The organism is Streptomyces kunmingensis (assembly GCF_039533535.1).
GTDB classification, from domain to species: domain Bacteria; phylum Actinomycetota; class Actinomycetes; order Streptomycetales; family Streptomycetaceae; genus Streptomyces; species Streptomyces kunmingensis.
The window spans coordinates 381,533-437,774 of sequence record NZ_BAAATS010000018.1 but is presented as its reverse complement, the minus strand read 5'-3'; the positions used below and the strand labels follow the sequence as shown (position 1 = coordinate 437,774).

General features: G+C 69.9%; 54 protein-coding genes (1 of these 54 only partly in view). 32 read left to right on the top strand and 22 right to left on the bottom strand.

Annotated elements, in window-relative coordinates; translation table 11 throughout:
* Positions 1-678, bottom strand: the beginning of a protein-coding gene (locus ABD366_RS23605) for an N-acyl-D-amino-acid deacylase family protein (RefSeq protein WP_324771785.1). 930 nt of this gene lie to the left of the window's left edge; only the first 678 of its 1,608 coding nucleotides appear in the window; it begins with the start codon at positions 676-678; the stop codon falls past the left edge of the window.
* A gap of 151 nt (positions 679-829) precedes the next feature.
* On the bottom strand, positions 830-2,092 hold the full coding sequence (locus ABD366_RS23600; RefSeq protein ID WP_324771878.1) for an amino acid deaminase: 1,263 nt from the start codon (positions 2,090-2,092) through the stop codon (positions 830-832).
* Between the two features lie 199 nt (positions 2,093-2,291).
* Here ABD366_RS23600 and ABD366_RS23595 point away from each other — a divergent pair, with 199 nt between their 5' ends.
* The 6 genes from ABD366_RS23595 (at position 2,292) to ABD366_RS23570 (ending at position 8,447) form a co-directional block, all read left to right on the top strand.
* Positions 2,292-3,356, top strand: a complete 1,065-nt coding sequence (locus tag ABD366_RS23595) for a sugar kinase (protein ID WP_324771784.1) — start codon at positions 2,292-2,294, stop codon at positions 3,354-3,356.
* Entirely contained in the window at positions 3,353-4,159 is an 807-nt protein-coding gene (locus tag ABD366_RS23590) for an IclR family transcriptional regulator (protein ID WP_324771783.1), read from the top strand. Before ABD366_RS23595 ends, ABD366_RS23590 begins: the two co-directional genes overlap by 4 nt.
* Positions 4,156-4,566, top strand: a complete 411-nt coding sequence (locus ABD366_RS23585; protein ID WP_324771782.1) for a RidA family protein — start codon at positions 4,156-4,158, stop codon at positions 4,564-4,566. The genes ABD366_RS23590 and ABD366_RS23585 overlap by 4 nt, the downstream gene beginning before the upstream one ends.
* Positions 4,567-4,690: 124 nt before the next feature.
* On the top strand, positions 4,691-6,172 hold the full coding sequence (locus ABD366_RS23580; RefSeq protein ID WP_324771781.1) for a GntP family permease: 1,482 nt from the start codon (positions 4,691-4,693) through the stop codon (positions 6,170-6,172).
* A 335-nt stretch (positions 6,173-6,507) separates the two neighbouring features.
* Positions 6,508-7,026: a hypothetical protein gene (locus ABD366_RS23575; protein ID WP_324771780.1), complete on the top strand. Its 519-nt coding sequence runs from the start codon at positions 6,508-6,510 to the stop codon at positions 7,024-7,026.
* 101 nt (positions 7,027-7,127) lie between these two features.
* Positions 7,128-8,447 (top strand): Nramp family divalent metal transporter, encoded by a 1,320-nt coding sequence (locus ABD366_RS23570; RefSeq protein ID WP_324771779.1) that lies wholly within the window; start codon positions 7,128-7,130, stop codon positions 8,445-8,447.
* 82 nt (positions 8,448-8,529) lie between these two features.
* Here the strand turns inward: ABD366_RS23570 and ABD366_RS23565 are convergent, their stop codons facing one another.
* From ABD366_RS23565 to ABD366_RS23540, 6 genes are all read right to left on the bottom strand, one after another.
* A complete protein-coding gene (locus ABD366_RS23565) occupies positions 8,530-8,874 on the bottom strand; it encodes a hypothetical protein (RefSeq protein WP_324771778.1) in 345 nt (114 codons plus the stop codon).
* A gap of 107 nt (positions 8,875-8,981) precedes the next feature.
* Positions 8,982-13,742 (bottom strand): putative T7SS-secreted protein, encoded by a 4,761-nt coding sequence (locus ABD366_RS23560; protein ID WP_324771777.1) that lies wholly within the window; start codon positions 13,740-13,742, stop codon positions 8,982-8,984.
* The gene (locus ABD366_RS23555) at positions 13,742-14,425 is read right to left on the bottom strand and encodes a hypothetical protein (protein ID WP_324771776.1); all 684 of its coding nucleotides are present in this window, start codon (positions 14,423-14,425) and stop codon (positions 13,742-13,744) included. The genes ABD366_RS23560 and ABD366_RS23555 overlap by 1 nt, the downstream gene beginning before the upstream one ends.
* Positions 14,422-14,952 carry a hypothetical protein gene (locus tag ABD366_RS23550; protein ID WP_324771775.1) on the bottom strand — a complete coding sequence of 177 codons (531 nt, stop codon included), beginning with the start codon at positions 14,950-14,952 and terminating at the stop codon, positions 14,422-14,424. The genes ABD366_RS23555 and ABD366_RS23550 overlap by 4 nt, the downstream gene beginning before the upstream one ends.
* A gap of 79 nt (positions 14,953-15,031) precedes the next feature.
* Positions 15,032-15,223 (bottom strand): hypothetical protein, encoded by a 192-nt coding sequence (locus tag ABD366_RS23545; RefSeq protein WP_324771774.1) that lies wholly within the window; start codon positions 15,221-15,223, stop codon positions 15,032-15,034.
* Positions 15,224-15,233: 10 nt separating this feature from the next.
* Positions 15,234-16,085 (bottom strand): helix-turn-helix domain-containing protein, encoded by an 852-nt coding sequence (locus tag ABD366_RS23540; RefSeq protein ID WP_324771773.1) that lies wholly within the window; start codon positions 16,083-16,085, stop codon positions 15,234-15,236.
* Between the two features lie 260 nt (positions 16,086-16,345).
* On the opposite strand from ABD366_RS23540, the gene ABD366_RS23535 reads away from it, so the two are divergent.
* A complete protein-coding gene (locus tag ABD366_RS23535; RefSeq protein ID WP_324771772.1) occupies positions 16,346-16,840 on the top strand; it encodes an ATP-binding protein in 495 nt (164 codons plus the stop codon).
* On the opposite strand, the gene ABD366_RS23530 is transcribed toward ABD366_RS23535, so the two are convergent.
* Positions 16,837-18,114 (bottom strand): DUF1266 domain-containing protein, encoded by a 1,278-nt coding sequence (locus ABD366_RS23530; RefSeq protein ID WP_324771771.1) that lies wholly within the window; start codon positions 18,112-18,114, stop codon positions 16,837-16,839. The genes ABD366_RS23535 and ABD366_RS23530 overlap by 4 nt on opposite strands.
* An 81-nt stretch (positions 18,115-18,195) precedes the next feature.
* Positions 18,196-19,221 (bottom strand): chitinase, encoded by a 1,026-nt coding sequence (locus ABD366_RS23525; RefSeq protein ID WP_324771770.1) that lies wholly within the window; start codon positions 19,219-19,221, stop codon positions 18,196-18,198.
* Between the two features lie 302 nt (positions 19,222-19,523).
* On the opposite strand from ABD366_RS23525, the gene ABD366_RS23520 reads away from it, so the two are divergent.
* From ABD366_RS23520 to ABD366_RS23470, 11 genes are all read left to right on the top strand, one after another.
* A complete protein-coding gene (locus ABD366_RS23520) occupies positions 19,524-20,477 on the top strand; it encodes a hypothetical protein (protein ID WP_324771769.1) in 954 nt (317 codons plus the stop codon).
* 111 nt (positions 20,478-20,588) lie between these two features.
* Complete coding sequence (gene cpaB / locus ABD366_RS23515; RefSeq protein WP_324771768.1) at positions 20,589-21,311, top strand: Flp pilus assembly protein CpaB; 723 nt, start codon at positions 20,589-20,591, stop codon at positions 21,309-21,311.
* 91 nt (positions 21,312-21,402) lie between these two features.
* Positions 21,403-22,986: a CpaE/TadZ family protein gene (locus ABD366_RS23510; protein WP_324771767.1), complete on the top strand. Its 1,584-nt coding sequence runs from the start codon at positions 21,403-21,405 to the stop codon at positions 22,984-22,986.
* A 65-nt stretch (positions 22,987-23,051) separates the two neighbouring features.
* Positions 23,052-23,435: a TadE/TadG family type IV pilus assembly protein gene (locus ABD366_RS23505; protein WP_324771766.1), complete on the top strand. Its 384-nt coding sequence runs from the start codon at positions 23,052-23,054 to the stop codon at positions 23,433-23,435.
* 2 nt (positions 23,436-23,437) lie between these two features.
* The gene (locus ABD366_RS23500) at positions 23,438-24,811 is read left to right on the top strand and encodes a TadA family conjugal transfer-associated ATPase (protein WP_324771765.1); all 1,374 of its coding nucleotides are present in this window, start codon (positions 23,438-23,440) and stop codon (positions 24,809-24,811) included.
* 72 nt (positions 24,812-24,883) lie between these two features.
* Positions 24,884-25,834 carry a type II secretion system F family protein gene (locus ABD366_RS23495; protein WP_324771764.1) on the top strand — a complete coding sequence of 317 codons (951 nt, stop codon included), beginning with the start codon at positions 24,884-24,886 and terminating at the stop codon, positions 25,832-25,834.
* A gap of 3 nt (positions 25,835-25,837) precedes the next feature.
* Positions 25,838-26,740: a DUF5936 domain-containing protein gene (locus ABD366_RS23490; RefSeq protein ID WP_324771763.1), complete on the top strand. Its 903-nt coding sequence runs from the start codon at positions 25,838-25,840 to the stop codon at positions 26,738-26,740.
* Positions 26,741-27,008: 268 nt separating this feature from the next.
* Positions 27,009-27,227 carry a hypothetical protein gene (locus ABD366_RS23485; RefSeq protein WP_324771885.1) on the top strand — a complete coding sequence of 73 codons (219 nt, stop codon included), beginning with the start codon at positions 27,009-27,011 and terminating at the stop codon, positions 27,225-27,227.
* Between the two features lie 80 nt (positions 27,228-27,307).
* Positions 27,308-27,961, top strand: a complete 654-nt coding sequence (locus ABD366_RS23480; RefSeq protein ID WP_324771877.1) for a pilus assembly protein TadG-related protein — start codon at positions 27,308-27,310, stop codon at positions 27,959-27,961.
* Positions 27,962-27,996: 35 nt separating this feature from the next.
* Positions 27,997-28,599 carry a hypothetical protein gene (locus ABD366_RS23475; protein WP_324771762.1) on the top strand — a complete coding sequence of 201 codons (603 nt, stop codon included), beginning with the start codon at positions 27,997-27,999 and terminating at the stop codon, positions 28,597-28,599.
* A gap of 2 nt (positions 28,600-28,601) precedes the next feature.
* Positions 28,602-29,225, top strand: coding sequence for an OmpA family protein (locus tag ABD366_RS23470; RefSeq protein WP_324771761.1), 624 nt, complete (start codon positions 28,602-28,604; stop codon positions 29,223-29,225).
* 10 nt (positions 29,226-29,235) lie between these two features.
* On the opposite strand, the gene ABD366_RS23465 is transcribed toward ABD366_RS23470, so the two are convergent.
* Positions 29,236-30,126 carry a hypothetical protein gene (locus tag ABD366_RS23465; protein WP_324771876.1) on the bottom strand — a complete coding sequence of 297 codons (891 nt, stop codon included), beginning with the start codon at positions 30,124-30,126 and terminating at the stop codon, positions 29,236-29,238.
* Positions 30,126-30,533 carry an ATP-binding protein gene (locus ABD366_RS23460; RefSeq protein WP_324771760.1) on the bottom strand — a complete coding sequence of 136 codons (408 nt, stop codon included), beginning with the start codon at positions 30,531-30,533 and terminating at the stop codon, positions 30,126-30,128. Before ABD366_RS23460 ends, ABD366_RS23465 begins: the two co-directional genes overlap by 1 nt.
* A gap of 212 nt (positions 30,534-30,745) precedes the next feature.
* On the opposite strand from ABD366_RS23460, the gene ABD366_RS23455 reads away from it, so the two are divergent.
* Genes ABD366_RS23455 through ABD366_RS23445 form a run of 3 tightly spaced genes read left to right on the top strand, consistent with a single transcriptional unit; the run spans position 30,746 to position 32,031 of the window.
* Positions 30,746-31,597 (top strand): helix-turn-helix domain-containing protein, encoded by an 852-nt coding sequence (locus ABD366_RS23455; protein ID WP_324771759.1) that lies wholly within the window; start codon positions 30,746-30,748, stop codon positions 31,595-31,597.
* A gap of 9 nt (positions 31,598-31,606) precedes the next feature.
* Positions 31,607-31,795 carry a DUF397 domain-containing protein gene (locus ABD366_RS23450; protein ID WP_324771758.1) on the top strand — a complete coding sequence of 63 codons (189 nt, stop codon included), beginning with the start codon at positions 31,607-31,609 and terminating at the stop codon, positions 31,793-31,795.
* A complete protein-coding gene (locus ABD366_RS23445; RefSeq protein ID WP_324771757.1) occupies positions 31,792-32,031 on the top strand; it encodes a DUF397 domain-containing protein in 240 nt (79 codons plus the stop codon). Before ABD366_RS23450 ends, ABD366_RS23445 begins: the two co-directional genes overlap by 4 nt.
* Positions 32,032-32,047: 16 nt before the next feature.
* Here the strand turns inward: ABD366_RS23445 and ABD366_RS23440 are convergent, their stop codons facing one another.
* Positions 32,048-33,721, bottom strand: coding sequence for a serine/threonine-protein kinase (locus ABD366_RS23440; protein WP_324771756.1), 1,674 nt, complete (start codon positions 33,719-33,721; stop codon positions 32,048-32,050).
* Positions 33,722-33,949: 228 nt separating this feature from the next.
* On the opposite strand from ABD366_RS23440, the gene ABD366_RS23435 reads away from it, so the two are divergent.
* The 4 genes from ABD366_RS23435 to ABD366_RS23420 all read left to right on the top strand — a co-directional run bounded on the left by ABD366_RS23435 (position 33,950) and on the right by ABD366_RS23420 (position 37,156).
* Positions 33,950-34,444 carry a WXG100 family type VII secretion target gene (locus ABD366_RS23435; protein ID WP_324771754.1) on the top strand — a complete coding sequence of 165 codons (495 nt, stop codon included), beginning with the start codon at positions 33,950-33,952 and terminating at the stop codon, positions 34,442-34,444.
* Between the two features lie 61 nt (positions 34,445-34,505).
* On the top strand, positions 34,506-36,104 hold the full coding sequence (locus tag ABD366_RS23430; RefSeq protein WP_324771753.1) for a peptidoglycan-binding protein: 1,599 nt from the start codon (positions 34,506-34,508) through the stop codon (positions 36,102-36,104).
* Positions 36,105-36,110: 6 nt separating this feature from the next.
* Positions 36,111-36,716, top strand: a complete 606-nt coding sequence (locus tag ABD366_RS23425) for a protease inhibitor I42 family protein (RefSeq protein ID WP_324771752.1) — start codon at positions 36,111-36,113, stop codon at positions 36,714-36,716.
* A 17-nt stretch (positions 36,717-36,733) separates the two neighbouring features.
* The gene (locus tag ABD366_RS23420) at positions 36,734-37,156 is read left to right on the top strand and encodes a hypothetical protein (protein ID WP_324771751.1); all 423 of its coding nucleotides are present in this window, start codon (positions 36,734-36,736) and stop codon (positions 37,154-37,156) included.
* Here ABD366_RS23420 and ABD366_RS23415 read toward each other — a convergent pair.
* Entirely contained in the window at positions 37,132-38,454 is a 1,323-nt protein-coding gene (locus tag ABD366_RS23415; RefSeq protein WP_324771750.1) for a cytochrome P450, read from the bottom strand. The genes ABD366_RS23420 and ABD366_RS23415 overlap by 25 nt on opposite strands.
* Positions 38,455-38,687: 233 nt before the next feature.
* On the opposite strand from ABD366_RS23415, the gene ABD366_RS23410 reads away from it, so the two are divergent.
* A complete protein-coding gene (locus tag ABD366_RS23410; RefSeq protein ID WP_324771749.1) occupies positions 38,688-39,479 on the top strand; it encodes a class I SAM-dependent methyltransferase in 792 nt (263 codons plus the stop codon).
* A 478-nt stretch (positions 39,480-39,957) separates the two neighbouring features.
* On the opposite strand, the gene mgrA is transcribed toward ABD366_RS23410, so the two are convergent.
* Positions 39,958-40,995 carry an L-glyceraldehyde 3-phosphate reductase gene (mgrA, locus tag ABD366_RS23405; protein ID WP_324771748.1) on the bottom strand — a complete coding sequence of 346 codons (1,038 nt, stop codon included), beginning with the start codon at positions 40,993-40,995 and terminating at the stop codon, positions 39,958-39,960.
* Between the two features lie 155 nt (positions 40,996-41,150).
* On the opposite strand from mgrA, the gene ABD366_RS23400 reads away from it, so the two are divergent.
* From ABD366_RS23400 to ABD366_RS23385, 4 genes are all read left to right on the top strand, one after another.
* On the top strand, positions 41,151-41,924 hold the full coding sequence (locus ABD366_RS23400; protein ID WP_324771747.1) for an isoprenyl transferase: 774 nt from the start codon (positions 41,151-41,153) through the stop codon (positions 41,922-41,924).
* Between the two features lie 347 nt (positions 41,925-42,271).
* Positions 42,272-43,594, top strand: a complete 1,323-nt coding sequence (gene phoH2, locus ABD366_RS23395; RefSeq protein WP_324771746.1) for an RNA 5'-3' helicase PhoH2 — start codon at positions 42,272-42,274, stop codon at positions 43,592-43,594.
* Between the two features lie 407 nt (positions 43,595-44,001).
* Positions 44,002-44,715: an aggregation-promoting factor C-terminal-like domain-containing protein gene (locus ABD366_RS23390; protein WP_458860721.1), complete on the top strand. Its 714-nt coding sequence runs from the start codon at positions 44,002-44,004 to the stop codon at positions 44,713-44,715.
* 132 nt (positions 44,716-44,847) lie between these two features.
* Complete coding sequence (locus ABD366_RS23385; protein ID WP_324771745.1) at positions 44,848-46,239, top strand: AI-2E family transporter; 1,392 nt, start codon at positions 44,848-44,850, stop codon at positions 46,237-46,239.
* 86 nt (positions 46,240-46,325) lie between these two features.
* Here the strand turns inward: ABD366_RS23385 and ABD366_RS23380 are convergent, their stop codons facing one another.
* A complete protein-coding gene (locus ABD366_RS23380; protein WP_324771744.1) occupies positions 46,326-46,856 on the bottom strand; it encodes an alkyl hydroperoxide reductase in 531 nt (176 codons plus the stop codon).
* 28 nt (positions 46,857-46,884) lie between these two features.
* Positions 46,885-47,439 carry a peroxiredoxin gene (locus ABD366_RS23375; protein WP_324771743.1) on the bottom strand — a complete coding sequence of 185 codons (555 nt, stop codon included), beginning with the start codon at positions 47,437-47,439 and terminating at the stop codon, positions 46,885-46,887.
* 132 nt (positions 47,440-47,571) lie between these two features.
* Between ABD366_RS23375 and ABD366_RS23370 the strand changes: the two genes are divergently transcribed.
* A complete protein-coding gene (locus tag ABD366_RS23370) occupies positions 47,572-48,558 on the top strand; it encodes a LysR substrate-binding domain-containing protein (RefSeq protein ID WP_324771742.1) in 987 nt (328 codons plus the stop codon).
* 68 nt (positions 48,559-48,626) lie between these two features.
* Here ABD366_RS23370 and ABD366_RS23365 read toward each other — a convergent pair whose 3' ends face one another.
* The 5 genes from ABD366_RS23365 to ABD366_RS23345 form a co-directional block, all read right to left on the bottom strand.
* On the bottom strand, positions 48,627-51,008 hold the full coding sequence (locus ABD366_RS23365; RefSeq protein ID WP_324771741.1) for an ABC transporter permease: 2,382 nt from the start codon (positions 51,006-51,008) through the stop codon (positions 48,627-48,629).
* Entirely contained in the window at positions 51,005-51,691 is a 687-nt protein-coding gene (locus ABD366_RS23360; protein ID WP_324771740.1) for an ABC transporter ATP-binding protein, read from the bottom strand. The genes ABD366_RS23365 and ABD366_RS23360 overlap by 4 nt, the downstream gene beginning before the upstream one ends.
* Positions 51,688-52,215 carry a PadR family transcriptional regulator gene (locus tag ABD366_RS23355; protein ID WP_324771739.1) on the bottom strand — a complete coding sequence of 176 codons (528 nt, stop codon included), beginning with the start codon at positions 52,213-52,215 and terminating at the stop codon, positions 51,688-51,690. Before ABD366_RS23355 ends, ABD366_RS23360 begins: the two co-directional genes overlap by 4 nt.
* Before the next feature lie 286 nt (positions 52,216-52,501).
* The gene (locus tag ABD366_RS23350) at positions 52,502-52,723 is read right to left on the bottom strand and encodes a type II toxin-antitoxin system antitoxin (protein ID WP_324771738.1); all 222 of its coding nucleotides are present in this window, start codon (positions 52,721-52,723) and stop codon (positions 52,502-52,504) included.
* Positions 52,720-53,655 (bottom strand): SPFH domain-containing protein, encoded by a 936-nt coding sequence (locus tag ABD366_RS23345; RefSeq protein WP_324771737.1) that lies wholly within the window; start codon positions 53,653-53,655, stop codon positions 52,720-52,722. The genes ABD366_RS23350 and ABD366_RS23345 overlap by 4 nt, the downstream gene beginning before the upstream one ends.
* A gap of 277 nt (positions 53,656-53,932) precedes the next feature.
* On the opposite strand from ABD366_RS23345, the gene ABD366_RS23340 reads away from it, so the two are divergent.
* Entirely contained in the window at positions 53,933-56,215 is a 2,283-nt protein-coding gene (locus ABD366_RS23340; protein ID WP_324771736.1) for a transglycosylase domain-containing protein, read from the top strand.
* Positions 56,216-56,242 lie beyond the last annotated feature (27 nt).

Here is a 56,242-nt window from a genome sequence, read left to right as displayed (position 1 = left end):
GTGGTGCGGGCAGTAGTAGCCGTCGTACCCGGCCACTACCCGGCACAGCTCGGTGAGTTCGGCGTCCTTGGCGTACATGCCCGGGGTGTACGTGAGCCCCGACGACATGCCGACGGCGCCCTGCTCCATGCCCTCGGCGACCAGCCGCCGCATGTGGTCCAGCTCGGCGTCGGTGGCGTCGCGGTCGTCCCAGCCGACGGCGTACATGCGGACCGTGCCCTGGGGGATGAGGTAGGCGGCGTTGACCGCGATGCCCCGGTCGAGGCGGTCCAGGTACTCGCCGACCGTGCGCCAGTCGAAGTCGACGGAGGTGTCGTCGGGGCCGCCGCCGTTCCAGCCGGTGATGACCTTGCGGACCTCGGCGAGGGTGCGGTCGTCGACCGGCGCGTACGACAGGCCGTCCTGGCCGAGGACCTCGAGCGTGACGCCCTGGGCGGCCTTCGCGCTGTGGTCCGGGTCGCGGAGCAGTGCGAGGTCGCTGTGCGCGTGCATGTCGATGAACCCGGGGGACAGGGCGAGGCCCGAGCCGTCCAGGGTGCGGGTCCCTGTCGGGCGGGGGCCCGCGTCCCCCTCCCGGTGAATCGTCGTGACGCGGCCGTCCGTGACCGCCACGTCGGCGCGGTAGGACGCGCCGCCGGTGCCGTCGATGACGCGGGTGTCCTTGATGACCAGGTCCATGGGGGTGGGGCCTCTCGTCTGCCGGGTTGCTGATTCGTTGTCGGGTGCGGCTTCGTCGTGGCCGGTCGCGCAGTTCCCCGCGCCCCTGAAGCGAGCTCCGCTCGCCCAGGGAAGGCTGCGCGCAGCGCATGCCTTCCCTGGGCGCGGGCGCCTAGAAGAACGTCCGCACGTAGTCCACGACCGTGCCGTCCGCCTCCACCACCGGAATCAGCTGCCACTTGTCGAACGACGTGCAGGGGTGCGAGAGCCCCATGCCGAGCCAGTCGCCCACCTCGACCTCCGCGCCGGGCTCCGTACGGACCCACCCGTGCTGGTCGGAGAGCCCCGTCACCGCGACCCCGGTCGCCTCGCGCACCGCGCCCGTCCGCGCGTCGCGTACGACCTGGGCCTCGGGCAGGTCGATGTCATAGGCGGCATCCCGCTTGCCCGCGTTGGTGAACGCCTGCTCGGGCGTCGGCCGCGACACGATCTGCGCCCACAGCCGGAAGGCGGGGTGCAGTGCGCCCTCCTCGGGGACCCGGTTGAACGGGGTCAGATGCCGGTAGTGGCCGTCGTCGTGCGAGACGTACGCGCCGGAGCGCAGCAACTTCAGTACCGGGACGGTCAGTTCGGGGATCTCCGCGAACACGTCCGCCACCGCGTCGAACCAGGCGGAGCCGCCCGCGCTCACCACGATCTCGTCGAGCCCCGCGAACCGCCCGCCCTTGTCGAGGTCGGCGGCGAGCGCGACGAGGCGGCGCAGCCAGGCGCGGACCCGCTCGCCGTCGGCCTGCGGGACCTCGCCCTCGTACCCGGCGACACCCACGAGCCGCAGCGTCGGGGCGGCGGCCACGGCGTCGGCGATCGCCGCGCACTCCGCCTCCGTGCGAGCACCCGTACGCGCGCCCTCGCCCGCGCCCAGCTCCACGACCACGTCGACAGGGCGGGAGGCGCCGGCCTCGCGCAGGGCGGCGTCCATCAGCTCGACGCCGCGTACGGAGTCGACGTAGCAGACGAAGCGGAAGGAGGGGTCGGAGTCCAGCTCGCCCGCGAGCCACTTCAGCGCGGCCGCGTCGACGAGCTCGTTCGCCAGGAAGATCCGGTCGATGCCGAACTCCCTTGCCACGCGCACCTGGTGGGGCACGGCGAGGGTGATGCCCCACGCGCCGTGCTCGATCTGCCGCTGGAAGAGCTGCGGGGCCATCGACGTCTTGCCGTGCGGCGCGAACGCGAGGCCGTGCCGGGTGGCGTACGTCTCCATCAGCGCGAGGTTGTGCTCCAGGCGCTCCGCGGACAGGGCGAGGACCGGGGTGGTGAAACCGTCCGTGAAGAGGTTCAGGCGCCGCTCGGACAGCTCGGCGACGGTCAGGCCCTCGGCCTGGGGCGGCAGGCCCTTGAACCGGAAGTCCACGCGCTCGCGCGCCAGGTCTCCCAGCCGCGCCTTGCCGCCCTTTCCGCGGGCGGCTGCGTCGTCGGCGCTGACAACGTTCTTGGCGGTCACGGTGCCTCCTCCAGGCAAGCTGTTGCAAAATATGCAACGGCCATTGCGTATGTCGCTTACTGCTGTCTAACATCCGAGCCAACGCCGGGTCAACGGAGCTGTTGGCCCCCACGCCGTGAGGAGACCGACCCCCGTGACCGTCACCGGACCCGCAGCCCCGCACAGCGCAGCCGACGTCGTCGTCCCCGACGTCGTCGCGCTCGGCGAGTCCATGGTCACGTTCGTCCCCTCCGTGCCGGGGCGCCTCGCCGACGTGCCGTCCTTCGAGCGCGGCATCGGCGGCGCCGAGTCCAACCTGGCCTGCGTCCTCGCCGCCGGCGGCCACCGCGCCCGCTGGGTCAGCCGCGTCGGCGCCGACGGCTTCGGCGACCACCTCGTGGAGGCCATCGGCGCGTACGGCGTCGACGTCTCAGGAGTGCGCCGCGACCCCGCCCGCCCCACCGGCATCTACTTCCGGACCGCGGGCGACCGGGCCACCGACTCCCACGAGGTCGCCTACTACCGCGCCGGGTCCGCCGCCTCCGCCATGTCCCCCGCGACCATGGACCCGGACGCACTCCGCGCCGGCCGCATCCTGCACCTGTCCGGCATCACCGCCGCACTCTCGGACGACTGCCTCGCGCTTCTGCGCACGCTCATGCCCGGCGCCCCGGGCGGGCCGCTCGTCTCCTTCGACGTCAACCACCGCCCCGGCCTCTGGAGCACTGCGGAGGACGCCCGCGTCCTGCTCGACCTCGCCCGCCAGGCCGATCTGGTCTTCGTCGGCGAGGACGAGGCCGAGGACGCGTTCGGGATCACCGGCGGCCCGGACGCCGTCCGCGCCGCGCTGCCCGAACCGGACCTGCTCGTCGTCAAGCGCGGCGCCGACGGCGCGATCGCCTACGACCGCGACGGCGGCCGGCACTTCGAACCCGCCCCGCGCGTCGACGTCGTCGCCGCCGTCGGCGCGGGCGACGCCTTCGCCGCCGGGTTCCTCTCCGCCACCCTGCGCGGCCTGCCCGCCGCCGCCCGCCTGCGCCACGGCCATCTGTGGGCCGCCGCCGCCCTCACGGTCCCCGGCGACCTCGCCGTGCCCCCCGGCCGCGCCCACGCCGACCGGCTGGTCGCCCTCGACGCCGCCGCGTGGGGGAGACTTCACCTCGGCCCCGGGTGGACCTCCGCCACGCACGAGGCCGCCGAGGAGGTACGTACGCCATGAGCCAGACCGTCGACCGCGCGCTCAGCATCCTGCCGCTGCTCGCCGAGGGACCCGCCGACCTGGGGCAGGTCGCCGACCGGCTCGGCGTGCACAAGAGCACCGCTCTGCGTCTCCTGCGCACCCTGCACGAGCACGGGCTCGTCCACCGCCAGTCCGACCAGCGCTACCGGCTCGGCGCCCGGCTGTTCGCGCTCGCCCAGGAAGCCGTCGAGAACCTCGACGTCCGCGAGATCGCCCACCCCCACCTCGTCGCCCTGAACGAGAAGTGCGGCCACACCGTCCACCTCGCCGTCTACGAGGAGCACGAGGTCCTCTACATCGACAAGGTCGAGAGCCGCTACCCCGTGCGCATGTACTCGCGCATCGGGAAGCCGGTCGCCATCACGGTCGCGGCCGTGGCGAAACTGCTGCTCGCCGACCTGTCCGAGGCCGAGCGCCGCGCCGTCGCGGAGAAGCTCGACTACCCCATGTACACGTCCCGTTCGACCCCCAACGCCCCCGCTTTCCTGCGGGAGCTGGAGAAGGTGGGCGAACAGGGCTGGGCCACCGACCTCGGTGGCCACGAGGAATCCATCAACTGCGTCGGGGCCCCCGTCCGCGGCGCCGACGGCCGCGTCGTCGCCGCCATGTCGGTCTCCGCGCCGAACGTCGTCGTCACCGCCGAGGAACTCCTCACCCTGCTCCCGCTGGTGCGCCGCACGGCGGAAGCCATCAGCCGGGACTACTCGGGTACGGGCCCCGGCAACACCGGCAACACCGGCAACACAGGTAACACCCCTCAGAAGGAAGCCAGTTCATCATGACCGAGAAGATCGCCCTCACCCCCAGCACGCACACCACCCCGCCCGCGAAGTTCTCGCACGGCGTCAAGAAGGGCAACCTCCTCCAGGTCGCCGGCCAGGTCGGCTTCCTCCCCGCCGAGGAGGGCAAGGCCCCCACCCCCGCGGGCCCGACCCTGCGCGAGCAGACCCTCCAGACGTTCGCCAACGTCAAGGCGATCCTCGAAGAGGGCGGCGCCACCTGGGACGACGTCATGATGATGCGCGTCTACCTCACGGACGTCGACCACTTCGCCGAGATGAACAAGATCTACAACGAGTACTTCGAGGAGCAGGGCCTCAAGGCCCCCGCCTCGGCCCGCACCACGGTCTACGTCGGTCTCCCGGCCGGCCTGCTCATCGAGATCGACGCGCTCGCCGTCCTCGGCTGAGCACCTCCCCCTCGTAGTACCCCCCGCACGTCATCACGGTGCGGTGCGGCGCAGCACGACAAGGCGCCGCACCGCACCGCGATACCCCCTGCCCTGAAAGCCCCATGCCCTTACGAGGTCAAAGATGTCCCCGTTCGCTCCGCTCGCGGCCGCCGCCCCTGAGACACCGGCCCACACCGGCGGCATCCTCACGATCATCGACGGCACCGCCGGTCTGCTGACCGTCGCCTTCCTCGGGATCGTGCTGCTGCTCTTCCTGATCATCAAGGCGCGCATCCAGCCCTTCGTGGCCCTGCTCGCGGTCTCCATAGCCGTCGGCCTCGGTGCCGGCCTCTCCGTCACCGAACTCTTCGGCACCGTCCAGAAATCCGACGCGGTCTCCACGATCGAGTCCGGCATGGGCGGCACCCTCGGCCACGTAGCGATCATCATCGGGCTCGGGACCATGCTCGGCGCGGTCCTCGAGGTCTCCGGCGGCGCCGAGGTCCTGGCGACCCGCCTCCTGAACCTCTTCGGTGAGAAGCGCGCACCCCTCGCGATGGGCCTCACCGGCCTGATCTTCGGCATCCCCGTCTTCTTCGACGTCGGCATCTTCGTCCTCGCGCCGATCGTCTACGCGGCCGCCAAGCGCGGCGGCAAGTCGATCATCCTCTACTGCATGCCGCTGCTGGCCGGCCTGTCGATGACGCACGCGTTCCTGCCCCCGCACCCGGGCCCCGTCGCCGCCGCCGGTCTGCTCCACGTCGACCTCGGCTGGGTCATCCTCATGGGCATCGTCTGCGGCATCCCCGCCGTGCTCGCCGCCTGGGGCTGGGCCGCCTGGATCGGCAAGCGGATCTTCGTCCCCGTACCGCAGGACATGGTCGAGGCCGCCGACGAGGCCAAGGCCACCCTGGAAGCCGAGCAGCGCGCCTCCGGTGTCACCCCGACCGAGAAGCCGGTCGCGCTCGGCATCGTCTTCGCCATCATCGGCACGCCGCTCGTCCTGATCCTCCTCGCGACCTTCTCCTCGATCGCCTTCGACCCGTCCACGGGCCGCTCGGTCATCGAGTTCTTCGGCCACCCCTTCGTGGCGCTGACGATCGCGCTGCTCCTCGCCTACTACCTGCTCGGCATCCGGCGCGGCTGGTCCCGCAAGTCCCTGGAGACGGTCTCGACCGCGTCGCTGAAGCCGGTCGGCAACATCCTGCTGGTGGTCGGCGCGGGCGGGGTCTTCGGCGCCGTCCTCAAGGCGAGCGGCATCGCGCAGGCCCTGTCCGACACGTTCAACGACGTCGGCCTGCCCGTCATCGTCCTCGCGTACCTGATCTCGCTGGTGCTCCGCGTCGCCCAGGGCTCGGCGACGGTGGCCATCGTCACCACGGCCGGCATCGTGGCCCCGCTGCTCTCCGAGGGCAACTACTCGCAGGCGTTCACCGCGCTCGTCATCATGGCGATCTCGGCGGGCTCCATCTTCGCCTCGCACGTCAACGACGGCGGCTTCTGGATGGTCGCCAAGTACTTCGGCATCTCCGAGCGCGACACCCTGCGCACCTGGACGATCCTGGAGTCGGTCCTCTCGATCGCCGGGTTCGCGGTGGCGGCCGTGGTCAGCCTGTTCGTGTAGCCGGCTTTCGTCCAGCCGGCTCTCGTGCGGCCGGCTCACCTCGAACGCGGGGCGCCGACCGGGCGCCCCGCGTACGCCTGTCTCACGCCGGGCCGGTGCGCTTCATCATGGACATCGGTATCGGTCGGGTTCGGGTCGGACCATACGGATCTCCTGCGACGGATCTTCTGCGACAGATCTTCTGCGACCGATGTTCCAGGGCGGACGTTCCGCGTACGGTAAAGGGCGCGTCAAGTCGTGAGTTGAGTCACCGCCCGTGGCGGACAGGGAACAGAGGGCCCCGGGGGAGGCGCCACACAGCCTCGTCCGCCATACTTCCGCCCGTGGAGCAGCGTATGGAGAGTCAGAAGGTCACGCCCGTCACCGGTGCCGGTTTCGACCCGGCGTACGTCCCCGGCCTGACGTCTCCCGGACCGGAGGCGGTCGCCGAGAACGTCGAGGACACGGTCACGGATTCCGACGAGTCGGGGCGGGAGGTGACACAGGAGGAGCCCGAGGCGGTCGCCGCCGCGGAGAACGAAGCGGTTGAGGACGCCGAGCCCGTTGCCGAGGAGAAGCCCGCCCCGGTGAAGGGCGGTGGGGACGGTCCGGTCCTGGAGGCGAAGGACCGCCGCGGGTCCATCACCGTCGACGCGACCGGGGTCCGGTTCACGCTCGACGACCAGGAGGCGGACTTCACCTGGGACGAGATCAGCGCGGTCGAGTACGGCACCTCCCGCAAGCGCCTCACGGTGACGGTCCACACGCCCAACAGCCGCTGGTTCCCGAACGATGTCGAGGCCCCGGACAAGTCCCGCCTCAACGAGTGGACCGAGCAGCTGGACAAGGCGCTGGACGCGTACTTCGAGGACTGAGAGCCCGTCTTTCAACCCCCGCCCGCGCAGCGGGGCCGGCCGGGCAACGGTTCCGGTCGGCCCTCTTGCGGTCCGGGCCCCTTTACGCTCCCTTGGTACGCATGGCGGACACCACGGGCACCTCAGGTCGCACCCTCGACTCCGACCACCCCCGCAAGTCCAGTTGGAAGTACATCGGCCCCGGCATCGTGGTCGCCGCGACCGGTGTCGGCGCCGGTGACCTCGTCGCGACGCTCGTCGCGGGCAGCAACTTCGGCTACACCCTTCTCTGGGCCGCGGTCCTCGGCTGCCTCGTCAAGATCAGCCTGGCCGAGGCGGCGGGCCGCTGGCACCTGGCCACCGGCCGTACGCTCTTCGACGGCTGGGCGAGCCTGGGCCGCTGGACGACGTACTTCTTCGTCATCTACGTAGTGATCTGGGGCTTCGTCTACGGCGCGGCGGCGATGTCATCGAGCGCGCTCCCCTTGCAAGCCCTCTTCCCGGACGTCTTCCCGGCGGACTGGTCGATCAAGCCGTGGGCGATCCTCTGCGGTCTGGTAGGCCTGGCGTTCGTCTGGTTCAACAAATACGACGTCTTCGAAAAGGTCATGACGGTCCTGGTCGGCGTCATGTTCGTCGTCACGGTCTACCTGGCCGTCCGCGTCACCCCGAACCTCGGCGACGCCTTCGCGGGCCTGCTCCCGGTCCTGCCCGACGAGAAGGACTCGGTCCTCAACACGCTGGGGCTGATCGGCGGCGTCGGCGGCACCATCACGCTTGCCGCGTACGGCTATTGGATCAACGCCAAGGGCTGGACGAACACGTCCTGGATGAAGGTGATGCGGCTCGACAACCGGGTCGCGTACATCACGACGGGCGTCTTCGTCGTCGCCATGCTCTTCGTGGGCGCGGAACTCCTGCACGCGTCCCACACGGCGATCGCGAGCGGCGACAAGGGCCTCCTGGACCTGACGAAGATCCTCGAATCCGAGTACGGGACGGCCACGGCCAAACTCTTCCTGATCGGCTTCTTCGCCACGTCCTTCACGTCACTCATCGGCGTCTGGCACGGGGTGAGCCTGATGTTCGCGGACTTCGTCGAGCGGTATCGCGGCGCTCGCTCCACGGGGGAGGAGGTGGCGCGGGGCGACCGCGAACGCGGCTGGCCGTTCCGCATCTACCTGCTCTGGCTCACGTTCCCTCCCATCATCCTCCTCTTCCAGGGCCAGCCTTTCCGCCTGGTGATCCTGTACGGGGTGCTGGGCGCGGCCTTCATGCCGTTCCTGGCCCTGACCCTGATCTGGCTCCTCAACTCCGGCCGCACGCCCACCGCTTGGCGCAACGGGTGGTTGAGCAACGGGATGCTGGTGGTGGCGGGGTTGTTGTTCGTGGTCCTGTGCGTGAAGCAGGTCTGGGACCAGCCTTGGTCGGAGTTCTTCTGACCGCCTTGAAACACGTCGCTGTCCTCACGGGATCAGCCAACGAGGATTTGAACGGGCGAGGTCGAGTCCCGGACCCCAGATATTACGAAAGGTCGCGCGAGACAATCCAGTATTCGTCTTCTTCGATCGTGACAGCGCCAAAATATGTGTTGCCGAGAGAAATGCAGTAGAACTCGGGCCTCCCGATGGCGGCTTGAACTCGGGAGGGCAGTCCAGTATGGGCAAACTCCAAGTCCCGAACTCGAAACCAGCCTTTGCTCGCGGACCCCGGCCCCCACAGGATGATCAGGAACTCATCGCCCTGGGGCGCGATATGTCTGAACAGATCCCGCCAGTGTTCGTCCAAGGAACTGAGGCCGGCTTTGCTCTTCTCCGTGGTGATCGTTGGGCGGACATTTCCGCCAGTAGCGTGGAGGAGCGCGGTCATCGGAGCCGTGGTTCCCTCGGGTACTGGCTTCTCCGACAATGCAAGGCCACATTTGCGCAGGGTCGACTCCCAATCGATCTCACCCTGAGCAGTTTTTTCATGCGCACTTACCATGAGCCCCATCCATTCGAGAAAAAGAAATGGTGATCACCCCCAGGCTTATTTATAGCGTCGTACCGCTCCCAGGTGTCAACGTATCGATAGAATTCGCCGCGAGAGTTGTCCCAACCGAAGTTTACTTCACTTCTAGTTGGGTCTGCTTTTGGCTGCCCGGCGTGGAAGTGTGGCCCTGCCCGATCGAAGGTGTGTTCCACGATGACCCTTGACCCTTGCTCTGTCTCGAACTGCCGAAACCGGCCGAGATGGGAATCGGTGGAAGAGTAGAAGTAGCCAGGCATGTGTGCCATCTGTTTGACATCAGTGACGATCCACTCGGCGTCCGGCGTGGTTCCGTAGGGGACGCCAGCCGCCTCGAACGCAGCTCGTTCTGCGTCTTCCCGTTGGTCAAAAGGATTGCCCTTTTCTCCCTTGGGATAGTCAGGCGCCAGACCCGCCGCGTCCGTAAATCTGTGCGGATTTGCGACGTAAGTGACGGGATTGGGTGCGGGGGCCAGCCCGAGAGGGTCGGGCGTCAGGTACCGCGCCGTTTCCGGGTCGTAATGGCGGAAGTAGTTGTAGTGAAGGCCCGTTTCGGGGTCGTAGTACTGGCCGGGGAAGCGGAGAGGGGTGTAGGCCGTGGCGTTTGTGCTCCAAGCCGTTGTACCCCAGAGGGTGGTGCGGGTGCGGTAGGCGCGTTCGCCGGTCTCGGCTATGAGTTCGTTCGGGGTGCCGACGAGGTCGGTGATGATCGCGAAGAAGCGGGAGTCGATCTCGGCCTGGGAGGAGTCCGGCGTCAGGATGCGTTCGGTCTGGGCTATGGGGCGCAGGCCCTGGTGGTCCCAGGTGAGGGCGATCGGGTGGGGCAACTCCGGTGCCATCGTGGTCTGTTCGCAGAGTTGCGTGCCGTCCCAGGTGAACGTCGTGCGCTCGACGATCGTCTCCCCGTCCGCGGCGTAGCGGAGCTTTGCCGTCCGGCGGCCGAGCGGGTCGTACGTGTAGCGCCACAGCGTGCCGTCAGGCGTGGTGACCTGGGTGAGGCGGTCCTCCGCGTCCCAGATGTACCGCCAGGTGTCCGGCTTGCGGGAGAGCCGGGTCTTGCTGCGCAGGATGATGCGGCCGAGGGCGTCGTGTTCGTAGCGGACGCGGCCGGCCCGGTCGAGGCGCGTGCCGGTGTAGGCGCGGTCGCCGGTGGCCTCCTGGCCGGGGTGGTCGCTGGGCCAGGACGCCGAGATCTGGTTGCCCGCGGCGTCGTAGGTGTAGGTCTCCGTCCAGTTCGCCGCGCGGACCGCGGTGACGCGGCCGACCGGGTCCAGGTCGAAGCGGCGGGAGCCATTGAGGTGATCGTCGATGGCGGTGAGGTTGCCGTCGGCGCGGTAGGTGTAGGCGCGGTGCTGGAGGGTGTCGTCCGAGGGGCCTGTGACCGTCTGGGTGGTCAGGCGGCCGAGCGGGTCGAAGGTGTTGGCGAGTGTGATGGCGTCGCCGATGTGGCGGCTCAGTTCGCGGCCCGCCGCGTCGTACGTGATGTCGATCGAGCGACCGGACGCGATCAAATCGGTGCGGCGGCCTGCCGCGTCATAACCCCACGTCGTTACGGCCCCGGCGGGGGTTCTCCGGCCCGTCCGGCGGCCCAGCTCGTCGTAGGTGTACGCCAGCTCCCGGCCGTCGACCGTCTCCGATCGGACCCGGCCGTACTGGTCGCGCAGAATCGACAGCTCCGTGCCGTCCGGACCGATGGCCTGGGCGAGTTGATCCGTGAGGTCGTACGCGAACGTCGTGACACGACCGTCGGCGACCTTGCGGGTGATCTGTCCGAGTGCGTTGCGCTCGAAGACGGTGCTCTGGCCGAGCATGTCCGTGCGCGCTACGAGTCGGTCGGCCGCGTCGTGCGTGTAGGTGAGCGTGCGGTCGTCGAAGTCCGTTTCCGACGACAGGTGCCCGGCCGCGTCGTAGGCGTAATCCCACGTCAGGCTCTGTGGGTTGGTGACACGGGTAAGGCGCAGCTCACTGTCGTGGGCGAACTCGTAGCGCACTCCGTCGGGGGTGACCCGGGCGGTGAGCAGGTCGAAGTGGGTGTACTCGAAGCTGGTGACGCCGCCGAGCGGGTCGGTGTGGCTGGTGCAGTTGCCCTCGCCGTCGTAGGTCCAGGACTCCGTCGAACCGTCCGGCGCGATGCGGTGGACCAGTCGGCCCTCGACCGTCCAACGCAGGCGGGTCGTCGCGCCGGTGGGGTCGGTGAGGGCCACCGGGCGGCCGAAGGCGTCGCGTTCATAGCGCGTGACGGCGCCCAGCGGGTCGGTGATCTCGACCGGCAGGCCCGCCCGGTCGCAGCGGACCGATGTCACGTGGCCGAGCGGGTCCGTCACAGATACAAGACGGCCCGCCTCGTCGTACGCGAAGGTCGTGACCTGGCCGGCGGGGCCCGTCACCGAGGTGCGGTTGCCGTGCTCGTCGTAGGTGTATCGGGCGGTGTTGCCGTCGGTTCCCCGCACCCGAGTCGGCAGATCGAACTCCGAGTACTCCGCGACGGCCTCGCGGCCATCTGGCCGTACGGCCGATATCAGGCAGCCCGAGTCGTCATAGCGGTACGTGGTGGTGTGGCCGAGGGCGTCCGTGCGGGACAGCAGGCGGTTGTGACGGTCCCGTCGGAAGTGGGTGGCAGCGCCCAGGGGATCGACTTCGGTGACGACTTGCCCGGCGTCGTTGATGAGGTAACGCCGGGTGTGGCCTTCCCCGGTGGTCGTGGTGGTGACTTGGTGGCCGGTGGCCTCGTCGATCTCGTCGTAGGAGACGCGAAGGGCCATGTGTCCGGCCGTGCCGCCTTCGGCGATGCAGCGGTCCTGGTCGTCGTACTCGTACGTGTATGAACGGTCGTTGGTGTCGGTCCAGGAGGTGACGCGGCCGTGCTCGTCGTACGTGAACTGGAGAGGAAGGCCAGAGGAGTTGATGACCTGGGTCAGGTTGCCGTCGGGGGAGTAGCTGTAGCGCTTGATCTCCTGGTCGGTGCGGTCCGGGGCCGCCCCGGCCAGGTGCAGGGCGGTGATCCGGCCGTCCTGGGTGGCGACCTTCAGGTGGTAGCCGCCGGATGATGCGATGCCGAGCGGGGCGCCCTCCGCGTCGTACTCGAACGTGGTCCAGTTGCCGTTGCGGTCGTCGATCTGCTCCAGGACCGCACGGTCGTCGCCCTGGTCGGCGAAGTGCCAGGTGTGCCCGGCGCGCGGGTCCGTGATCGTGTAACCGCCCTCCACCCGGTCCAGCGGCCAGCGGCGGCTGCCGTGGACGGGGAGGGTGGGGACGCCCGGGGCCGGGTGGGGGTAGCTGAGGAGCAGTCCGTCCTCAGTGACGAAGACGACGCCCTCGGTGTCGATCTCCAGTCGCTGGTCGAGCGTGGACGTCCAGGGGGGACCGAACCAGCGGCCGAGACGCGAGCCGGACTCGACGCGGCGGGTGAAGACCATGGGGAGATTGCCGGGCAGGGCGATGTCGGTCTGCGGCAGATACATCTTGCCGGTGACCAGGTCGACCGGGTCGGTGTCGTCCTTCTCGACCTTGTGCTTCGGGTCCTCCACCGTCTCCTGCGGCTTCTCGCGTACCGCCTTGCGGGCTGCCGTCTCGCCTTCGCGTACCGCCGCCTTCTCGCCGGTACGCAGTCCCAACCGCACCCCGGACTTGGCGAACCCCGCCCCCTTCGTTCCCAGCGCCTCCGGGATGAGGCGGCCGACGAACTCCGACGGGTCGTTCTTGAAGCCGTCGATGGCCGAGGTGACGATGCGCTCGGGGTGGGCAGCGGTGGAGGCGAGGCCGGCGAGCGTCAAGGTGACGTTCTGGTAGTACGCGGCCGGGTGCGTGAGGTTGTAGGGGTCGGTGGGGTTGAGGCCGCGGGCGAAGTTGACCAGGCCCGCGCCACCTTTGACGACTCCGCCGACCACGTGCGTGAGCTCGGTGTCGACCGCGTCGCTGAGATCGCCGAGGTCGTTGCTCAGCTGGGTCAGCGGCGGGGGCTCGGCGGGGGCGTGGGCCACGGCCTTGGCCAGGGCGGTGTCCGCCTTGGTGGCGGCCTCGTTCCGGGCGCGGCGGGCATCCTCGAGGATGTGCTCGGCCTTGGTGCGGTCGGCCTCGCCGGGATCCTTCCAGGGGTCCGGTCTGGGGCCAGGGTCCTCGCCCGCGTCGGCCTTGGCGTTGTAGGCGTCGACCTTGGAGTTGTACGCCTTCGCGGAGGTTTCGCTGGTGTGCTGACCCCGTTTATAGGCGTCGATGGCGTCCTGCGCCTTGCCCTGCGCCCACTTGACCGTGTCGGCGTAGGAGTCCAACGCCTCGGCGGCCGTACCGCACGCTTCGGCGGCCTGCGCCCACTTGGTGGGGTGGATGGCGATCTTGCGGTGGAAGGCGTCCTTGGCCTCGCCCCTCCAGCCCGAGGCGTCGACCTTCCGCAGGCCGTCGCCGACCCTGTCGAAGGCCTTGTGGAAGTCCTTGAGGTGCTTGGCGGACTCGCGGATCTTGCCGGGGTTTCCGTGGACGAGCTGGGTGGGGTCGTCGGTGTGGCCGAGGCCCTGTTCGGTGGGGGTGGCGCCGAGACCCGCGGCCACGTGGTCGCCGACGTTGTGGACGACGTCTCCGGCCTTGTCCAGGCCTACGTAGTCGAGGCCGTCGCCCAGTTTGTCGCTGCCGTAGTCGACGACCTCGCCGAGCTTCTTCTTGCCCGAGTCGATGAGGTCTCCGCCGGCCTTCAGACCGGCGTTGATGCCGTCGCCGAGGTCTCCGAGGATGCCCACTACTGGTCACCCCCGGCCTGGCCGCCCTGCTGCTCGGCGGTCTCGGCACGCTCCTCGGGGGAGGGCCCGAAGGTGTTGTCCAGCCACTGGTCGTACTCGCCGTCCGAGATGCCGGCCGCGCCGTGCAGATTGTTCGGGCTGATACCCAGCGAGGTCAGGCCCTTCGAGGTCATGAGGTCGCGGCCGGTGTCCTTGAGGCCCTGCGTCACGTTCGCGTTGGCCTCGGACCAGGACTCCCCGCTGTAGTCCCGGTTCTGCCACATCGAGATCGGATTCTCGGAGAAGACCTGTCCCCAGTCCTTCTGGGTGACCTCCTCCTCGGTGGCGTAGGGATTGCCCATCAGTGAGTTCACGCCGACCTTGAACGATCCCTGCACGTACTGATCGGTCTCGTAATAGGTGCCCGCCGACAGGCCCACGCCTTTGGCGAATTCGTTGCCCTCGTGGATCAGCGAGCGCACGCCCCATTCCCACCGCTCGCAGAACGACTTGAACCGCTCGGTCACGCCCTCGTGACCCAGTTCGAGGCCGGACAGGCCTATGTCGCTGAACCCGCGGCCCGCGCCTGCCGCACCCACCATGCCGAGTTCCTTCAGCTCGCCCAGCGCGTCGGTCAGTCCGCGCGCGACCAGGTCCAGCCCTTCGGCCTGCAAGTCCTTCCCGCTTTCGCCCCCGCCGGTCATGCCGCGTCCCCCTCGCGCTCGTCACGGTCGACCGCCGCCGCGTCCGGCACGATGCCCATCACCGGCGGGAACACCATCCCGTCGGGGCCGTCCGCACAGTCCAGCGCCACCCCGCACGGCACCCCCGCCGCCGGAACCGCCACGTCCAGCAGCTTGGCGCCCAGAATCGTCCGGTACGTCCACTCGCGGCTGAACTCGCCGCGTATCTGGGCATAACGGGCCAGGGCCTGTTCGTCGGAGAAGGCCAGAATGAAGCGGATGCCGTTCAGGTCCGCCGTCAGCAGGCCCCGCCCGTCATCCGCGCCGGAGGTCTCCTCCAGCGGCACCAGCACGGCTGTCCGCCGGAAATCGCCCAGGAGCGTCGCGAATGCGCGCCGACGTTCGGCGACTCCGGCGTCGTCGGTCTCCCGAGACGGCTCGGCTGCGTCCCCGGCCGTCGGCTGCTCCTCGTTCATCTCCGCGTACTCCGCCAGCCGTGACCTGGGTATCTCCGGCCGGTCCGCGGTTCCGCCCCCGTTTTCAGACATGCGTTCCATCATCACAATCGCCCATTGCTCATCGCAACGCCCGTTGTGTCACATGCCTGTCATGAACGAGGGAACTGGCTCAAAGCAGATGGTCCGCCTTGCCTGCCTTTATGTCCCGGATCAGCGTGCGGAGCGCTTCGCGGGAGTCGGTGATGTAGGTGTCCTCGGCGCCGGACACGGTGATGTAGGCGTTGCCGCTCGCGTCGGTGCCGAGGCGGAAGCAGCTTGCTCCTTCGCCGCAGAAGGGAGTTTCCCAGGTGATCTCGGGCATCGTGGTCTCCTTACAGGTGGGTGGCAATGTCGTGGATGAAGTCGCGCGATGCTCCGGGCGGCAGAGCAATGCGCTCCATCCAGTCGAGGTGGGTCCGGTACTTGTTCAGCTGGGCCTCTTCTCCCAGGAAGTCGGGGCCGTGCGAACTGTCGACCTGGACCGTGTCCAGTTGAGGCACTGGCCCTTCCAGGTAGTTCACCGTCTGGCCGGCGCCGGGGAACGCGCCTGCCGCGAACGGGACGACCCGCACGATGACGTGCTCGCGCTCGGAGGCCGCGACGAGGTGCTTGAGCTGTTGGCGCGCCACGCGTGGTCCACCGAACTGCATCCGGAGAGCGGCTTCATGGACCAGGCAGACGTACTCGGTGGGGCTGTCGCCCTCCAGAACCTGCTGGCGCTCCACTCGGTAGGCCAGCCGCAGCGCGACCTCGTGCTGCGGCAGCGCTGGCAGGACGACCCGGAACAGTTCCAGAGCGTGGTCGCTGGTCTGTAGCAGGCCGGGGATGTGTGCCGTGTGGGCGGTGCGCATGCGGGTCGTGTGCCACTCCAGTTCGGCGATGTCCAGCAGGCCGGAGGAGAGCGAGCCGCGATAACGCTCCCACCAGCCGCGCCCGTTGGGGCGGACCATGTCGATGAGGGACTCCACGTACGCCTTGTCCGAGCAGTCGCAATTGCAGGCGAGCGTGCGCAGACGTTCGGCGCTGATGTTCCGGATGCCGGTCTCTATGTTGGAGATCTTTGCCCGGTCCAGGCCGAGCAGCCCGGCGGCCTGCTCCGCAGTCATCCCGGCGGCGGTCCGCATCTTGCGCAGTTCGCTACCCAGACGTCGTTGACGTTCGGTGGACGTGGTCCTCGGTGGCATGCCCTTCCCTTCACGCGTACGGCAGCAGTCTGCCGTGCAGTGGTGACCCTCACCCACGTAAGGGTTGGTTTCGCCGATGGCGTGGCACCTGAACCACTCCATGCACTACTTTCAGTAACGCACACGCTACACACGGCAGTTGGCAGTGCATCGCGCGAGCCTGCCCGGAAGCTCTCTCCCTGAGAGGGACGGGCTCGTGTTCAGGGAGACGAGCCACCCGCTGCCGCCGACCATCCGCCCCGCACCGCGAGGAGCCCGGCATGTCTCTCGGCGTTGTCCCAGCCTGTCCCGTGAACACCGACCGCTCGGCCCCGACCCCCGACAGACTCGCCTACAGCCTCACGCTGCCGGCCGCGCTGACCACACCCGCACTCGCCCGAGCGGCGACCCGCGCCTTCCTGTACGCCCATGATCTGGACGAGATGCTCGACCCCGCGCTTCAAGGGGTGTCTGAACTCGTGGCGACCGCGTGCCAGTTCACCTACGACGCCGACGTCTACGTATCCCTGCGCTACCGGGACGACGCCCTGCGCGTCACCACGTACGACCATCACCCCACCCACATCAACAGGCACCTCGTCGCGGCCTGTGACAGTCGGCGGCGTGCTGCCCTGCGGCTGCTTGCGTGCGTCGCTCGTGCGTGTGGCGGTGACTGGGGGTACGGGCCCTCCCGTGAAGCCGGTGGCGGGACGCGGATGTGGCTCGTGTTGCCGCGACATAGTGGGGCCGCGTACGGGCGGAAGCGGAGCGCCTAGGGCGATGGTTCCTTGAACGGGATGTTCCGCCAGGGGCTGCCCGGGTCCTGGGTCAGGATGTGGTGGGCCGCGACCATTTCCTCGTACCACTTGCCGAACTCCTCGTCGTCGAAGTGCAGGCAGCGGCCGAGGGCGTAGGCGGCGGAGAAGTCCTGCCAGGAGCGGTAGGAGCGGGCGGCCAGGGCGCTTGCCGCGCGGACCGCGGATTCGGCCTCGTCGAGGCTGCCGAAGCGGGCGGCGAGGCCCCAGCGGGCCATGTTCGGGGCGCGGCCCAGGTCCCAGGCGTCGACCGAGGTGACGTAGCGGCCCTCGCCGAGGAGGCCGTCGGCGCGCATGCGGGCCTCGTAGCGGGTGATGCGGCCGATGAGCCGGTGGACGCCCTCGATCTGCGAGGCGACCTCGTCGGCGGGGCGCGGTTCGACGGTCGTCACGCCGTCCTCGGTGAGGACGGTGTGGGGTTCGGCGCGGGCCCGGAGGACTTTCGCGACCGCTTGTTTCCAGTAGCCCGTGTCGACGTGGCCGCCGAAGTCGCGGGCGATGGTGTGCCGCAGGTCGAGCGCGAACTCCCATACGCTGCTGCGCTGTTCGGTGGCGAGGAGTTGGTGGACCCGCTCCAGCCAGTCCTGGCGGCTGGTCACGCCCCACCATTCGTCCAGCCGTTGGCGCTCGGACTGGTAGCCCTCACCGTGGTGGGCCATGGTGTTCCAGTACTCGCCGTTGGTGACCGAGAGCAGCGCGCCGAGAGCCAGTCCGTGCGCGACGGGGCCGTGCAGTGCGCCGCCGACGTGGAGAGCGCGCAGGCACATCTTGAAGCGGGGCGTGCCGGCGCGGGCGGCGGCCTGCGTCCACGCCGCGTTGTGCGGGGGCAGGGGCGGGAGGACCGCCTCGCATGGTGTGCCCGGGTTGATGACCAGGGTCGGCGGGTTCCGGCGCGTGGCCCAGGACGCGGTGGCGAACCAGTTGAGGCCCGCCCACTCGAAGCGGTGGTCCGGGGCCGGCGGGGGAAGCATCCCGGTCGTGTACAGGTGGAGCCACTCGCCGCCCGTGCGCGGGTCGCGATGGAACAGCGGGTACACCGACTCGAAGACATCGGCCTTGTCGGGGCGCAGCTCCATGTACAGCTCGACCGAGGCCAGCGTCTCGTAGTACGCGGCCCAGTCACCCCGCGTCTTCGCCTCGTACAGCGCACGCTCAACCGGCGAGGGCGCTGTCCAGGCGGGCGGCTGCGGCGAGGCGGGGCCGTCGAAGCCGGCGGGCGGTGGGCCGAAAGTCATGATCCGAAGAGTAAGCAGGCGGCGTGCGGGCAGCGCCGCCGGGGGAGCGGCGGCGCTGCCGGTAGGGGAAGCCGGGCGGGGTCAGAGGCCGTGGACGTGGGCGCCGACCGAGGAGGACCAGGCGTTGTCCGACGTCGCGTCCCAGTTCGTGGACCAGGCCATCGCGCCGCGCAGACCGGGGTAGGTCTTCGAGGGCTTGAAGGAGCCGCAGTTCGTGCCCTTGGTGAGGCAGTCGAGCGCGTCGTTCACCACGGACGGGGCCACGTAGCCGCTGCCCGCCGCGGAGGACGACGCGGGGACGCCGATGCCGACCTGCGACGGGTCGAGGCCGCCCTCCAGCTGGATGCAGGCGAGCGCCGTGAGGAAGTCGACGGAGCCCTGGCTGTAGACCTTGCCGTCACAGCCGAGCATCGAACCGCTGTTGTAGTACTGCATGTTGACGACCGTGAGGATGTCCTTCACCGCGAGGGCCGTCTTGAAGTACTCCGCCGACGTCGACTGCATGTCGATCGTCTGCGGGGCCATCGTCAGGACGAAATCGCCGCCCGCCTTTGCCGCGAGCGACTTCAACGCCTGCGACATGTACGTGGAGTTGAGCCCGTTCTCCAGGTCGATGTCGACGCCGTCGAAGCCGTACTCCTGCATGAGGGCGTAGACGGAGTCCGCGAAGGCCGTCGCGGAGGCGGAGTCGCTGACCGCCACCGTGCCGTTCTGGCCGCCGATCGAGATGATCACCGACTTGCCCGCGGCCTGCTTCGCCTTGATGTCCGCCTTGAACGCGTCCTCCGTATAACCGCCGAGCCCCGCCGAGTCGAGGTGGAAGTCCACCGCGCCCGGCGTCGTGGTCGCGTCGGCGAAGGCGACCGCGATGATGTCGTAGTCGGCCGGGACGTCGGCGAGCTTCTGGACGGCGGCGCCGTTGTCGAAGTTCTGCCAGTAGCCGGTCACCGCGTGGGCCGGTACCGCGGCTGCCTGGGCCGGTGCCGCCGGTGCCGCCGGTGCCGCCGGGGCCGAGGCCGAAGCCGTGCCCGTCGTCGTCGCGAGCAGCCCGGTCGCGGCGAGCGTCGCCGCCGTGAACGCGCCTATGAGCACGCCGAGTCGCTTCATTTCAGCCTCCATGTGGGGGGAGGGCTCCCCGCACCGAAGTGGGGGAGGAGAGGTGAGGGGGGAAGCAGCTGCTGGGCGTAAAACTGGTCCAGACCAATAGCGATGTCAAGGGTTTGCACCGATGCTTCCCCGCCAACTCGCGCCGACGGAACCAGCGACGGATCGTGAACAGTGCGAAGTGGGGTGTTGCCGGGCGCTCGCGTGGATATGGTGCTCAGGCAGGAACACTGCGGCGCCTGAGCAGCAGTGTCCGGCAGTGCCGATGAGTGCCGAGGAGCGCAGCGCCAACGGGGGGTTCACGCGTGCCGACCGCCATAGCCGTCACCGACCCCGACCTGGTGCTCGCGTCGCCGGACCGCCATACGCCGACCGCGGTCGTGCTGCCCGTGGGCCGGGCGCCGGACGTGTATCCGCTGGACCGCGCGATCACCGACGTACACGCACTGATCGAACAGCATGGATATGTGATCGTGCTCTGTCCGCAGTCCGTACCGGACGCGGTCGTTCACCGACTTCATTCGATCCGGTCCGTGCTCGAGAGCGACCGAATAGCCATTCTGCGTCCCGATCTTCCGCCGCTCGGGCTCGCCGTGCTCGCGCTGCAACTGCGCCAGCTGTCGATCTGCGACTTCAGCCCGGGCGTCCTCGCCTCCGCCGCCCGGCTGCTCGCCCACTACGTCCACGCCGGCGCCGTCGTCGGTTCCGTCGCCAAGCTCGACCGCGTCCCGGTCTCACTGAAGGCGCACGCGAAATCGTGGTCGCCGAGCGCCCAGTTCGCGGTCGTGGCGTCACCGCAGCCGCAGCTCCTGCGCATCACCGCGGCCGAATCCGAGACGCCGAGCGGCCCCTCCTTCGGTACGCGGATGTTCTACGCCGCCGGCCAGCAGTCCACCGACTGGGTCACCGGCGTACTGGCCCCGGCCTGGCGGGTGACGAGCGTGACCGAGGCGCAGCTGCCCGCCGAGTCACCGCGCTGGTGGGCGACGGGCAAGGGCGGGGGCGCGAACCCCGGCCGGATCGTCGAGTTCGCCGCCGCCATCCCCGACATCTCCGTCCTCTACCAGCTCGTGTCGTCCGTACGGCGCGAGGCGTGCCACTGGTGCGGGCTCGAACTCATCGGCGACCGCTGCGGGTTCTGCTCCGCGCCCCTGGCCGCCGAAGCACCGCCCGAACGCGCGGGCGGCGCCGCCCGTTCCTCACTCGCCCCCGCCGCCGGGTCGGGCCGGGCCGCACTGCCCCGCGCCCCTCACCATTGACGACCACCGACCATCACCCCCGAGCCCCCCGAGCCCCCCGAGCCCCCGAGTCCGAGGCCCAGAAGCCCGCCCCGAGCCCGCCCGCCGCCTACCAACGAGGTTGTCCGGTCCATGAATTCACGTCAGCGCCGCGGCGTCATTCTCCTGGTCGTCTCGGCCCTGTGTGCCCTCGGCGCCTTCGCCGGCGTGCTCTCCGTGATCCGCGACGTGAACTCCAAAGTGGGCCCGGAGGTCGCCGCATACCGGCTCAAGCAGGACGTCGCTCCCTATAAGGAGCTGACGGACGACCAGTTCGAGAAGGTGGAGATGCCCGAGCGGTGGCTGTCGGACACCGCCGTCACCAGCCTCCGCCAGGTCCGCGGCAAGATCGCCGTCACCCAGCTCAAGAAGGGCTCCCTGCTCCAGACCGACATGATCGTCGCCCGGCCGCAGCTCAAGGCGGGGCAGCAGGAGATCGCCATCATGATCGACGCGGAGACCGGAGTCGCCGGAAAGATCGACCCGGGCGCGAAGGTGCACATCTACGCCACTTTCAAGGCCGAGAACGACACGGAGCACGACCGCTCCCAGGTCATCGTCGAGAACGCCGAGGTCATCGACGTGGGCAAACTGACCCCGATCGACCAGCAGGGTGCGAACAACAGCTCCGGCAGCAGCGCCCGGCGCCAGGGCGAAGCCGTGCCGATCACGTTCGCACTGGGCGCGGCCGACGCCCAACGGGTCGCCTACGCGGAGTCGTTCGCGACGCACGTACGGCTCGCGCTGGTCGCGCCGGGGGACGACGGGACGATCGCGCCGGGGGACCGGTCCTACACGTTGGACGAGGACAAGTGATGGCAATTCAAGCCTCTCCGGCGTTTGAGGAGCGGGGTCCGGGGCGGAGCCCCGAGGCCCGGACGCCAGCGCCCTCGAAGGGAGTACACCGATGACCACAAGGATCCTCCCCGCAGCCGGCGAGCCGGAGGCGGCCCGCGCTCTGGTCACCCTCCTCTCCCAGCTCCCCGACACCGAACCCGCCCCACCCGTCGCCGACAGCACCGCCCTGCTCGACACCCTGGCCCGCCTCGCCGCCGAGTCGCTCGACGAGCTGCCCGAGGTCGTCCTCGTACACGAACGGATCGGTCCCGTACCGGCGTTGGACCTGATCCGCGACCTCGTGCTGCGCTTCCCGGCCGTCGGCGTCGTCCTCGCCACCGCCGACACCAGCCCCGCGCTGCTCACGGCCGCGATGGACAGCGGAGCGCGCGGCATCGTCGCGTTCCCGCTCGGCTACGACGCCCTCGCCGAGCGCGTCCACGCCGCCGCCTCCTGGTCCGCGGGCATGCGCCGGCACCTCGCGGGGGGCACCGGCGCTGAGCTGATGCCCGCCGGGGGCGGCGGCCGGGTCGTCGCCGTGACGGGCGCCAAGGGCGGCGTCGGCACCACGCTCGCCGCCGTCCACCTCGCGCTGGCGGCAGCCGCGTCGGGCCGTTCCGTCGCCCTCCTCGACCTCGACCTCCAGTCCGGCGACGTGGCCTCGTACCTCGACGTGCAGTTCCGCCGCTCCGTCGCCGACCTCGCCGCGATCCGCGACATCACCCCGCGCGTCCTCCAGGACGCCGTCTTCACCCACGAGAGCGGCATCGACCTCCTCCTCGCCCCCGCCGACGGCGAACGCGGCGAGGAGATCACCGACCGCGTCGCCCGCCAGGTCGTGCACGCCCTGCGCGCCCGCTACGAGGTCGTGGTCGTCGACTGCGGTACGCAGATGGGTGCCGCAAATGCCGCCGCCATCGAACTCGCCGACCAGGCGGCCCTGCTCGTCACCCCGGACGTCGTCGCGGTCCGGGCGGCCAAACGCATGGTCCGGCTCTGGGACCGGCTCCAGATCCGCAAGGCCGAGGAGACCCTCACCGTCGTCAACCGGCAGGCGCGCTCCGCCGAGATCCAGCCCGCCCTCGTCGAGCGCGTCACCGGCACGAAGACGGCACGTACGTCCGTCCCCGCCGCGTACAAGGAACTCCAGGCCGCCGTCGACGCGGGCCGTATGCAGGACCTCGACAACCGCTCCACCGTCAAGCAGGCCCTGTGGTCCCTGGCCGGCGAACTCGGCCTCGTCGCCGCGCCCGCCCCGGACTCCGGTGGCCGCCGGTCCCGGCGACGCGGGGACAAGGGGGCGGTCACGCTCGAATTCGCCGCGATGTTTCCGCTGGTGCTGGTCGTGATGGCGTTGATGTGGCAGTGCGTGCTGTACGGGTACACGTACTCCCTGGCCGGGAATGCGGCGGATGAGGCGGCTAGGGCGGCCACGTCTGCTGCCGCGGGGGGTGGGGATGCGGGTGGGGCCTGCGACTCGGCGGGGAAGTCGCATCTGCCGTCCGCTTGGCAGGGGGCGGCGATCTCCTGTGCGGATGACGGGGTGGTGATGCGGGCCACCGTGCAGGTGGATGTGCCGTTGTTCTTTCCCGGGGTCAATCCGGGGTGGTCGGTCACGGGTGAGGCGGGCGCCGCTTCTGAGGTGGACCAGTGACAGCGGCACCGCCACGGGGCTCCGCCCCGGACCCCGCTGCCTCTCGTACGACAGCGGGGCTGTCTTTGGCGGACCCGCCGGATGATGCGCCACGGCGCAGGTTCGATGACCGTGGCGTCTCCATCCTGGAGTTCGCCGGGTTTCTGCCCTTCCTCCTCGTCATCGGGATGGCCGCGATCCAGCTCGGGCTCGTCGGATACGGGGCCAACCAGGCGGGGAGCGCCGCCCGCGCCGCCGCCCGCGCGGAGTCCCTGAACCCGGGCACGGGCCAGAGCGCGGCAGCGGCGGCGGCGAGCGGCTGGCTGAACCCGTCCGCGACGATCGGCAGCGGCTCCACCGTGACCGCCACCGTCACCGTCCACGTGAACGCGATCATCCCGCTCTTCGACGGCTGGGATCTGACCCGGCAGGCGACCATGCCCAACGACGAACGAAACGACGGGAGTTGACGATGAGCCTACGATCCCGGGTCGTCGCCACCCGCGGCACCCCGGAGGGCACCGGCACGCCCCCGGACCGCGACGAAGGCCTCATCGCCGTCTACCGCGCCAAACTCCTCGAAGAGATCGACCTCGCCGAGATGTCCTCGCTCCAGGCCGCGGACCGCCGCGTCCGCCTGGAGCGCGTCCTCGGCCACATCATCAGCCGCGAGGGCCCGGTCCTCTCCTCGACCGAGCGGACCCAGCTGATCCGCCGCGTCGTCGACGAGGCGCTCGGCCTCGGCATCCTCGAACCGCTCCTCGCGGACGCCTCCATCACCGAGATCATGGTCAACGGGCCGGACGCGATCTTCGTGGAGCGAGCGGGACGCGTGGAACAGCTCCCCATGCGCTTCGCGTCCCCCGAGCAGCTGATGCAGACCATCGAGCGCATCGTCTCCACGGTGAACCGGCGCGTCGACGAGTCCAACCCCATGGTCGACGCCCGCCTGCCCACCGGCGAACGCGTCAACGTGATCCTCCCGCCCCTCGCCCTCACCGGCGCCACGCTCACCATCCGGCGCTTCCCGCGCGCGTACAGCCTCACCGAACTCCTCGAACTGGGCTCGCTCGACGAGCACATGCTGATGCTCCTCGCCGCCTTCGTACGGTCTCGTTTCAACGTCATCGTCAGCGGCGGTACGGGCTCCGGCAAGACGACCCTCCTCAACGCGCTCTCCGCGCTCATCCCCTCCCACGAGCGCATCATCACCATCGAGGACTCGGCGGAACTCCAGCTCCAGCAGGACCACGTGATCCGCCTGGAGTCACGGCCCGCCAACGTCGAGGGCAAGGGCCAGGTCACCATCCGCGACCTCGTCCGCAACAGCCTGCGCATGCGCCCCGACCGCATCATCGTCGGCGAGGTCCGCGGCGGCGAGACGCTCGACATGCTGCAAGCCATGTCGACCGGTCACGACGGCTCCCTCGCCACCGTCCACGCCAACACCGCCGAGGACGCCCTCACCCGCCTCCAGACCCTCGGCTCCATGTCCGAGGTCGACGTCCCCTTCGAGGCGCTGCGCGACCAGATCAACTCGGCCGTCGACGTCCTCGTCCAGCTCACCCGGCACGCCGACGGCTCCCGCCGGATCAGCGAGATCGCGCTGCTCGTCTCGCACGGCCGCGAACAGTTCACCATCGCGACGGTGACCCGTTTCGTCGCCCAGCCGTACGTGTCGGGCGCCACCGACCAGGAGCGGCGCAGGGTCCACGGCTACTACGAACACCTGCCGCTGCCACGCCGCCTCGCGGACCGGCTGTACGTGGCCGGGGAGGCGGTCCCGCCGGCGTTCGGGGTCGTCGAGTCCATCGACGTACGCCAGACGAGAGAGGCCACGGGATGACCCGGACGCACACTTCCGGAAAGGGCCCGGGAAGATGACGAACCCCGCCGCTCGCGGAACGGGGGCCGGAACATGACGAACCCCGCCCTCATCGCCCTCGGCGCCACCCTCCTGACCTGCGTAGTCGCCATCGCGGGCGTGCACGTCTACGCCTCCGGGCGCGCCCAGCGCCAAGCCCTCGTCGATCGTCTGGACGGCTACCGGGGTGGCGGCCAGGGCGATTCGGCGGGCGGCCGGGCCCGCCGTTTCGCCGCGATCGACCGCCGGCTGCGCCGCACGCGCCTGGGCCGCGCCGTCCACCTCCGGCTCTCCGCCACGGGCCTGGACCTGACGGCGGGCGAGTTCTCCGTCTACGTCGCCGCGGTCGTCGCCGCTCTGTGGGTGCTGGCGGCGGCGACCCTGGCCCCGTTCTTCGGGCCGATCGCGGGAGCGGTGGCCGTCTGGGCGGCGGTCATCTTCCTGAACTGGCAGCGCCAGAAGCGCATCGAGGCCTTCATCAACCAGCTCCCCGACGTCGCCCGGCTCCTGGCCAACGCCACCGCCGCCGGCCTGGCCCTGCGCACCTCGCTGGCGATGGCGGCGGAGGAGCTGGAGGCCCCGGCGGGCGAGGAACTGAGCCGCGTCTCCGACCAGTTGGCGCTCGGCCGCTCGGTCGACGACGCCCTGGACGAGCTGGCGGCCCGCCTGCCCTCCCGCGAGCTGATCGTCCTCGTCACCACCCTGGTCCTGGCGAACAAGGCGGGCGGCACGGTCGTCTCCTCCCTGCGGAACCTCACACAGACCCTGGAGGACAGGAAGGAGACCCGGCGCGAGATCCGCACGATGCTCTCCGAGGTGAACGCGACGGCGTTCACGGTCCCGCTCCTCGGCCTCGGCTCGCTGCTGCTGATCAACTCCTCGAACGAGGGCGCACTGGCGAAAGTGACCGGCTCCCCCCTCGGCCAGACCCTCATCCTGATCTCCCTCGGCCTGTACGGGATCGGGTTCTTCGTGATCCGCCGCCTCGGAAAGATCGAGGTCTGACCCATGTCACCCACCCTCGTCGGCCTGCTCCTCGCGCTCCTCACCGGCGCGGCCGTCCTCGGCGTCTTCACCGGCATCCGCCTGTACCGCGCCGAGGCCAAGGTCCCCAGCGACCTCGCCCTCGCCCTCGAAGTGGGCGCCACCCGCGTCTCCACGGCGGGCTCGGCGGTGGACCGGCTCGGCATGCGCTTCGCACCGCTGGTCCTGCGCCTGATGGGCCCGCGCCGCGTCGACGCGAAGCGCCGCAAGATCGACATGGCGGGGAACCCGGGCGGCCTGACCATCGACCGTTACGCCGCGCGCCGGGCGGTCTACGGTCTCTTCGGCATCGTCATGGCCCTGGTCTTCCTCTCCAACGGCCGGCCGTTCCTCGCCCTGCTCACCCTCGCCTTCGGCGCGCTCGCGGCCGACGCCCTGATCTGGCAGGCCGTACGCGAACGCAAGGAAGTCATCGACCGGACCCTCCCCGACTTCCTCGACGTCCTCGCGGTCGTCGTCTCGGCGGGCCTCGGCTTCCGCCAGGCGCTCGACCGCGTGGCGGAGAAGTACGAAGGCCCGTGGGCCGACGAACTCCGCATCACCCTGCGCCAGATGGACATGGGCGTCCCGCGCCGCCAGGCCTTCGACGAACTGCGCCGGCGCAACGCGTCCGAACAGGTCGCCCAGTTCGTCTCGGCGCTGCAACAGGGCGAGGAGCTGGGTTCGCCCATCGCGGAGACCCTGATCCAGCTCGCCACGGACATGCGCCGCACCGACGCGCAGAACTCCCGCCGCCGGGCGGCGAAAACAATTCCGAAGGCAACGGTCGTGACGCTGGTCTTCATGCTCCCCGCGACCATGATCCTGATCGCGACAGGCATGTTTCTCGGCTCCGGCTCCAACTTCGGTTCGATATTGGGCCGTTGAGACACTCCTATGTCGCCGCGGATTTGGCTACAGTGGCAGCGAGCAAAGGTTGGCTCATGCAAATGCCTGACCCGAGGGGGTTCGGCGAACCCGTACGAGAGGATCCGCGAGGGGAGCTGACACGCGATGACGCCCCGGGCAACGCCCAGACAACTTCCGGTCAAGCCCGGCCTCTTATCTGACGAAACCAGGTGCGCACGGTCGCAGTTCGCGTACGTTGCGTGTGTTGTTCTGGTTGCCTTGGAGGAAGTGGCGGAAGGGGGTTCCCGTGATCAAGGACCGAGTGCTCGGGGCGTGGGAGACGTGGACGAGTTCACTGGCCGAGCGGTTTCGGGGGACGCGGCGGGACGCGGGTGCCGGGTTCGTGGAGTATGCGGGGCTGATGATCCTGATCGCCGGGATCTTCGTCGCCATAGACAGCCTCGGGCTGGACGGGCTCATCTCCGGCGCGGTGCTGGACGCGATCAGCAACGTCATCGGCGGCTGACCGAGCGGCGCACGGCCACGCGGCGTACGGCTGAGCGGCGTACGGCGACGCGACCGGCTACGCGGCGCACGGCGGCGCGGCTGACGCGGCGGCTGCGTGCGGCGCTGGCGGAGAGGCGGACAGCGCTTCGCCTCCGCGGCGACCGGGGATCGACGCTGCCCATCTACATCTGGATGACGGCGATCCTCTTCTTCGCCGCGCTCGCGTTCTTCGCGTTCGCCCAGGCGGCCTCGGCGCGCAACGGAGCACAGTCCGCGGCCGACGCGGCGGCGCTCGCGGCGGCGCAGTCCGCCCGGGACGAGCTGCTGCTCGACCTCGGCGAGGCCGTGGGGAACGACGACGACTGGACGGACGTGCTCGACCTGGACGGCCTCGCCGGACTCGGGGACGGTGCCGGGGCCGCCGCGAGCGACCTCGCGGCGCAGAACGACGCCACGGTGGTCGCCGGCCCGAACGGCACGACGGTCAACGGCTACCCGGGCTACGAGGTCGAGGTCGAAACCCAGTCCACGGTCGGCGACACGGTCATCCCCGGCACGGAGTCCATGCACGCGACGGCCCACGCCACGGCCGTGCTCGTACCCCGCTGCGACTTCGACACGGAAGCCGACCCCGAGAAGCCCCTCGCGCTCGACTGCGACGGGGTGGGCGAGGTCGTCATCGACCCCGAGGACTTCGACCCCCTGGATCTGCCGGACGCGTCCGACCTGTTCTCCGTCCACCTGGCCGACTGACGAAGCGAACGACGAGAAAGAGGGAAGCCCCAGCCATGAAACTTCGGCGTACGACGACGACCCGTCGGTCACTGACCGTGGCGGCGATCACCGCGGGGCTGGTGCTCACGGTCGCCGGCTGCGGAACCGGCGGGGACGGTGACGGCGACAACGCGAAGGACTCCTCGACGCCGTCGACGGCGGCCACGGACAAGAGCGGCGACGCGGAGCCCTCGGCGTCCCCGGCCGCGACCGACAAGGTCCTCGCCGAGGTGAAGGGCGAGGGCGGCATCACGCTGACCGTGTCGTCGGCGGCCCGGGACGGAGGCGGCTTCGTCACGGTGCAGGGCACGGTGCTGAACGGCACCGGCAAGGCCTGGGTGCCGGTCAACTGGCGAGGCGACGAGCGCGAGTTGATGGCGAACGGCGGCTCCATCGCCGGTGCCGCGCTCGTGGACGAGGCGGGCAAGAAGAAGTACCTCATCCTGCGCGACACCGAGGGGCGCTGCCTGTGCACCCGCTTCACCGGCGGCGTGCGCAACGGTGAGACCGCTACCTGGTACGCCCAGTTCCCGGCCCCGCCCGAAGGCACCGACAAACTCTCGTTCCAGGTCGGCGCGATGCCGCCCGCCCCGGTCGAGATCACCGAGGGCAGCTGACGATGGACCGACGAAGCCTGACCGCGGCGGCGGTGTGCACGGCGGCGACAGCCGTCATCCTCTCGACAGCCCCGGCCCACGCCGACGACCCCGCACCGTCCGCGCCTCCCGGCTCCGCCAGCAGCTCCCCGCCGCCACGGGTGGACGCCAACAGCCCGGGCCTCAAACTCGCCGACGGGGCGACGCTCGCGCCCGCCCGGGTGCTGGACATCAAGTCGGTCGTGGAGGACCTCTCCGGCGACGAACGCCGCTCCGACACGAACGAGAACGTCACCTTCGCGCTCCAGGCCGAGGTCCTGTTCCCCAAGGACAGCGCCAGGCTCAACCCGAACGCACGCTCCCGCATCCAGGCCATCGCCGACGAGATCAACACCCAGAAGGCGGGCGCGGTACGGGTGTTCGGCTTCACGGACAACCTGGGCTCGTACGCGCACGGCCTCACGCTCTCCAAGAAGCGAGCGGAAGCCGTCCACGACGAACTGACCACAGCACTCGGCGCGCAGGGCGCGGACCTCACGTTCCAGGTCCGCGGCTACAGCGAGGACTACCCCATCGCGGACAACACCACGGAACAGGGCCGCAAGAAGAACCGCCGGGTGGAGGTGTCGTTCCCGAAGGGGGGCTGAGGCGTGTCCCTCAGGCGGGGGCGTCCAGGAAGATCCGGTCGGCCTCCGTCACATGGACGGCGCGCTCGGCCCAGGCGGTGAGCTGAGCAGCATCGGAACAACCGAGAACCCGCTCCCGCACCCCCTCGGGCACGACGATCCCGCGCCACTCAAGAATCCGGAGAGTCATCTCGGCCCGATCCTCTACGCGCCCTTCCTCGCGCCCTTCCTCCCGCACCTTCTCGGCGACGGGATGCCGGAAGAAGTAGTGCATCTGCGACATCAGTTCCCTCCACACCTTCCTGGCCTCGCTGTCCACAAGGCCGGCCTCCACGAGCATCGCCAGTACCGCCGCGCTTTCGGGTTCGACGCGTTCCAGCGCCGCCGCAAGTGTCCTCAGTATCGCAGCGGCATGCGCGCCTTTACCATGCGTGATCGCCGAGAGCGCCGCCAGTGACGGGTCCTGGACGGCTTCGTCCTCGTCAACGATCACCGGGACGTTGTCCGGCCCGAGCACGAGCGGCCGTACGGTCATCGACGCCCATCCCGGCAGGCCAAAACGGATGGGCTGTGCGGCCCAGCGGGCGGTGGACCTGCTCTGTGAGAGAACAATGAGTACGGGTTGGCATTGATACTTCTCCCGCAGGTAGCCCAGGTAGTACGCCCAGCTCCCCCACTTTCTCTCGTCTTTCTTGCCCTGGGATTCGAGGACGAGCAGGAAATCACCCTCGTCCGTGTCCACCCGTACGAGACTGTCCACGCGGCGCTCCACGGGCTCGATCTCGGTGAGGTCGGTGTTGAGCACGGCGATGTCGCGTGGCTCGGGGAAGGGCACCCGGAAGAGGCGCTCGAAGTTGCGGATCAAAGCGACCGTGTCCTTCTGGAAGAACCGGTGCATCGCTTCGTGCGATGAGCTCACCATCACGCGGCCCCGAGCTCGCACCACACGTACTTTCCGCTGTCCCCGCACGTCGAGTGCGGATGCCACCCCCACTCGTCGGCACAGGCCCCTACGAGAGCGAGCCCTCGGCCCTGTTCGGCCTCGAGGAGGTGCGGGGTCGGAGGCCGCGGCGGAGTCGGATCGGCGTCCCAGGCCCCCAGCCGCAGCAGCCCGCCACCCCAGCTGAGCCGCAGCGCGGCAGGTCCCTCCGTGTGGCGTACGGCATTGGAGACCAGCTCCGTCGCCAGCAGCTCCGCCAGGTCGGTGAGGGCGACAAGCCCGTGCGCATGGAGAACGAGCCGCAGCGTGCGCCGCGCAACGGTGACGGCCCGCGGGTCGTGCGGGATGTGGAGGATGTACTCCCAGGGAGCGGATGGGGTTCGAGGCATGGCTGTACTCCGTTGCTGAGTGGGGAGTTGGCGGGCGGTGGCTTTGTCGCCGCGTCATGGCAGTACGGGCGGTGCGCTTCCACCTGGCCGGTTGCGTAGGGTGTCTGGTGCATCACTGAAAGTATTTCCTAAGCTTAGGAACGCGCAAGTCTTTCCCGTACTGTCAACTCGAACGAGTCACAGCTGACGGGTAGTTGATCCAGGAGGAGTCCATGCCGCCGAAGAGGCACCTCACAGCGCGTCGCGTACGCCTTGGCGCCGAACTCCGCAAACTGCGTGAGGCCACGGGCATGAAGGCGCGGGAGGCCGCTGCGCTTCTGGGAGCGGATGCGGTGCAGATCAGTCAGATCGAGTCGGGGGTGGCCGGCGTGAGCGCCGCCCGGGTGCGCCGACTCGCGTCGCACTACGACTGCACCGACGATGGGATGGTCCAGGCGCTGGTCGTCATGGCGACCGACCGTACGCGTGGCTGGTGGGAGGAGTATCGAGGCGTACTCCCCGCGGTGTTCATGGATGTCGCAGAGTTGGAGCACCACGCCACGTCTCTCCGGGAGGTGGTCATCACGCACGTCCCGGGACTCCTGCAGACCCCCGACTACGCGCGGGCGGTGTACTCGTACATGTCGCCCGGCCTGCCGACCAGTGAGCTGGAACCGAGGGTCGAGCACCGCATGAGGCGGCGTACCGCGATCGAGGGCGATACGCGGACGCCGTACGAGACGACCATCCATGAGTTCGCACTACGGGCCCGGGTGGCCGATCGCAAGGTCGCCCACACCCAACTCCACGAGATCCTGGGCCAGATCGAGTGCGGGCATGCCACGGTGCGGGTCATCCCCGTCGACCAGGACGGTTTCGCCGGCGCGGGAGCGTCGATGATGTATGTGGGCGGGCCGCTGGCCCAGTTGGACACCGGGTTGCGTGATGCGCCCACCGGTACGGCGTTCATCGATGCGGAGCCGCAGTTGAAGCGCCTGCGCACGTTGCTCCGTAAGGTGGAGAGGGCGACGCTGGACCCGTCGGCGTCCCGAGACTTCATCCACCGCCTGGCCAAGGAACTGTGAGGCACCAGCATGCGTGAGGCCCTGCACTGGCAGAAGTCCACCTTCTCCGACGGCGGCGACGGCAACACCTGCGTCGAGGTGGCCACGGCCGCCGGCTCCATCCGCCTCCGCGAGAGCGATGACCCGACCACGGAGATAGCCACGGCACCCACCGCTCTCTCCCACCTCCTCCAAGCCCTCAAGGGCCCCCGCCGGTGACCGGGATCCCCATCGACCTCACCTGGACCCGAGCGGCCCCCGAGGGAGCGGAGGGCCCAGGCCCTTGGATCGAAATCGCCTTCGGCCCGGGCGACTTGGTGTATCTGCGCGAAACATCGGCCCGGGCTACGGTCGTCACCACCACCCGCAAGAAGTGGGACGCCTTCGTACTCGGCGTCCAGGCAGGCGAGTTCGACCACTTCGTGGCCGGCCTCCAGAGCGACGCCCCACCATAGAGATAGCCCGGGCGGCTCAGGACGTGGCCGTCCGCCACACCGTCAACGCCCCGGTCAGGAAGCTGCTGCCGCTCTTCGGGAGCGCCGTCGACTTCGCCTGGACCACGAACAGGCCGATGTAGCCGTCGGGGTGCTCGAAGCAGATCTGGCTGCCGGTCGTGATGACGGCGAGCGGCAGACGTGTGTCGGCGCCCTTGCCGGCGAGGTAGGCGCGGCAGGTGTCGAGGGTGGCGCCCGGGCCGTCGTACACCGGGGCGATCACGCTGGTGGTGGTCTCCAGCGCGCAGCTGGTCTCCTTGGCGCAGGTGAAGCGGATATCCCCTTTGCGGTCCTTGCGGTTGGCGCCGTCCTTGATGCTCAGCGAGTTCTTCTCGTCCAGCCATAGCAGTGGGTACGGGGTGGCCACCGGCGAGGAGGAGGAAGAGGAGACGGCGTCGTCGGAACCGGATGTGGAATCGGAGTCGGCGTCGGCGCCGGACCCCGTGCCTGCCCCCAGTTCGGACGCCGACACCGATGGACTCGCCCCGGCCCCCTTCGCCGAGCCGCCGTCACCCCGCCCACTGTCGAACGTCCCCGTCGCGTCCATCACCGTCCACGCCAGCACCGACAGCACCAGCACCCCGGCCGTCACCGCCGCCCCGGCGAGCACCTTCGCGCGCCGGCTGCGGGGCGGCCTCGGGGTGGACCATGTCGGCGCCTGCCAGGGCGAGTTCGGGCCGACGGACTCCGGCCGGGCGTGCACCAGCGTGGGGTTCGCGGGCACCGGTCCCGGTCCGTCCGGGGCGTCCGGGAGCGGTGACGGCACGGTGATCTCCGGGCCCGTCACCTCCCGCCACACCGCCCCCGCCCCCGCATCCGCGTCCCGCCCGAGCCGCTCCTGGCACCACTCCACGACCTCCGCCGGCGTGGCCCGGTCCGCGGGATCGGCGGCCAGGCAGCGCTCAAGCAGCGGCCGGAGCTCCGGGGGCAGCGCGGACAGGTCGGGCTCGTCGTGCACGATGCGGTAGAGGACGCTGACCGCAGGCCCGTTCCCGTACAGCGGCTCGCCCAGCGCCGCGAACGCCACCGTCTGCGCGAGCGAGAAGACATCGGTCGCCGCCGAGACCGGGGCGGCGGAGGCCTGTTCGGGCGCCATGAACTGCGGGGTGCCGATGGTGGCACCGGTCGCGGTGTACGAGGTGCCGTCGAAGGCCGTGGAGATACCGAAGTCGATGACGCGCGGGCCGTCGGCGGCCAGCAGCACGTTCGACGGCTTCAGGTCCCGGTGCACGATCCCCGCCGCGTGGATCGCCTGGAGCGCCTCGGCCACCCCGGCCGTCAGCCACAGCAGCGCGGGCAGCGGCAGCGGTCCGCGCCGGGCCACGGCCTCCGCGAGCGAGGGCCCCGGCACGTACAGCGTCGCCAGCCAGGGCGGCGCCCCGTCCGCGTCGCCGTCGATCAACTCCGCGGTGTAGGCGCCGCGCACCCGCCGCGCCGCCTCCATCTCCCGCCGGAAGCGCCGCCGGAAGTCGGCGTCGTCGGCCAGCTCGGGACGTACGACCTTGATCGCCACCGGGCGGCCGCCCCGCGTGTGCGCGAGATAGACCCGGCCCATGCCCCCCGCACCGAGCCGAGCGACGAGCCGGTAACCGGCCACCGTGCGCGGATCGTCCGCCGCCAGCGGCTCGAACACCTCTGTGGCTCCGTTCATCTCCCTCTCCCCCCTGCCCCCGCGTCCACCGAAAGTCGACCGGTGGACCGGACACAAGAGCAGCAGCCTAAGCGGGCCCGAAACGACCGCCAAGACGGAGGGGGCGTCCGCCTGTGCCAAGGGTGTGACAGAAGTTGTCGGCGGGGTGCCTTTAGGCGATCATTACCTGCGCGTCGCAAACGCAACCTGCCCGCATGGCGGGTAGTTGACGAGTCTCGGGGGAGCGCCATGGGTTCGAACGACGGGTACGAGGTCAAGCACGCGGGCATGAAGAGCCAGGCCAAGGCGCTGGACGACGCGGGCGACGACGCCGGGGCGATACGGGAGTTGATCGGCGCCACGCCCTGCTACCCGCAGGAGGTGCTCGGCGGCTCGGACGCCGGCCCCGCCTTCAACGCGTACAGCACGGCCTGGACCGCGGAGGCCCGCACGCTGGAGGACGCGCTCCACGAACTCGCCGACAAGGTACGCGCCTCCAAGGGCGCCTACCAGGGCTCCGACGGGCTCGTGCGCACCAGCGCGGAGCGCGTCTCCGTCAGGGAAGCCGTCAGCACCAACCCGGCGTACGGCACCAACCCGGCGTACGGCACCAACCCCGCGTACGGCACCGCCCCCGTCGGCACGAATCCGGTCCACGCGAACCGGCCCGCCGCCCTCGGCACCGCACCCATCGGCACCAACCCCGTCCAGGGCGAACGCCCCTCGGCCCTGACCGATTACTGACCGGCGTCCGAGCCGTACCCGAGACGTCACTTCGCCGACCACCCCGAGGGGCCGATCCACCGTGACCGAATCCACCACCGACCGTCGCAAGCGCCTCTCCGAGCTGCGCGGCTCCATATCCTCCGCCGACAGCAAGAACGACCTGATCGACGCGATCGACGACGCCCTCGGTGTCGCCGCGCCGGAGGGTGACCCGGCCACGATCGAGTCGCTCGGCAAGCGCTACCGCGGCCAGGCCGACGACGCCATGAAGGTCCACGACCGCTCCGACGCCGTGTCCCGCAAGGGGCTGCCCGACATCTGGGTCGGGGACACCTCGGTGCTCGCCTCCGCCGCCGTCGACGCCGCCACCCGCGCCGCCGAGCAGATGGCCGACGCCCTGCGCGGAGGCGGCAACGTCCTGCTGACGCTCTCCGACGCCATCGAGGCCGCGCAGACCCAGGACGGTGCGGGCCGCACCAAACTGCGCGACGCCCGCGGCCAGCTCGGCGGCAAGGACGGCTTCTTCGACACCTGGCACGAGGACGACGGGGAGGAGGCGGCGCGCAAGAAGGCCCGTTCGCTCGCCTCCACGGGCGTCGACGAACTGCACGCCGCCGCTGTCACCGCCGACGACGCGGCCCGCGCCGCGGCCCGTGACCTGAACAAGTACGCGGCCGAGGCCCGCGCGGGGAAGCTGTCCACCGACGACCTCTCCGCCGTGGACCGGCTCGCGCTCGCCGACGCCGCCAACGTCAGCGGCGACCCGGAGTGGAACGAGATCCTCAGCGCCAACGACCTGGAGCGCTCCGGGCGGGCCATGGAGAACCTCTCCCCGGCCGAACAGGCGCGTATGGAGAAGCTCCTGGCGGGGGCCTCCACCCCGCAGGAGAAGGCGTACCTGATGAAGGCCCTCGCCTCCGGGTACTCCGTGGACGAGGTCGAGACGTTCGGCGGGAAGATCCACGGCAAGGACGCGACCTGGTTGCAGGAGCATCTCTCGCCCATCACCACCGGGGGCGACAGCATGGACGACGAGGGCGTCAACGCCAACGGGTCCAACACGAACACCGACCCCCAGGCCTTCGACGGGCAGGGCTGGACGCAGGGCGGCGACGGCCAGGAGGGCTCGTGCGTCGCGTCGTCCACCGTCACCGCCCGCGCCATGGTCGACCCGGTCTACGCCCTCGGACTCACCGGCGGCCCCAGCGGGCAGGAGGACGACGCGGACGCCTTCCGTGACCGGCTCGTCGACGAGCAGCACCGGGTGCACGAGGAGGGCGACGGCGGCCACACCCACTTCTGGACGGACGTCCCGGACGGCATGGACAACGACGGCAAGACCGAGGTCGTGAACAAGGAGATCAGCCCGCACACCGGCAGCGGCTACGAGTTCAAGGAGGTCAAGAGCGCCGACGACCGGCGCGACGTCCTGCCGGACATCGAGAAGTCGGTGGCCGACGGCAAGCCGGTCCCCATCGGTATCGAGGGCTACGACGACGGCGACCGCTCCGGGCACGCGGTGATGATCGTCGGCCAGGAGGGCGACATGCTCCAGGTCTACAACCCGTGGGGCACGACCACCTGGATCAGCGAGGACGACTTCGTCAACGGAGGCATGGCCAAGGCCAGCAGCAACAGCCTGCCCGACGCCTACGGCGTCCACGTACCCCAGGACTGACCTGACATGAAGATCACCCAGCGCACGACCAGCCACCGCACGACCACCCAACGCACGATCACTCAGCGCTCGCTCACCAGGCCCACCGCGCGCGCGACGGCTCTCGCCGCGCTGCTCGGCCTCTCCCTCACCGCCCTCACGGCCTGCGGCGACTCCGGCGGCGGTACCGCGTTCGGGCCCGAGGACCGGAGCGTCAGCGTGACGAAGGGGGAGGCGTTCACCCTCACCGTCCCCGCCAACCCGTCCTTCAACCAGGCCTGGTACCTCACCGACCCCGCCCCGGACACGAACGTACTGAAGTACCGCGGCGAGCGGCGCGACACCGACGGCAGCCCCCTCGACGGCGGCGCCGACGGCACCCAGTCCTTCGACTTCACGGCCCGCGAGAAGGGCCGGACGACGGTACGGCTGCTGTACTGCCCGATGAACACCTGCAACGGGCCCAGCGAGGGCACCCCGTACCCCACGCCCACCCCGACGACGACCGCCACGAGCGACGCGTCCGGCAGCCCGTCCCCGTCGCCCTCCGCGTCCCTGTCCCCGTACCCCACGGCCACCGGCACCCCGGACACCAAGGCCGCCTTCTACGTCTTCACCGTCACGGTCAGCTGACCGGAACCGAGGTCCCCATGTCTGCCGCAGCCAGCCCCGCCCCCCGCACCGACGACCAGCTCCTGGAAGCGACCGACGTCGAGTCGCTGCTGAGGTACGGCCTGAACCCGGAGACCCGCGAAGCCTTCCGTCCGGCCCTGTCCGGCGACGGTGCCATCGCCGCGGCCATCACCCTGGACCGGCTCGGCGTGCTGCCGCGCTCGGTCGCGTACATCGCGAAGATCGTGCGCGCGGGCGGTGTCCGCTACGCCGCCGAACTCGCCGAGCCGCTGCCCGACCCGGCCGCGGCCGAGGTGCTGCGCGGCTGGCTGGAGACCGCGGCGCAGCACACCGGGGCGGACGCGGACGGTGAGACGCTCACCGCCCGCTGGCTGGACGCCGTCGCCGAGATCATGGGCCTGCGCGGCGAGACGCGTCAGGCGTCCCGGTCCTCCAGGTAGACCGGCAGGGCGTCCACCCCGTACACGATCGACAGCTTGCGGAACTCCAGCTCCGCCGAGGGCACCGCCAGCTTCAACCCCGGGAACGTACGCACCAGTTGGGGGAAGGCCGCCCGTAGCTCCATCTTGCCGAGCTCCGCGCCGATGCAGCGGTGGATCCCGTAGCCGAACGCCAGGTGCGAGGAGGCCGGCGGGCGCGCGGGCAGGAAGGCGTCCATGTCGTCGTCGGGCCCGCCGAGGCGCGGGTCCCGGTCCGCCGCGCTCAGCGAGACGATGACGATGTCGCCGCCGGATATGGGGACCCCGCCGATCTCGGTGGACTCGCGGGCGAACCGCGGGAACGCCGTCTGCACGACCGTGAGATGGCGCAGGAGTTCGTCGACGAAGGGCGCCGCCACCGTCGCCGGGTCCTCGGCGTCCCGCAGCGCGTCGAAGTGCTCCCGGTCCTGGAGCATGATCAGCGTGCCGAGGGCGATCATGCTCGCGGTGGTCTCCAGGCCGCCGGTCAGGACGCCGTCGGCGAGGCCCGTCAGCTCCTCGTCGGTGATGGAGTCGCCGTGCTCGCGCACCAGCATGCCGAGCAGGCCCTCGCCCGGGTTGCGCCGCTGCTCGGCGACGACGCCGCGCAGGTAGTCCAGGGACTGCGAGACCGCGCCGAACGAGGCACCCGCCCCGCCCAGCACGTCGAACCGGGCGACCGAGAACTGCTGGAATGCGTCGCGTTCCTCGTACGGGACGCCGAGCAACTCGCAGATCACCAGGGCCGGTACCGGCATCGCGAAGTGCTCGACGAAGTCGACCGTGCCGTCGCCCGACTCCCGCGCCGCCTTCTCCAGGTGGAGCAGCTGCTCCTCGACGATGGCGTGGATGCGGGGCGTCAGACGTGAGAGCCGGCGCATCGTGAACTCGGGGGTGAGCAGCCGCCGCAGCCGCGTGTGGTCCGGCGGATCGCAGAAGCCGAGACCGCCCGGGTTCTGGTCGGCCCCCGCGCCGCCCACCCCGACCAGGTGGCGGAAGTCGTTGCTGAACGCCTTGGCGTCGCCGAGGACTTCCTTCGCCTCGTCGTAACCGGACACGAGCCAGACCGTCATGCCGGGGATCGGCAGTTTGCTGACCGGTTCCCGGTCACGCAGGACCCCGATCTCGGGTACCGGGTCGAGGCCCTGGCGGCGCAGCGGAAGCAGCGCCGCGTCAGGCAGTTTCGCCAGCACGGACAGATCGAGGCTGCCGCCCTTCCTCCGCAGCCGGGAGAAGTAGAGGCGGGTCAGCCAGGTCGCTATCGCGGAACGTACGGACATGTGCTCGCATCTCTGCGGTGGGACGGACGGGCCTACGGGTACATGGACGGGTACGTGGGGGGCCGTGGTTCTGACGGTGCGCGGGGGTCCGCCAAGGGTACGTGCGTTCACCGGGTCCCACGGAAGAGGGGCCGTCCCCCGGATCTGCCCTGGGGCCAGCCCTACCGCGGCCGCGAACGGGGCCGCCGACAAATGGAGAGGAACGGGGCCCCGGTTCCCGGGATCATGGGGCCATGGCCAACGACGCACACGCCCCGCACCGCCACCGCTCCTTCGACGAACTCGTCGCGGAGGCCGTCGCCGAGCCCACCGAGGGCTGGGACTTCTCCTGGTTCGAGGGGCGGGCCACGGAAGAGCGGCCGTCGTGGGGGTACGCCCGCGCCATGGGGGAGCGCCTGGGCCGCGCCGAGGCCGCCCTCGACCTGCAGACCGGCGGCGGCGAGGTCCTCGACCGGGCGCCCGCGCTGCCGGCCCTGACCGCCGCCACCGAGGGCTGGCCGCCGAACGTGCAGAAGGCGACCCGGCGCCTCGGCCCCCGCGGCGTGGTCGTCGTCGCCTCGCCCGAGGACGCCCCGCTGCCCTTCGCCGACGCCGCCTTCGACCTGGTCACCAGCCGCCACCCGGTCAGGGCCCCGTTCGCCGAGATCGCCCGCGTGCTGCGCCCCGGGGGCACGTACTTCGCCCAGCACGTCGGCCCCAGCAGCGTGTTCGAGGTCGTCGAGTACTTCCTGGGCCCGCAGCCCGAGGAGAGCCGCCGGGCCAGGGACCCGTACGCGGAGAAGGCGCAGGCCGAGGCCGCGGGCCTGGACGTCGTCGATCTGCGCGCGGAGCGGCTGCGCATCGAGTTCTTCGACATCGGGGCCGTCGTGTACTTCCTGCGCAAGGTCATCTGGATGGTCCCGGGCTTCACGGCCGAGGCCTACCGCCCCCAACTCCTCGCCCTGCACGAGCGGATCGGGAAGGAAGCCCCGTTCGTCGCCCACAGCACCCGGCACCTGATCGAGGCCCGCAGGCCGGCGGCGTAGCCCTACAGCAAAGCGAAGCAACCGATTCCGCATCGTTACCGATACGCACTCGATCCACACGTAAACCTCACGTAAGTTCAGACCAACGGCAGTTCGCGTGAGCAAAGCTGCGCGCCGGTACCGCGCGGCGGAGGGGGCCGCGCGGTGCCGTTCGCCCTCTCGCCCGTCGCCGTTCGCGCGTCAACCACGCGCATGACACGGAAGAGGGATGCCGAATCCCGGGTGGCGCCCTGTGAAGACAGTGCCAGGGACGCCTGTGGGCCTGCTGTGCGGCGGCCGGAAACGATTCTCGGGGCGCAGCCGGTCGATTCCGGAGAGTAATGGTGGCGCGCCGGTGCACACGTTGGCACTTACGAAGGGTTATGGTGGAAACCCCCCCTCGGGCCGGTCCGTATCCCCCCCCCACGGACCGGCCCGTTTTTTGTCCGCGCGCAGGACGGCACAAGCCCCGCTCGGGGCCCGTGCCCGCCCCGCCGGATCAGCTCCGGCCCGCCCAGATGTTGGTGCCGGGGGTGGAGACGGCGAACGAGTCGATTTCGGTCAGCTCCTCGTCCGTCAGCTTCGGCCCCGCGAGCGCCGCGACGTTCTCCTCCAGCTGCTTCACGCTGGACGCGCCGATCAGCGCCGACGTCATCCGCTCGTCCCGCAGCACCCAGCTCAGCGCGAGCTGCGCGAGGGACTGGCCACGCCGCTGCGCGATGTCGTTCAGACCGTTCAGCCGGCGCACGACCTCGTCGCTCAGCAGATCCGGGTCGAGCGACTTGCCCTGCGTGGCGCGCGAGCCCTCCGGAATGCCCTTGAGGTACTTGCCGGTGAGCAGACCCTGCGCGAGCGGCACGAAGGAGATGCAGCCCATGCCGGCCGCCTCCAGGGTGTCGAGCAGCCGGTTGTCCTCGGTCCAGCGGTTGATCATCGAGTAGGACGGCTGGTGGATGAGGGCCGGCACGCCCATCTCCTTCAGCAGCCGCGCGGCCTCGGCCGTCTGCTCACTGGTGTACGAGGAGACGCCGACGTACAGCGCCTTGCCCTGCTGCACCGCCGATGCGAGCGCTCCCATCGTCTCCTCGAGCGGAGTGTCCGGGTCGAAGCGGTGCGAGTAGAAGATGTCGACGTAGTCGAGGCCCATCCGCTTCAGCGACGCGTCGAGCGACGACATGAGGTACTTGCGGCTGCCCCACTCGCCGTACGGGCCGGGGTGCATGAGGTACCCCGCCTTGGTGGAGATGACCAACTCGTCCCGGTACGGGGCGAAGTCCTGCGCGAACATCTTGCCGAAGTTCAGCTCGGCGGAACCGGCCGGCGGCCCGTAGTTGTTCGCCAGGTCGAAGTGCGTGACGCCCAGATCGAAGGCGCGGCGCAGGATCGCGCGCTGCGAGCCGAGCGTGCGGTCGTCGCCGAAGTTGTGCCACAGGCCCAGCGAGATCGCGGGCAGCTTCAGGCCGCTGCGGCCCGTGCGCCGGTACTCCATGGACTCGTACCGGTCGCCGGAAGCGACGTAAGGAGAGGTGTCGTTCATGAACACGAAACTACGTCAGTCCGCTGAACTCCCCTAGCGGGTACCCGACAGACCGGGCTCACAGGCGCCCCGGGGGCACGGCGGGAAGGGTGCTTTCACAGGGGTAGGCTTTCGCCCTCGGGGACCGCCGTCTGCACGGAGAGGCTGAAAACACCGTGAACCTGCGCGACAGGCTGCGCGGCCTGCTGGTCGGGCTGTACGCACGCCGGGTGGAAGGCCACCTGGACCACGCCCAGGTGCCCAAGCACATCGGGGTCATCATGGATGGCAACCGGCGCTGGGCGAAGGCCGCCGGATCCACCGCAGCTCAGGGCCACCAGGCGGGCGCCGCCAAGATCGAGGAGTTCCTCGGCTGGTGCAGCGAGACGGACGTCGAGGTCGTCACCCTGTGGCTGCTCTCGACGGACAACTTCGACCGGCCCCAGGAGGAGCTGGTCCCGCTGCTCGCCATCATCGAGGGCGTCGTCCGCTCGCTCGCCACCGACGGCCGCTGGCGCGTGCACCACGTCGGCGCCGCCGACATCCTGCCCTCCGGTATGCGCACGGCCCTCAAGGAGGCCGAGGAGGCCACCGCGGACCGCGACGGAATAGTGGTCAACGTGGCGATCGGTTACGGCGGCCGCCAGGAGATCGCCGACGCCGTCCGCTCGATGCTCCTCGACGCCGCCGACAGGGGCAGCTCCCTGGAGCAGGTCGCCGACGACGTCACCATCGACCTGATCGGCAAGCACCTCTACACCAGCGCCCAGCCCGACCCCGACCTCGTCATCCGCACCAGCGGCGAACAGCGGCTGTCCGGATTCATGCTGTGGCAGACGGCGCATTCCGAGTACTACTTCTGTGACGTCTTCTGGCCCGCGTTCCGCAAGGTCGACTTCCTGCGCGCGATGCGCGACTACGCCGCCCGGCACCGCCGTTTCGGCGGCTGACCCCTCGTCACAGCTCCCGCACAGCGGGGCTGGGTTCTAAAAGGGTCATCAGGAGTTAACGTACGCGCCGCCCTATGCCGTGGCATGGCTGCGCGTGTTCGAGGGAATAAGCCTTCCAGGTCGGTGTCCGAACCACGGACGCCGGTTCTCAGCGGACGGCACGGGGCCGTCCGCCCGGGAGGCCCTTTGCACCAGGTGGACCGTACGCAGGTCAGTACGGGCGACGACTTGGAGGGCCGGCTCGCGGCCCGCGCGCGGGGGTCGACGACCGGCAGTTCATGCCCGCCCTTCCGGCCCTGCATTCCCTCCGTCGCTCCCCGACCTCTTCCGAGGGGGTACGTCCTTCCGTGGTGAACAGCAACAAGCGCCACAAGCCAGACCGGCGCACCTATGTTCTCGACACCAGCGTCCTGCTGGCCGATCCGAACGCCATGACCCGATTCGACGAACACGAAGTCGTGCTTCCTGTCGTCGTGGTCACGGAGTTGGAGGCCAAACGGCATCATCCGGAGCTGGGGTACTTCGCCCGGCAGGCCCTGCGCCTGCTGGACGACTACCGCATCCGCTTCGGGCGCCTGGACGCCCCGATCCCCACTGGGGAACTGGGCGGCACGCTCCGCGTCGAGCTCAACCACTCCGACCCCAGCGTCCTGCCTTCGGGCTACCGCCTCGGGGACAACGACTCACGGATCCTCGCGGTCGCCCGCAACTTGCAGGCCGAGGGATTCGACGTCACGGTCGTGTCGAAGGACCTGCCGCTCAGGATCAAGGCGTCCTCGGTCGGCCTCCTCGCCGAGGAGTACCGCGCCGAGCTCGCCATCACGGAGTCCGGCTGGACCGGAATGTCCGAACTGACCCTGCCCGCGGAGCAGGTCGACCTTCTCTTCGAGGAGGACAGCCTCTACGTTCCCGAGGCCGCGGACATCCCCGTGCACACGGGTCTGACGATCCACTCCGAGCGCGGCAAGGCCCTCGGCCGGGTCACGCCCGAGGGCAATGTGCGGCTCGTGCGCGGCGACCGGGAGGCGTTCGGCCTCAAGGGGCGCAGCGCGGAGCAGCGGATCGCCCTCGATCTGCTCCTCGACCCGGACATCGGCATCGTCTCGATGGGCGGCCGGGCGGGCACCGGCAAGTCCGCGCTCGCCCTCTGCGCGGGCCTGGAAGCCGTGTTGGAGCGGCGCCAGCACAAGAAGGTGATGGTCTTCCGGCCGCTGTACGCGGTCGGCGGGCAGGAGCTCGGCTATCTGCCGGGCTCCGAGGCCGAGAAGATGGGGCCGTGGGCGCAGGCCGTCTTCGACACCCTCTCGGCGGTCACCTCGCGCGAGGTCATCGAGGAGGTCACGTCCCGCGGCATGCTGGAGGTGCTGCCGCTCACCCACATCCGCGGCCGGTCGCTGCACGACGCGTTCGTGATCGTGGACGAGGCCCAATCCCTGGAACGCAACGTCCTGTTGACCGTTCTGTCCCGTATCGGGGCGAACTCGCGGGTGGTCCTCACCCACGATGTCGCCCAGCGCGACAACCTCAGGGTCGGCCGCTACGACGGTGTCGTCGCGGTCGTCGAGAAGCTGAAGGGACACCCGCTGTTCGCACACGTCACGCTCACCCGGTCGGAGCGCTCGCAGATCGCGGCGCTCGTGACCGAAATGCTGGAGGACGGCCAGATCTAGGGTAGTTGGCCCCACTTGGCGCCGTCCGGAGAAGCCAGAGAGCTTATCCGGGCGGCGCCTCGGCGTGTGTGCGTTTCCGTGAAACCCCTGGGGCAAACGGGGTGTGACCTTTCACACCCAGCACAGAATTGCCTTGCGACGTACGCATACGGCAGAGTCTCGGTTCCGTCAGGCCCCGCATACGACACTTGCGTACCCCCAGCGGTACAGCCCCACCGCAGCACCTGCTGCACCTGAACTTCATAGCGATCGTCGTATGCCGCCCGAGCACCACGCGGCGCTCCCCGAGCGGGAGTTGTCCACCGGGCCCGTGCCTCCCGTGACCCGTCAGTTGGGAGGCCAGTGCCAGGGGCACGATTGCGTCCGCGAGGGTCACACTCCAGCGGATGATGCTGGAAGGAAACCGTGTGAGCCGGATCTCGGTCCGGGGATTCGCAGTGGCTTCGGCCACCGCGGTCACCACTGTCGGCGCCGTCGTGGGTGTTGCCTCGGGCAGCACCGCTCAGCCCTCGAACGAGGCAGAGGCCACGGCCGGCGACGCGACCCTCCTCGCGGACATACCCGCGGGTCAGCAGGCGCAGGTGCAGACCGCGTCCCTGACTCAGCAGGCGCAGACGCAGGCCATCGCGGCCGACAGCGCGGCACAGAAGACGGCGGAGGAGACGGCCCGCAAGCAGGCCGCCGAGGACGCCATCGCCAAGCAGAAGGACGCGCAGGCCGCGAAGGACAAGGCCGAGAAGGAGGCGAAGCAGCGCGAGGAGGCCAAGAAGCAGGCCGCCAGCCGTTCCGCCACGCGCGACGCCTCCAGCTTCTCGGTCCAGTCGTCGTACTCCACCGCCCAGATCCAGGCGATGGCGCGCCAGATGGTGCCGGCCGGTCAGTTCCAGTGCTTCAGCAACATCGTGAACCACGAGTCCAGCTGGAACTACACGGCCACGAACGCCTCTTCCGGCGCCTACGGTCTCTTCCAGGCACTGCCCGCCTCCAAGTACTCCTCGGCGGGCGCCGACTGGCAGACGAACCCGGCCACCCAGATCAAGTGGGGCCTCAACTACATGAACGTGCGCTACGGCAGCCCGTGCGAGGCCTGGGGCTTCTGGCAGGCCAACCACTGGTACTGAGCGGGTCACCTCTCAACCTCGCGAAGCCCCTCACCGTCTTTCGGTGGGGGGCTTCCGCGTATCCCGATGTACCGTCTTGATCCATAGGCTCCGGGGGGAGTGGTGAGAGCGCACGGGGGAAAGGGACGGATCATGGAGCGCGTGCCAAGCTGGCTCGGCAGAGTCGGCGCCGGAATCAGCAGAGTGGGCGAGCGGCTCGACGAGCGCCGCGCCGAGGCCGAGCGGAGCCGGGACGAGGATCTCTCCGGCCCGCCCGCCAGGACCGCCCCGCGGCGTCCGGCGGCCGGGGCGGTGTCCGACGAGCCGTCCGCCGAGGGCTCGCACGAAGAGGAGCCGCACGAGCAGGTGCCCGCGCCTCCCGCGTACGCGCCCGCCGTGTCGGCCCGGCCCGAGCCGGCCGTGGCCGTGCCGTGGGGACTGCGGGTCGCCGCGGAGGCCGCCTGGCGCCTCCTCGTGCTCGCCGGCACGGTCTGGGTCCTGATCAAGGTCATCAGCTCGGTGCAGCTGGTGGTGTTCGCGTTCGTCGCGGCGCTGCTCATCACCGCGCTGCTCCAGCCGACGGTGGCCCGGCTGCGCCGCCACGGCGTCCCCCGAGGGCTCGCGACGGCTCTCACCGCCATCCTCGGCTTCGTCATCATGGGGCTCGTCGGCTGGTTCGTGGTCTGGCAGGTCCAGGAGAACATCGACACGCTCTCCGACCAGGTCCAGGACGGCATCGACGAGCTGCGCAAGTGGCTCCTCAACAGCCCGTTCCACGTGACCGAGGACCAGATCAACGACATCGCGAAATCCCTGCGCGACGCGATCGGCGCGAACACGGAGTCGATCACGTCGGCGGGCCTCGAGGGCGTCACCGTCATCGTCGAGGCGATGACCGGGATCCTGCTCGCGATGTTCTCGACGCTGTTCCTGCTCTACGACGGCAAGCGCATCTGGGAGTGGACGCTCAAGCTGTTCCCGGCGCAGGCGCGGCCCGGGATCGCGGGGGCGGGCCCGAGGGCGTGGCGGACGCTGACGGCGTACGTCCGCGGGACGGTCATAGTGGCCCTGATCGACGCCATCTTCATCGGCCTCGGCATCTTCTTCCTCGGGGTGCCGATGGCGGTGCCGCTCGCCGTCTTCATCTTCCTGTTCGCGTTCATCCCGCTGGTCGGCGCCGTCGTCTCCGGCGCGCTCGCCGTGGTCGTGGCGCTGGTCACCCAGGGCGTGTTCACCGCCGTGATGGTCCTGGCGGTGGTCCTCGCCGTCCAGCAGATCGAGGGCCACATCCTCCAGCCGTTCATCCTCGGCCGCGCGGTGCGGGTCCACCCCCTGGCCGTGGTCCTGTCCGTGGCCGCGGGCGGAATGGTGTCCGGGATCGGCGGAGCGGTGGTGGCGGTACCGCTCGTCGCCGTGACGAACACGGTGGTGGTCTACCTACGCTCGTGGTCCCAGAACGCGGCTACGCACCGGGCACCACCGACGAGTCCAAGCCCTTCCTCTTCAAGCCCCTCCGAGCCCCAACCAAGCCCCTCCGGCGATTGAGGAGCGGGGTCCGGGGCGGAGTCCCGTGACAGGACATGAGTGAGGGGGGCCGGATCGGATCCGGCCCCCCTCACTCATGAGAAGGCTCAGGCCAGCGCAGCCTCGGCATCGAGGGTGACCCCGACAGCCTGCAGAACCGAAGCGATCTTGAACGCTTCCTGCACGACCTCACGCGAGACATCCGCCTTGCGAAGCACCTGCTCGTGAGAGTCGAGACACATCCCGCACCCATTGATCGCGGAGACGGCGAACGACCACAGCTCGAAGTCGACCTTGTCGACACCCGGGTTGCCGATGACGTTCATCCGCAGCCCCGCCCGCATCGTCCCGTACTCGGAGTCCGAGAGCAGGTGACGCGTGCGGTAGAACACGTTGTTCATCGACATGATGGCGGCGGCCGACTTGGCGGCCGTGTACGCCTCGGGCGACAGGTTCGCCTTCGCCTCGGGCTCCAGCTCGCGCAGCACGCGCGGGGAGCGGGAGGCGATGGCGCACGCCAGGACCGTGCCCCACAGCTGCTGCTGCGGGAGGTCCGAGTTGCCGATGACCGAGCCCAGGTTGAGCTTCAGGTCCTTGGCGTAGTCCGGTATGGCGGACTTGAGTTCATCGAGAGCCATGTCAGTGCTCGTTACCCTTCCGTTTCCGTCACTCGCCCGACAGCAGCGCGACCGGGTCGAGGGTCTCGTCGCCCTTGCTCCAGTTGCAGGGGCACAGCTCGTCGGTCTGCAGGGCGTCGAGGACCCGGAGGACCTCCTTGGGGTTACGGCCCACGGAACCGGCGGTCACCATCGTGAACTGGATCTCGTTGTTCTGGTCGACGATGAAGACGGCGCGCTGGGCGAAGCCGTCCTCGCCCTCGATGCCGAGGTCACGCATGAGCTCGTGCTTGGAGTCGGCCAGCATCGGGAAGGGCAGGTCCGTCAGGTCCGGGTGGTCCTTGCGCCAGGCGTGGTGCACGAACTCGGAGTCACCGGAGAAGCCGAGGACCTGGGCGTCACGGTCGGCGAACTCCTCGTTCAGCTTGCCGAACGCGGCGATCTCGGTCGGGCACACGAAGGTGAAGTCCTTGGGCCACGCGAAGACGATCTTCCACTTGCCCTCGTACGTCTTGTGGTTGATCTGCTCGAACTCCGAGCCCTTTTCCAGCGAGACGCAGGCGGTCAGGTCGAACTCGGGGAACTTGTCACCGACAGTGAGCACACGCTCTCCTTGCAGCGAGAAACATCCCTTTTGAGGACGTTTCCATGGGTTGGACTGTGAGAGATCGTGGCACAGAGTGCATTGATTACGGAAATAGCTAGACTCGGTCGTGTTGATCGGAGGTGGCTATCAGTGGCCGTACAGAACGGAAAGCCCGCGGGCGCGCGGAAGAGGCAGCCGAGCCTGGCGCAGCTACGGGCGTTCGCCGCGGTCGCGGAACATCTGCACTTCAGGGACGCGGCGGCCGCGATCGGGATGAGCCAGCCCGCCCTGTCCGGCGCGGTGTCCGCCCTGGAAGAGACGCTCGGGGTGACCCTCCTCGAGCGTACGACGAGAAGAGTGCTGCTCTCGGCGGCCGGGGAGCGGATCGCGGCGCGGGCCAAGGCCGTGCTCGACGAGGTCGGCGCGCTGATGGAGGAGGCCGAGGCCGTACGGGCGCCGTTCACCGGCGTGCTGCGGCTCGGGGTGATCCCGACCGTCGCGCCCTATCTGCTGCCGACCGTGCTGCGGCTCGTGCACGAGGCGTATCCGGAGCTGGATCTCCAGGTGCACGAGGAGCAGACCGCGTCGCTGATCGAGGGGCTGACGGCCGGGCGGCTCGATCTGCTGCTGCTCGCTGTGCCGCTCGGCGTGCCAGGGGTCACCGAACTCCCGCTGTTCGACGAGGACTTCGTGCTCGTCACGCCGCTGGACCACTGGCTCGGCGGGCGCGAGGGAATTCCGCGCGAGGCGCTGCGCGAGCTGAATCTGCTGCTCCTCGACGAGGGGCACTGTCTGCGGGACCAGGCGCTGGACATCTGCCGGGAGGCGGGTCGTGGTGACGCGCCCGTCACCACGACCGCCGCCGGTCTCGCCACGCTCGTCCAGCTCGTCGCCGGCGGGCTCGGCGTGACGCTGCTGCCCCGGACGGCGGTCGCGGTCGAGACCAGCCGCAGCAGCCAGTTGCTCACCGGTTACTTCGCCGACCCCGCCCCCACACGCCGGGTCGCCCTGGCGATGCGCACGGGGGCCGCACGCGCGGCGGAGTACGAGGAACTGGCAGAGGCGCTACGGGGCGCGCTACAGGGACTCCCGGTCAAAATATGCCCCAGCTCAAGCCCCTCCGGGGCGGCAATATAAGCCCCTCCGGCGCTTGAGGAGCGGGGCCCGGGGCAGAGCCCCGTGACCTCCGCACAAGCGCCGGGTGCCTATTCCGTACGCAGACCATCCGCCCGCATCATCCTCCAGAGCGGCGGCATGCTCAGCAGCGTCACCGCCGCGATAGCCGCGGCGCCAACCCCCGCCAGGGGCAGGAACAACAGCCAGTCCGTGACCGGCTTGTCGGCAAGACGCAGCATCAGCCACCCCAGCACAAGCCCGCCACCGATCGCGACGGCCAGTCCGAGGACGACCGGGATCGCCGTCTGCCACAGCACCGACCAGGCGAGCGTCGAACGCCGCGTACCGTAGGCGACCAGGACAGACAACAGGCGCTTGCGGTCACGCAGTTGCTCGATCTGTGAGACCAGCATGGAGGCCGCGATCAGCGTCATCGTCAGGGCGGCCGCGGTGAACAGCCCCCGCCGGATGCTCGCGTACTCACTGTTGCGCTCCACCGTGCGGTAGTTCCACACGTGCATCCCCGGATCGAGCCGGAACGCGGTGTTGCGTACGTGGTCGGACGCGTCCGGCACCGACTCGTCGATCTGGATCTGGGCGGACGTCGACGCGGACTCCAGCTTCGTGACGTCCAGTGCGGACGGAGTGGCGAGGATGCCCCCGAAGCTGGTGCCGCCCGGGTCGCGCCGCGACTGCACGAGACGGGCATCGGCGGGCAGCGTCCACCGGTTGGTCGCCGTGTCGCCGAGGGTGAGCTTGCTGCCGGGCTTGGCGATGTTCGCCAGTTCCTGGTCGTCCTCGGGATAGTCGGACCCGGTGACCCGGAAGACGTCGCCCTCCCGGCAGGACGGCAGTTTCGCCAGCTCACGCAGGGTGGCACAGGAGCCGACGGAGACCGACACCACGTGCGCGACGCCGTCCTCGTCCGGCTTGGCGCCCGCGGCCTCCGCCCAGGTGTCCACGGTGCCGATCACCGACCGGACCCCCTTGGTGGTCCCGAAGTCCCGCACCATCCGCTCGGCGAGTTCCCCGTCGCCGATGCCGGTGTTCGCGGCGATCTGCGCCCGCTGGGGATCCTGGTCCGTCGTCTTGCTGAAGTCGTCGTTGATGCCGACGGTGAACATCTGCAGGGCGATGCCGCCCGCCACCGCGATGGTGATGCCGGCGACCGCACGGCTCGCCGCGTTACTGGTCAACTGGAGCCTGCGCACAGCGAGTTGCCACGGCACCGAACCGCCGCGCAGCCGGTGCACGACCGCCTCCACGATCCACGGCATCACCAGGACCAGACCGAGCAGCGTCAGGGTGATGCCCGCCGAGATCTGTACGACGCCCGACGTGCCCAACGCGTCCGAGGGGCCCGAGGTGAGCAGGAGCAGCGCACCGAAGACCGGCACGGGCAGCCGCCACCACAGGCGCCTGCTGCGCGTGCGGCCGCTGCGCACGACGCCCAGCGGCTCGATCGCCACCGAGCGCAGCGCGAACACCGTCACGGCGACCGCCGCGAGGGGTACTGCCAGCAGGATCAGCAGGGCGAGCGCGGGCACCGGCGTCAGATCCGAGGGGAACGTCGAGAGCCGCCAGAGCCGCACCATGCCCAGCAGCTGGCGTCCGGCCAGGAAGAAGACGACGCCGAACACGAGGCCGACCAGGGTGCCGAACAGCGCCTCGCCGGCGGCCATCCGGCGCGTCATCCGCGCGTCGGCGCCGACCAGGCGCAGCGCGGCCAGGCGCCGGTCGCGCCGTTCGCCGCCGAACCGGACGGCCGTCGCGATGAAGATGGCGACCGGCACGAGGAGCACGACACAGGCCAGCACGATGAGCACGATGAGGATCGGGTCGAGCGGCTGGCTCGGGTACGTCATCCCGAAGTGGTCGATGCGGGAGGCGTCCCGGTCGACGCTCAGGCTGTCGCTGCCGATGTACAGATACTGCTCGAAGGGGTCGCCGAGGCCCGGCTCGTGGATCGTGCCCACGATGCGGTAGGGGTAGCGCTCCTTGAGGAGCTTGTTGCCGGGATCGTCGAGCGCCTCCTCCAGGGCGGGCGAGACCACCATCTCGCCGGGGCCCGGGATCCTGTCGACGCCGGGCGGCAGCGGCGCGTGCCGGCCCTCGGGGCGCACCAGATACCCGCCGATCGAGCTGGACCGGAAGTCGGAGGACGCGTCCACGGTGAGCATCGTGCGGTCGCTGCGTTCGAGCTGTCCGTCCTGCCCGACGCCGATCTGGCGGGAGTCGGCGCGCACATCGCGCTGGTGCATCAGCGTCGGCACGGACGCGGCGCCGAGCAGCAGGCCCACGCCGAGGCCGACGCCGAGCGCGGTGAGCAGCGTACGGACCCAGCCCTCGCGGCCGCCCGAGGCGGCGAAACGGATACCGAGGCCGAGATCGCGCAGCCAGCCCTTCGGACCCGAGGGCCCGGCCGTGGCGGGCGCCGCCGCGGCGTTTCTGTGATCGTCGAGGAGCGTCATCGGGTGAACTCCATGTCCCGCGACTTGCCGTCCCGTACGACGATCTCGCGGTCCGAGTAGGCGGCGACCCGCGTCTCGTGCGTGACCAGGACGACCGCGGTGTTGGAGCCGCGGGCCGCGTCGGTGAGCAGCTCCATGACGCGCTCGCCGTTGAGCGAGTCCAGGGCGCCGGTCGGCTCGTCGGCGAAGAGCACGCGCGGGTTCGTGACCAGGGACCGGGCCACGGCGACGCGCTGGCCCTGACCGCCCGAGATCTCGCCCGGCCGCTTGCCCGCGAGGGACTCGACCTCCAGGCGCTCCAGCCAGGTGGTCGCCCGGCGTTCGGCGTCCTTGCGCTTGACGCCGGTCAGCCGCAGCGGAAGCGCCACGTTCTCGACGCAGGTCAGCTCGGGTACCAGCTGGCCGAACTGGAAGACGAAACCGAACTCGGAGCGGCGCAGGGCGCTGCGCTCGGCGTCGGGCATGGCGGACAGCTCGCGGCCGTCGTACGTGATCGTCCCGGAGTCCGGGGTGACGATGCCCGCGAGGCAGTGCAGCAGCGTCGACTTGCCCGAGCCCGAGGGGCCCATGACGGCGACGATCTCGCCCGGGTGGATGGTGAACGAGGCACCGTCCAGGGCGGGCGTGGGCCCGTACGCCTTGTGCAGGTCGTGGGCGGCGAGAAGGGATCCGGCGGGAGTCATGAGGAGCGCACCTCCGCGGCGAGCTTGTCGAGGCGCGCGGCGGTCAGTTCCAGCCAGCGCAGGTCGGCTTCCAGGTGGAACAGGGCGTGGTCGCAGATCAGCTGGTCGGCGAGGTCGCCCTTGCGCTTGCGGTCCGTGAGGATGCGCATCAGACGCAGGTGCTCGGCGCGCTGCCTGTCGAGGATCTCGCCGGCGTCGCGCTCGGTGAGCAGCGCGAGGACGACCTTGGTGTAGAGGGTCGACTGGAGGTACGGCTCCGGCTTCTCCGGGGTCGCGAGCCACTGCCGTACGTCCGTGACGCCGGCTTCGGTGATCGCGTACCGCTTGCGCTCGGGGCCGCCGCCGGCCTCTATCCCGTCGACCTCGACGAGGCCGTTCTTCAGGAGGCGGGACATGGTCGAGTAGACCTGCCCGTAGTGCAGCGGCTTGTCGTGACCGAATGTCTCGTCGAAGGTGCGCTTGAGGTCGTAGCCGTGGCGGGGGCCGGACTCCAGGAGCCCGAGGAGGGTGTGACCGATGGACATGCGGAGGACTGTACACCGTGTGTATACCTGGCGTGTATAGCGGCCTGGGCTGCTTCGCGGGGGCTGTCGTTGTCGGCCGCGGCCCGGTGGGGCTTCTCGCGCAGTTCCCCGCGCCCCTGGAATGCGCACTTCGTGCGCCATCTCAGGGGCGCAAGGAAAGCGCCCCCAGGGCTGCGGCGATGCCGCATGCTCCAGGGGCGCGGGGAACTGCGCGAGCGACCACGACGGCGCGGCACCGGCCGACGGACCTCACACTGCAACGGCGCGCGGAGTCGCTTCCCGCTCCTCAATCGCCGGAGGGGCCCGACCTGGGCCGACCCCGCCCAGGAATGGGCCCGGCCGAACCGGGGAGCCGGCCCGCCTCGGCGAGGGCCCGGCGCAGGACGAACTCGATCTGCGCGTTCGCGGAGCGCAGCTCGTCCCCGGCCCACCGGGCCAACGCCTCGTACACGGCGGGATCGAGCCGCAGCAGCACCTGCTTACGGGACGGGGGAGGCGGCGGGGTCACTGGTACAGCGTCCCCGTGTTGACGATGGGCTGCGCGGCACGGTCCCCGCAGAGCACGACCAGCAGGTTGGACACCATCGCGGCCTTGCGCTCCTCGTCGAGCGCCACGAAATCCTGCTCGGTGATCCGGGCGAGCGCGTCCTCGACCATGCCCACGGCGCCGTCGACGATCAGCCGCCGGGCGGCGACCACGGCACCGGCCTGCTGCCGCTGGAGCATCGCCGAGGCGATCTCGGGCGCGTAGGCGAGGTGCGTGAAGCGGGACTCGATGATCTGCACGCCCGCGGCCTCCACGCGCGCGTGCAGTTCGACCGCGAGCTTCTCGGTGATCTCCTCGGCGTTGCCGCGCAGCGACAGCCCGTCCTCGTCGTGGGCGTCGTAGGGGTACTCGATGGCGATGTGCCGGACGGCGGCCTCGGTCTGCGTGGAGACGAACTCCAGGAAGTCGTCGACCTCGAACGTGGCCTGCGCGGTGTCCTCGACCTTCCAGACGACGACCGCGGCGAGCTCGATCGGGTTGCCGTACGCGTCGTTGACCTTGAGGACGGCAGTCTCGTGGTTGCGTACGCGCGTCGAGACCTTGGTGCGCGAGGTCAGCGGGTTGACCCAGCGCAGCCCGTCCTCGCGGATCGTGCCGCGGTAGCGGCCGAAGAGCTGGACGACGCGGGCCTCGCCCGGCGCCACCATGTTCAGGCCGCCCATCGCGAAGAGCGAGGCGATGCCGACGAGGATGCCGGCGACGACCAGCACCGCCTGCACCGCGCCGCTCGTCGAGGTGAGCGTGGCGCCCACGATGATCAGGCCCACGCCGACGATCAGGCCGAGGAGCCCGAGCAGCAGCGCGAGCCCGCCCCCGATGCTGTGCGCCGTGAACTCGCGCACACGCGCCTTCGGCATCGCCGGTACGTCTGGTGTGGCGTCCGTCTCGGACATGGTGGTCCCCGTCTCTTTGAGCTGGAGGTTCGTGGCGGATGCGCCCCGAACCGCGTCTAGCAAAGTGATATCACTTTATCTTGCCCGGCAACCATCCGCACCCCTGGATCGTCGGTTCCCATGGGGCAGGTGCTGATTGTCACGTCCTGAAATGACCGAAAGGGCAGGGTTTTGCCTTAAGTCGCGGTGTTAGCTTCATGAGCTGATTCGGCACGGAAGTGCCTGCGCACGAGACCTGGTCACGAAGTCACGAACGAGAAGCGGAGCAACTGAGGTCATGGGCCGAGCGGATGCGAGAAATGCGCGCAAGCGCGCGGCGCGGCCGTCGGGCATACGCCGCTTCTTCACGTGGAAGAAGCTTCTGGGTGCCTTCTTCGGGTTCGTGCTGCTGATCATGGGCGCGTTCGTCGTGCTGTACATGGTGATCGAGGTGCCCGAGGGCAACCCGGACGCCAAGTTGCAGAGCAACGTCTACAAGTACGGCGACGGCACGACCATGGCCCGTACCGGTGAGGTCAACCGGGAGATCGTCGACCTGTCCGAGGTGCCCAAGGAGGTCCAGCACACCTTCGTCGCGGCCGAGAACAAGACGTTCTACAAGGACAAGGGCGTCGACCTGAAGGGCACCGCCCGCGGCGTCCTCAACACGGTCACCGGCAAGGGCAAGCAGGGTGGCTCGACCATCACCCAGCAGTACGTGAAGAACTACTACCTCACGCAGGACCAGACCGTCACGCGCAAGCTGAAGGAACTGGTCATCTCGCTCAAGGTCGACCGCAAGAAGTCCAAGGACGAGATCCTCGCCGGTTACATCAACACCAGCTTCTACGGCCGCAGCGCGTGGGGCGTCCAGGCCGCGGCGCAGGCCTACTACAACGTCGACGCCTCGAAGCTGAGCGTCGAGCAGGGCGCCTATCTCGCGGCGCTCCTCCAGGCCCCGAACCAGTACGACTGGGCGATCGCCACCGACACCGGCAAGGCGCTCGCCAAGCAGCGCTGGAACTACGTCCTGGACAACATGGTCGACATGCACTGGATCAGCGCGAGCGAGCGCCAGGGCATGAAGTTCCCCGTGCCGAAGGAGCCGAAGGCCGCCGCCGGGCTCCAGGGCCAGGAGGGCTACCTCTACACGGCCGCCAAGGCTGAGGTGATCAAGGAACTGAAGATCACCGAGGCGCAGTTCGACGCGGGCGGCTACACGGTCACCCTCAACATCGACCGCAAGAAGCAGAAGCAGCTGGAGAAGTCGGTCAAGCAGCAGCTGACCGGAAAGCTGCACCCGAAGAGCGACAAGACCGACGCGGACGTGCAGGCCGGCGCCGTCTCGGTCGATCCGAAGACCGGCAAGATCCTCGCCATGTACGGCGGCAGCAGTATCAGCGAGCACTGGGTCAACAACGCCACGCGTACCGACTACCAGCCGGCGTCCACCTTCAAGCCGATCATCCTCGCGGCCGCCCTGGAGAACAACGCAGAGACCCAGCGCGGCCAGTCCATCAACGCGAACACGATCTACGACGGCACCAACAAGCGCCCGGTCGTGGACGACGGCAAGAAGGTCGGCTTCGCACCGCCGAACGAGGACGACGAGAGCTACGGCCCGGTCACCGTGCAGACCGCCATGAACAAGTCCGTCAACTCCGTCTTCGCGCAGATGGGCGCCGACGTCGGCATGGACCAGGTCATGGCGACGGCCAAGAAGCTCGGCATGGACGGAGCCGACCTCAAGCCGTACGCGGCGCAGACCCTCGGCACCATGGGCGCGAGCCCGCTGGAGATGGCCGGCGTCTACGCGACCCTCGACAACCACGGCAGGCAGGTCACCCCGCAGATCGTGAAGTCGGTGTCCAAGCAGGGCGAGGAGCTCCAGCTGGACGACGCGATCGGGGAACAGGTGCTCAGCCGCGGCGCCGCCGACTCGGTCACCTCGGTGCTGACCGGTGTGGTCGACGACGGTACGGCGCGCGAGTCGGTACGCAACAACACGGCGCGCGACGGCCAGAAGGTCGCGGGCAAGACGGGTACGTCCGACTGCAACAGGTCGGCCTGGTTCACCGGTTACACCCCGGACCTCGTCACGTCGGTGGGCCTGTTCGGTGAGGCGGCCGAATCGGGCACCACCCGGTGCGGGACCGACGAGCCGGTGCAGGTCAAGAAGGGCGGTCACGTCTCGCTGTCGGGCGCGGGCGGTGGCGGCCGGGTCAACGGCGGTGGCTTCCCGGCCCAGATCTGGGCCCAGTACACCTTCAACTCCTCCAGCACCTCCGCCAAGTTCGATCTCGACACCGACATGGGTGCGGGCGTCGCACCGACGACGACGGCCCCGGCCACGCCGACGACGCCGCCCTCGTCCCCGTCGACGCCGACCGCCCCGCCGTCCTCGTCGACGCCCCCGCCGTCGACCCCGACGACGCCGACCGCGCCGCCGAGCACCACGACGCCGCCGAGCGAGCCGTCGGACCCCGAGACCACACCCACCGATCCGACCTCGCCGCCCTGGGGCGGCATCCCGGAGGATCCGGGGGACGGCATCGCCAACGGCAGAGGCGACGACGGCTGACCGCACACGCGTGAGGGGCGCCGGGGA

Excerpts from the sequence above, each read along its gene's own strand:
- ABD366_RS23590 (WP_324771783.1), top strand. The coding sequence starts at position 3,353 with ATGAGCCAGACCGTCGACCGCGCGCTCAGCATCCTGCCGCTGCTCGCC.
- ABD366_RS23585 (WP_324771782.1), top strand. The coding sequence starts at position 4,156 with ATGACCGAGAAGATCGCCCTCACCCCCAGCACGCACACCACCCCGCCC.
- ABD366_RS23580 (WP_324771781.1), top strand. The coding sequence starts at position 4,691 with ATGTCCCCGTTCGCTCCGCTCGCGGCCGCCGCCCCTGAGACACCGGCC.
- ABD366_RS23575 (WP_324771780.1), top strand. The coding sequence starts at position 6,508 with ATGGAGAGTCAGAAGGTCACGCCCGTCACCGGTGCCGGTTTCGACCCG.
- ABD366_RS23570 (WP_324771779.1), top strand. The coding sequence starts at position 7,128 with ATGGCGGACACCACGGGCACCTCAGGTCGCACCCTCGACTCCGACCAC.
- ABD366_RS23565 (WP_324771778.1), bottom strand. The coding sequence starts at position 8,874 with ATGACCGCGCTCCTCCACGCTACTGGCGGAAATGTCCGCCCAACGATC.
- ABD366_RS23555 (WP_324771776.1), bottom strand. The coding sequence starts at position 14,425 with ATGACCGGCGGGGGCGAAAGCGGGAAGGACTTGCAGGCCGAAGGGCTG.
- ABD366_RS23550 (WP_324771775.1), bottom strand. The coding sequence starts at position 14,952 with ATGTCTGAAAACGGGGGCGGAACCGCGGACCGGCCGGAGATACCCAGG.
- ABD366_RS23545 (WP_324771774.1), bottom strand. The coding sequence starts at position 15,223 with ATGCCCGAGATCACCTGGGAAACTCCCTTCTGCGGCGAAGGAGCAAGC.
- ABD366_RS23540 (WP_324771773.1), bottom strand. The coding sequence starts at position 16,085 with ATGCCACCGAGGACCACGTCCACCGAACGTCAACGACGTCTGGGTAGC.
- ABD366_RS23535 (WP_324771772.1), top strand. The coding sequence starts at position 16,346 with ATGTCTCTCGGCGTTGTCCCAGCCTGTCCCGTGAACACCGACCGCTCG.
- ABD366_RS23530 (WP_324771771.1), bottom strand. The coding sequence starts at position 18,114 with ATGACTTTCGGCCCACCGCCCGCCGGCTTCGACGGCCCCGCCTCGCCG.
- ABD366_RS23525 (WP_324771770.1), bottom strand. The coding sequence starts at position 19,221 with ATGAAGCGACTCGGCGTGCTCATAGGCGCGTTCACGGCGGCGACGCTC.
- cpaB (WP_324771768.1), top strand. The coding sequence starts at position 20,589 with ATGAATTCACGTCAGCGCCGCGGCGTCATTCTCCTGGTCGTCTCGGCC.
- ABD366_RS23510 (WP_324771767.1), top strand. The coding sequence starts at position 21,403 with ATGACCACAAGGATCCTCCCCGCAGCCGGCGAGCCGGAGGCGGCCCGC.
- ABD366_RS23500 (WP_324771765.1), top strand. The coding sequence starts at position 23,438 with ATGAGCCTACGATCCCGGGTCGTCGCCACCCGCGGCACCCCGGAGGGC.
- ABD366_RS23495 (WP_324771764.1), top strand. The coding sequence starts at position 24,884 with ATGACGAACCCCGCCCTCATCGCCCTCGGCGCCACCCTCCTGACCTGC.
- ABD366_RS23490 (WP_324771763.1), top strand. The coding sequence starts at position 25,838 with ATGTCACCCACCCTCGTCGGCCTGCTCCTCGCGCTCCTCACCGGCGCG.
- ABD366_RS23475 (WP_324771762.1), top strand. The coding sequence starts at position 27,997 with ATGAAACTTCGGCGTACGACGACGACCCGTCGGTCACTGACCGTGGCG.
- ABD366_RS23470 (WP_324771761.1), top strand. The coding sequence starts at position 28,602 with ATGGACCGACGAAGCCTGACCGCGGCGGCGGTGTGCACGGCGGCGACA.
- ABD366_RS23465 (WP_324771876.1), bottom strand. The coding sequence starts at position 30,126 with ATGGTGAGCTCATCGCACGAAGCGATGCACCGGTTCTTCCAGAAGGAC.
- ABD366_RS23460 (WP_324771760.1), bottom strand. The coding sequence starts at position 30,533 with ATGCCTCGAACCCCATCCGCTCCCTGGGAGTACATCCTCCACATCCCG.
- ABD366_RS23455 (WP_324771759.1), top strand. The coding sequence starts at position 30,746 with ATGCCGCCGAAGAGGCACCTCACAGCGCGTCGCGTACGCCTTGGCGCC.
- ABD366_RS23450 (WP_324771758.1), top strand. The coding sequence starts at position 31,607 with ATGCGTGAGGCCCTGCACTGGCAGAAGTCCACCTTCTCCGACGGCGGC.
- ABD366_RS23440 (WP_324771756.1), bottom strand. The coding sequence starts at position 33,721 with ATGAACGGAGCCACAGAGGTGTTCGAGCCGCTGGCGGCGGACGATCCG.
- ABD366_RS23435 (WP_324771754.1), top strand. The coding sequence starts at position 33,950 with ATGGGTTCGAACGACGGGTACGAGGTCAAGCACGCGGGCATGAAGAGC.
- ABD366_RS23425 (WP_324771752.1), top strand. The coding sequence starts at position 36,111 with ATGAAGATCACCCAGCGCACGACCAGCCACCGCACGACCACCCAACGC.
- ABD366_RS23420 (WP_324771751.1), top strand. The coding sequence starts at position 36,734 with ATGTCTGCCGCAGCCAGCCCCGCCCCCCGCACCGACGACCAGCTCCTG.
- ABD366_RS23415 (WP_324771750.1), bottom strand. The coding sequence starts at position 38,454 with ATGTCCGTACGTTCCGCGATAGCGACCTGGCTGACCCGCCTCTACTTC.
- ABD366_RS23410 (WP_324771749.1), top strand. The coding sequence starts at position 38,688 with ATGGCCAACGACGCACACGCCCCGCACCGCCACCGCTCCTTCGACGAA.
- mgrA (WP_324771748.1), bottom strand. The coding sequence starts at position 40,995 with ATGAACGACACCTCTCCTTACGTCGCTTCCGGCGACCGGTACGAGTCC.
- ABD366_RS23385 (WP_324771745.1), top strand. The coding sequence starts at position 44,848 with ATGGAGCGCGTGCCAAGCTGGCTCGGCAGAGTCGGCGCCGGAATCAGC.
- ABD366_RS23380 (WP_324771744.1), bottom strand. The coding sequence starts at position 46,856 with ATGGCTCTCGATGAACTCAAGTCCGCCATACCGGACTACGCCAAGGAC.
- ABD366_RS23365 (WP_324771741.1), bottom strand. The coding sequence starts at position 51,008 with ATGACGCTCCTCGACGATCACAGAAACGCCGCGGCGGCGCCCGCCACG.
- ABD366_RS23360 (WP_324771740.1), bottom strand. The coding sequence starts at position 51,691 with ATGACTCCCGCCGGATCCCTTCTCGCCGCCCACGACCTGCACAAGGCG.
- ABD366_RS23355 (WP_324771739.1), bottom strand. The coding sequence starts at position 52,215 with ATGTCCATCGGTCACACCCTCCTCGGGCTCCTGGAGTCCGGCCCCCGC.
- ABD366_RS23345 (WP_324771737.1), bottom strand. The coding sequence starts at position 53,655 with ATGTCCGAGACGGACGCCACACCAGACGTACCGGCGATGCCGAAGGCG.
- ABD366_RS23340 (WP_324771736.1), top strand. The coding sequence starts at position 53,933 with ATGGGCCGAGCGGATGCGAGAAATGCGCGCAAGCGCGCGGCGCGGCCG.